Here is a 57526-nt window from a genome sequence, read left to right as displayed (position 1 = left end):
CCTGATTCATCTCGCCCCTTGAGGGCGGCTTCGGCACTCCCGCATCCGCCAGCATTCTCGCGAAGTCGGCCGGGTCCACGGAGTCCGGATCAACGACAATATGATCGGCCCGGTATTTGCGTTGGGCCTGAGCTGATTTGAAGTGATACGAGAGGCTTCGAAAAAGGAACGGACCTATGAACTCATGAAGCATGCCCTTCCACCTCGGAATGTTCCGTCTATCCCAGGCGGCCCAGCTTCCGGTAGCGAAGCTCGACCAGGTCGCATCGTAGTCTGACTGTTGCACGCTCAGGTCGGAAACGCTGCGCACCTTTCTCGAGAACACCATCATCACCTTCTGCTCTTCAAAGGGGATCTGATTCCTGCGGTTGAGGGCCGCTGGCGGCCTAATCAGATGCCACTTCACCGGGCGGGATGACTTGATCAGGAAGATAGCGGTATCTTCGAAGCCATTTCGTTTACTGAAAAGACTGTAGAAGAATTCGGGCGAGTACTGGTAAAGGCCGTGCGCAGGAAAGCCGTTTGCGTTCGTCGCTATAAGGACGTGTCCGCCCGGCCTGACCAGGTTCACTATGTTGTCGACCACCTGCGCGACATCAAAGATGTGTTCGATCGACCCGAAGTCGAGGAACGTATCAAACTTTTCGTGCATATCGCTCGGTATCGGAAGATTGAAATCATGTATAAGCGATGCGCCTTCGAAAGCTGATGCGTCAATCGAGACGATGTTCTCGGCACCAAGCTTGCGAAGGAGCGACTCGCAGTAGCACCCGACTGCAATCGACTGATCGTATGCGAGCTTTGACTTCTTCTGAACCGCATGAAATTCCTGCTTCCAGAAATGAACCTCATGTCTTCCGAGAGTGACCGTATTCCGAAAATCGAATCCATAGACTCGGTTCGCGAAGCTGAGCGCACGGAGGCCCGTCAGATCGATACCCACAACTCTCTCCCTCTGGACGCTGGACCATGACCTGGCCCCTCCTGCGAGGTCACGTCGTTATCGCGGCCCACTGACAATTCTCAATCTCCAGATCTGTGTATTCGGTCGACATCATCGTGCCGGACTCCAGGCTTTGATAAAGCCGGACCGAGCATAGTAGACGCGTCTACGTGCGCCTCGAACCATTCGGAGACCTTCACGCGCAAGCGAGGATAGAAGCGAAGATGGCACGGCGACCGGACCCAGAGGCTCGAGCCATTCACGGATTTGCGGATGTCCAGGTACGAGCGTCTCGAGAAGCTTGTTCCAGAGCTTCGGCTCCATGGAATCGTGAAAGTGAAGTACACTCACTCCCGTTATCTTTGCCCCGTCATAATTTCCCGGCAGATAGCTACACAGGGGGAAGTTGCTTGAATCCGGGAGCGCTTGCCAAGCCAGCCCGAGCCGGATCACCGTCAAACCCAGCACGACTTGATCCATGAAGTGCACTTGCGAGTGTGTACGGGCCACTTGCCGGTCAAGAAATGTCTTGAAGTCGGCGAGAAATTCCCTCCCGAACCGCGTGTTGCGCCGATACACGTAGAGGCCCGCGTTCCAGTAGAACCTAATGCGGTGTCCATCGCCCGTCTGGAGCCATGGAAGGTCGTCAGCAACTCTTCCGATGAGTGCAGCGGACCGCTCCCAGAACGGATCATTTGGATCGGTTACTCCCCCCGACCCGATCACACCGGCATCCGGAGCGCTCGCGATGAAATCTACCCCAGGAGGAAGTTCAAGTCCGTTGGGCTCACGCAAGAACAGGATATCACTGTCGATCCACGCAATCGCCTCTGTTGTGACCCTGCTCTCGACGGCAGCAATCGCCTCCGCCTTATTCATATAATGGTGCCAGACATACGGATTATCGGGAAAGACGCGTAGATGCTTGATCCCAAGCTCCTCCATTCGGCGATGCGTCTCTCGCGTGAGAACCGGAGTAGACCGAGGCGTGACGGCAATAACTTCCAGGTTTGCAAAGCGGCCGCCGAAGCGCCGAAGGCTCTCCACCATGCGCAGCGTAAGTGGCTCCAGCATCCCTGACTCGATGCAGACCACAATCGTCATCGAAGGCTGCTGCTTACCAGCAGCATCGTCCTGCCTCTGCACGGCACCACTCAAGCAATCGGTCAAATGGCATCCTCACTTGCTTGTGCAAATCCCAGTTCCCTCGCCTTTGCTTCAGGACACTCGAACTTGGGGGTTAGCGTGGGCGCGCTCAGTATCGCCCTGTATCTCAGCCGGAGACGACGAAGCAGCAGCGGCAGGGGATTCCTGGTCAACTGAACGATTACCGTCGGCCAAGGAAGTTGCGCCGTCCACTTCCGAGTCATGAAGCGGTAGGCCGCCAGGTAGGAGTGGTCGAGACGAAGAGTTGCCTTGCTATTGTGGATAATCGGCAGGTCGATCACGTAGGACTTCATGCCGGCCCTCTTTGCCTCCAGCACGATGTCTGTTCCGTACAGGTGGAAGGAGGGTAGGCTCGGATCGAACAGGGTGCCCGCAGCTCGGCGCACGATCAAAACGACCTCATCGAGACTCGCAGCAGGGCGGGGCCGGTCAAATCGCCCGCCGCATACGGTGCCCAGGCCGGAATCCCACAAATGCCCGACGAACTCTCCATCGGGCGTCATGCCGCAGATACCGGCGACAGCCCATGACGGGTCAATCGAATTCAATCTCTCGCAAGCTGCCCGCAGCGCCATAAACCAGCCCTCGGGAAAATAAACGTCCTGATGGGCGAATACGACGATATCCGACTTGGCCGCCGCGATCGCCTGGTGATATGCCGCTGATGCGGCGGTGGCCCCCCAGATAACGGAAACCTTAATACGGTTGTCCGCAAGTTCTGGAGATCGGTTCAGATTTCGAGCAAGTGTCGCTTGCTCGTTGGCGACGCAATAAACCTCGATCGAACAGGTCATTTCCCACCTTCGGCCGCACGGCCAATTAAATTAAATATACAGCCGCAAGATTTATTATCAACATATTATTTGGCAATGGACATTAAATAATATATACCCTGACCTAAATTAATGTTTCGATCGAGAAGGGCTCATGTCGTCCTACGGCCTCAATGGATCCGGCCTGGCGGAAAGTGGACCGCTACTCCAGGCCGGTGCGTTTGAAAGGAAAAACGCGACGGGTTCAAATGGATGGGTGGCATGGCTGCTTTTGGTCGGGTGCGCCATGCCCTCGTACATGACGATGTTCGTGGGGGGTGCCAAGTTCATTCCGGCGCGGATTGTAATCTCCTTGCTGATGATTCCTGCCCTGGCCCAGCTGTTTCAAAGAGGGCGACGGCTATGCGCATCGGATTTCTTCGTATGCGCTGCGTCAGCTTGGATGTTCGTGGCGGTACTGCAAACCGATCAAGGGTCGTCTTCCGCGGCCGCTCTCGTCCTCGAATTTTCCGGCGGCTACATCGTAGCTCGCGCTTACTTTTCTGGGCGCCAGGGGTTGGAGACTTTTGTTCGAGTCCTGAAGCCTGTTACCGCAGCGATCGTTGCTGTTGCGGTCCTGGAGCATCTCACCCGGCACAATGTCGTCGCAGCCCTTATGGGCTTGCAGAGCACGGGCTATGAATATCGTTACGGCTTGCTGCGAGCGACCTCAACATTTCCTCACGCGATCCTATTCGGCTCATTCTGCGCCGTCGCCGGCGCCATCTTTCTGTACTCGGAGCGCAGCTTCCTTGGTCGAACTTTGTATTGCGGGCTGTGCCTTTTTGGATGTGTCCTATCAATGTCTTCGGCGCCGCTGATGGCATTCGGGATTGTACTATCCGTCTATTTTTATGATCAGATGCTGCGAGGGCAACGCTGGAGATGGCACGCCTTGGTGGCAAGCCTTTTCATGTTCCTTGGAATCGTATTTCTGGCCGCTAACAAGCCATTCTCTTGGATCGTCGCAAACCTGACGCTCGACCCAGCTACCGGATATTTCCGCGTCGCGACTTGGGAAAGCGCCAGCTACTATATCGATCTCTCTCCTTATGTAGGGTACGGATTCGGCTCGTACGCGTCCCCTGATGATTTCTTTGGCAACGCCTCAGTCGACAGTGTTTGGCTGACCTTGGCGCTCCGGTTTGGTATCCCACTGGTCATATTTATTCTGCTAGCGAATATTGCAGCATTCTTTCCGTCCAGGCGGACCGCCAGCATTCCGCACGGCCTTGATGCTTATATGAGGAATATGCGTACGGCATTCACATTGGGTCTCGCAATGTTCATGTTCGTGGGCTTGACAGTCCACTATTGGAACAACAGCTGGATACTTTGGGGGATTTGGATCGGCATTCGCGCGTCGCTAAAGGAGGACTCCGTCGCGGCAGCCGAAAGCCTAGTGCTCTATCGCCAAGAGATGGCTAGCGCCGATCGTGACCTCACCGTCGGGCACGTAACTCGGGGACTCTATGCGTCTAGGTAACGAACCTCGCCGGGCAAGGCTCCCGCTTCCCCATGACAGCCCGCTATATTAAACCTCTTCTCGTGTTCGCGCTGCCTTGGTCGATAGCCGCTAGCCAGGCGCAAAACGTCCCTTCCGCAGAGATGCCCGCGCCGGAGCGCTCTGCAGTCGACAAGTCAGCCCACGACGACGGCTCCGGCCACGCGCCCGCTTGTACAATTCAGTATCCGTCTCTCCTGACCAAGTACAGAGTCCGTCCGCAGTGGAGGGTAGCGGGTGTGGATTATTGCGTTGGCTATTCGACGAATACTCCTATCAACGATCCGGCAACGATCTCGATGGAAGGCGTTTCGCTCGACCTGGCTCAGAAGAGCATCACGGTGACAGGCGACGATGTTACGCTCGACGGTTATGATTTCAGCGGCTGGTCCGTTGTGACTACGGCAGCAAACACCAGCCTGATCAACTCGAGATTCGACGGTCTGAATCCAGGTGGTCCGCAGAGTAGTGTCATCAGCGGCACACCGTCCGCCTCCAATTTGCGCATCATCAATTGCATCATTGACGGCCTGAGCGGGGGCGGACGTGCCGAATTCCTGGTCGAAATGGAAGGGCCCGGCCTCACGATCGAGTATTCGTGGCTGAAGAGTTCCAATTCCGATCTGATCGGCCGGCATGGCCGAGACGGCGGCAACATCATCATTCGGTATAATTTACTGGAACAGGCGGGAATGCGCGGCCCAGGGACCCACGGGGACTATCTGCAGGTTTACGGGCCGACCGTGGAAGCGACCCGCATCCTTTACAACACCGCGGTCCAGAATGGCGGCAGCACTCAGGGGTTCATTGCCGATAACACAAACTCGGGCGAGTTTGGCTGCAATACCCTGATCGGCAGCGTCACCTACTGGATGTCGGTATCCGGTCCGGGCACCGACGCCGCCAATCTGTCCGGGATATTCTCTACGCATGACAACTATTTTGATGTGACAAAGGCCTTTGGCTTTAACTATCCGGCAGCCGGGCCAAACGACCGTTACGCGAAGACCGTTTTCACAAACAACATAAACATGGTAACCGGGCGGGTCGTCCAGGACGCCACAAGGCCGAAGCCGAAACCCTCACGCCCGTGACTTCGCGCATCACTCAACATCCGACGTGGCTGCTACGCCTTTGACGTGAGCTTCCTCTTGAGGCGGCGAAGCCTGCCGATAATCGGTGCAGGGAGAAGCAGCCAGCAGGCCAGTCCCATGAGCGCGAAAGTGTCCTGCCCCCGCAGGGCCAGCAGGTAGCGGCCCCGTTGCCTCAACACTGGAAGAAGTTCGCGAAACCGAGTGCCCCTTCTGCGATACGAGGCAATGATCCCGACGGCCTCACGGGCCAGGAAATGTCTGGCTCGCAATTGCAACTGAACGCGCTTTCGTTCATTCCCGATTCTGCGCTCGGCGGTGAGCGTTATAAGATCAATCAGTTTCTTGAGATCCTCCAGGTGGCTCTCGAGAGCTAGCCGAGATGTCTGCGTGGCGTCGTGAAGGGAATAGGAGCCACAGCATTCATTTATAAAACCTGCCTTACCTTCGAGCAGCAATGGGAGATGCCTTGAAAGATCACTCGCGAACGGCCATCCTGCCGGGAATCCTCCCCAGGCCCGGAGTCTCTCGGTACGAAGAAGCGTGGTGCAACCTTGCACCATGATGCGCCGTCTCAGATATTCATCAAGGACATCCACGCCGTCCCAGATTCCAGTCGTCAGATTTCGACTAGCCTGTGGTGGCAGGTTGCGCCCAGACGCGACGATACGAGCCTCACCCAATGCCATCACGATCGGTAGTTCGGGCTCTCTTCGGATCAGCGAAAGGCATCGTTCCAACAGCCACGGCGCAATTCTGTCGTCGTCTGGAACAAATACGATATAGTCACCTCTCGCCTGTGCCACGCAAGCATTCCAGTTTGCGGTCGCCCCTATGTTCTTGGGCTGACGCACGACGCGTAGTCTTTCGTCATTGAATTGGCCCAGGACCAGGGCAGTTTCATCGGTCGACGCATTGTCTGACACGAGCACTTCGAAATGTGGATACGATTGATTCAGCGCCAGGCGAACACAATCCCGCAACCACGTAGCTCGATTGAACGTAGGAATTGCAATGGTCACCAAAGGGTCGGTCCACCGCGAGACAGGATCCGGTCCCGCGATGGCCTCTTCAGCTTCCGACCGCTCCAGACTGACGGCTGAAGCTGAATTCTCGATCTCGCTTGAAACTCGCATGGCGAACTCGAAGACCTGTGTCATTCCCTCGGTGGCGATCACTGACGACCGATCAATGTTCCATTGCTCCGATTTTCCCGGCATCCGAAGTAGCATGGGGCCCATCGACTAGCTCCAATCGCGATCTCTCCTTTAAACGACCATCAGCGAGTCCCCGCTCGTGCGGTGCGTCAGTAATCCTTTCCAGCCACACTTCACGCCACCAGGAGTAGATGCTCCTCGGGCAGAACATTTTGCAATTGCTGTATCGAGACCTGCACCAAACGTCCTCCAAGATCACAGCCGGAGTCTTGAGTGACCTCATCCTTCCGGTCTTCTCATCGATGAATCTGGTCATCTGTGCCTTAACCTTGTAGACGCCGCCGCAATACGGGACCAGCTCCGCATCAAAAGCCATGCCTCGATTTATGTTTTCGGCATCGACGGTCGCGAGAATTTCCTTGTAAGTCTTCACTCGCACTAATTCACCAGGCTGGAGGTTCAAGGTGACAGTCGGAGTCTGATGCCGATGTGGTATTTTTCCCTTCCACCTCGGAAACGGAATGCCGCCCCGCAGTTCCTGGAAGAAGTCGTAAGCCAGGCGGGAAACGTGACCCAGTCGTGCCCTCTTGGCGAGTGCAAGATGCCAGTAGGCCAGGTATACGAATCCGCGCGCGATCCGTCCCAAGCTGGCGTTCCCGGAGGTATAATCCTCCACGTACTGCCTGACGTCCCACCATCGAGCCAACGTGGTAAAGCGCGGCAATTCGGTTGCCTGGCAGGAGTATCGGATCTCTGCATCCGCGGCACTATCGCCGATACGCGTCCCGCGAAGGACGTCTTCCTCTGTACATTGGCCTTTGCCTTGTCTGACGCGCTCGTTCCGACGATCTGGTGAAATCACCACACCGTTTTCGGTTTCGTTGATGGGCCTGAGCCAAGCCTCCTTCCAGAAAATGAGACATGCAGCTTGGCAGCCACCATACGCCTCACCGTCGCATCGTAGATCAAGATGGATACCGTTCGGGAGCCATCTGCCACCGGTGTTTGTGACGGTGTCACAAGTCTTGTGGGAACGCTTGTAGACCTTGAATCGCTTACCACAATACTTGAACATTTGCGGCATGAACGGGAGCCCCTCGAAGCGACCACTGCTGTCGAGCGTTCCAAGGATTTCTTCCTTTGTCCGCACTTCTACCCAGTCGCCCGCTCGCAGCTTAGTCATCTTGCCCTCCAAAGGCGGCGGCGTCGTCCACTATTGAACCTTAGCCGCGCTTTTTTCGTGAGTTTTCGTGGAAAGTGCGCCTTGCAGTTCCTTCAACAGATCGAAGTAGACTGTCTTCTGTCCCATAAGGAACAGCAGCATCCAGACATAGGTTGCGACGATAGTGCAGCCTCCAAGAAGGAGCCTCAGGAGATGCGACTCTGAACCTCCAAGACAGAGTTGCGCTCCGAAAGCTACTGCTGCCGCTGCCGCTCCTGCGAGCAATGGCCTGCCTGCTGCGAAAAGAATATCCCGTGGAGAAATAACCGTGCCGTGCAAACACCAGAGAACGTGGGGGATGAGCCACAATACCATCGCGGAGGAATACGCGAACGCGACACCCGTCGGACCGTACGGCAATCCGATGAGGTAAGCCGCACCTACCAGAGGAGCGATCACTAGGGCGATCTTCAGACTTCGTACTTGTAGGCCTGCGGAATACAACAACCACGCAAGGGGATTGATAATGCCGAACACCAAGATAGTGGGAGTCAAAAGGCGGAAAATGACCGCCGTATCTCTCCACTTCGGCCCAAGCACGACCTCGACGATGTCATCCACGAACACGGCACAGAATACCGTGATGGGTAGCGTCATCGACAGGACGATGGTATAGCCCTTCAGGAAGTAGCTCTTCAGTCGAGGCAAATCGCTCTGAATCCGCGACAATCCTGAAAACGCGACGCCTCCAATCGCTCCGTTGAGCTCTGCCGTTGGCAGATTGACAAGCCGATATCCTCGTTCATAGATCCCAAGAGCATCGGCTCCCCAATACCGGCCGAGAAGCAACTTCTCGAAATTGTAGGCAACGTACACCACGAGAGAATTCAAGGTGACTATACCGCCAAAACTCAACATGCCACGGACTCCGGCAGTCCGGCGCGGTGGGCCGGGAATCCACCCCGCGGCGACCCATACGCACACGATGTACACCGCAGTCGAAATCAGCGTCATTCCTAGAATGGCCCAATATGCCAAACCGTAAAAGGCCATAGCAACTCCCGCAGCAACGCTTACCGCCTGTGAGAGCACTTCAATGGCTGTCAACGTTGTGTACCGCAGTTGACGCTGAAGCAGTGCTGAATGCTGCACTGCTACGGCGCTCAGGAAAAATCCAAAGCCTGCTGCGACAGTCAGCCAGAACAGACGAGGCTCATTGTAGAACTCCACGAGAGCAGGTGCGGCTGCCGCGCAGATGAGCGCGAGCATCATTCCGACCGCAAGATTGACCCAAAACAATGTCGACATTTGTTCGTTGGTGACGGTCTCTTTCTGAACTGTGGCCGACGACAATCCTGCCGTTGTGAAGAGTTGAAGAGCCCCAGTGACGGCCGTTGTCATCGCAACCAATCCGAAATCCTGCGGGTCCAGCAGGCGCGCGAGGGCTGCCATGACACCAAGTCGAAGAGCGAAATTCGCCGCTTGGCCGCAAAGCCGCACCACGCCGCCGCGAATCATCATCCCCTTGAGGTTGTCCATTCCAATCCCCGGTAGAGAGAGTTCGGCATCGGCTCGCTTTTGGACACGCTTCCCCAACGCCTTGTCACCACAGGGTGAGTTTATTCGCCACAAATGCCTCAGCATATTTTTCCGGCGCCCGACATTCCATGCCCCGCAGCCGCGCTAGACCGCGAAAGACCTCCGGATCGAACCATTGTTTGGAACGCTGGCTTCCAAAGTGCGACATCAGCAGATCGATCTTCCGTTGCAATGCTCCAGCCGAAACGGGCGAATACATATTCGGTCGACCGAGGTCTCCATCCCATTTAGGAATCTCATACTCGAGAATGAGATGATCTCTGAATGTATTCCAGGTTAAACGCGACACCTGACGATGATCTTGATGGGCGTCGTTTCCGCGGTGCGTCAGGATCAGATCCGGCTCGACGCGTCGCTTCAACGACTCAAACCACTTCTTGATCTCGTCACCCTGCTCCGGAAAGAAGCCGTCTCGAAATGCCATTGCTTCAATCTGAGAACGAGCGGCTTCGGACACAAATTCTGCAGCAGACGCCCTCGCCTCACTCTCACGTTCACCTGGCGCGCTAAGTACACACCAATGCACGTCAAGCCGAACGCCACGCGCAATCAAATTCAGAATTGTCGCACCGGCACCTATTTCGATATCATCCGAGTGCGCACCGAGACAAAGGATCGAGAGACGCTCTCCGGGCGCGGCAAGTCGGAAGCCCTTCATGAAGCCGCCTGCGTGCGCGCTTCCGGAATAACCTTCCAGGGCATTTCGCCGCGCTCGATCATCTCCTCAAGAACCTGGCGATCCCGCAGCGTATCCATCGCGCGCCAGAACCCTTCGTACCTGTATGCCATAAGTTTTCCGTCCTCGATCAGGCGATTGAAGGGTTCGAGCACGAGCTCCTCGCCCTCACGTATGTAGTTGAAGATCTCCTTCCGGAAAATGAAGTAGCCCCCATTGATCCAGATCTCGGACTGCTGACTAGAGCGCAAACGCTTGACGGTGTCTCCGCCGTTGAATTCAGCAAGGTGAAAATTGAACGGAGGATGCACGGCAACAAAACATCCCACCATTCCACTCTTCTTGAATCGCTCGATCATTTCAGGTAACGGCGCGTCGGTCAGACCGTCACTGTAATTTGCAAGAAAGACATCCTCGTTCTCCACGAGAGAGCGCACCGCCATCAAGCGCTGACCGATGTTTCGCCAAATGCCAGTGTCAACCAGCGCCACCTGCCAATCTGGTGGCTGCTCGCCGATGACCTCAACCTTCCTGCCGAAGTTGGAAACAACGCAATCGCTGTGAGCCCAACGATCCGAGTTCAGGAAATACTCCTTGATCGCGTTGGCTTTGTACCCGAGACACAATATGAAATCGCGGTGACCATACTGGCTGTAGTATTGCATAACGTGCCAGAGCATCGGGTGTTGTCCGACCGGCACCATGGGCTTCGGAATGCTTTCAGAATATTCTCGTATGCGGGTTCCGAGGCCCCCACAGAACAGTACGACTTTCATAGCAGCGATTCCCATGTTTCTGCCGGCCTTTTCGATCGCGGCAGATGGCTACAAGCGGGGCAGGCGTCTATTTAATATATAACACCATCACTATTTAATTCACATTTTACATCACGAGCCACATTAATCAATATTTTTCGAAAACTATTTTGAGATTCCGCTCTTAAGCACTATAATTGTTGATATTTCCAGGCATTTGAGCGCCTCGCGGCGTATTCAGGAGGGAATTGAAGTGATTATAAGCGAAACCAAACTTAAAGGGGCCTATATTATCGATATTGAACGGCGCGAAGATCCGCGCGGCTTTTTTGCCCGAACTTTTTGCCAGAGAGAGTTTAGGGCCCTCGGCCTCAATCCAAGCATTGCGCAGGCCAATATCGCGTCAAATGTCCGGCGGGGAACCCTGCGCGGCATGCACTTTCAGTTTCCGCCGGCGCCCGAAACGAAACTGGTTCGGTGCACGCGTGGCGCCATCCTCGACATTATAGTCGACCTGCGTCCCGAGAGTTCGACCTTTCTACAACATGTCGCTGTCGAGCTGAACGAAATCAACCAGCGGGCGCTCTACGTGCCCGAACGGTTTGCTCACGGTTATCAGACTCTCGCCGACAACACCGACACCAGCTACCAGGTGGGAGAGTTCTATACTCCCGAGGCGGAGAGCGGGCTGATGTACAATGATCCCAGGCTCGGGCTGACCTGGCCGCTTCCGATTTCCGTGATCTCGGAGAAGGATCAGAACTTTCGCTTACTCAGCGAGGTCGAAGCCGAACTGAAAGGGCGGATGGAACTCGCCGACATCGACGGTTGACGCGAAAGCGCGTTGCCAGCCCCCCCTACCGATCCCTTCCTGCTGAAAGACCTTACGATGATACTCGTCGATCACGCACTGCAAGTTCGTCATGCGGCCGGAAAGCCTATCCGTGTCGGTCTTCTCGGCGCGGGCTTCATGGCTCAGGGGCTTACCAATCAAATCAATAACAGCATTCCCGGAATGCGGGTCGTTGCCATATACAGCCGAAAGCCTCAGCGCGGGCGTGACGTGTTCGGTTATTCCGGCCAGACCGACGTCGCTGACGTTGACAGCCAAGGGCGGCTCGACAGAGCCATTGCCGCCGGCATTCCGGTGGTCACCGAGGACCCGTTCCTGCTCGCCAGATCGGATCTGGTCGACGTGATCGTCGACGTGACCGGATCAGTTGAGCTCGGCGCTCAAGTCGCGCTGGAAGCCTTCAAGCACCAGAAAACCGTCGTCCTCATGAATGCGGAGATTGACGCTACCATCGGACCGATCTTGCAGGTCTATGCAAAGAAGTACGGTGGCTCCCTGTCCGCATGCGATGGCGACGAACCGGGAGTGCAAATGAACCTGGTTCGATGGGTAAAGGGCCTCGGCTTGATCCCACGCGTGGTCGGCAACATCAAGGGACTCCAGGATCCGTATCGCAACCCCACCACGCAGAAGGGATTTGCCGAGCAATGGGGCCAGAACCCGGCCATGGTCACCAGCTTCGCCGACGGATCCAAGATCAGTTTCGAGCAAACGATCGTGGCCAATGCGACTGGCTTCAAGGTAAGATCACGCGGCATGTCGCGCGGGCTGGAATATCGCGGCGACGTTATGAATATTGGCAAACTCTACGACATAGATGAGGTCCGCGCCCTGGGCGGAATCATCGACTATCTCGTCGGCACACCGCTGACCAAGGTCTACGTGCTTGCCGAGCACACCGATCCGAAGCAACAGAAGTATTTGAGCTTGTACAAAATGGGTGAAGGCCCCTTGTACTCGTTCTTCACACCCTATCACCTCGTTCACTTCGAAGTACCGAACTCGATAGCCCGCGCGTTTCTTTTCAAAGATTTGGTCGCCCCTCCCATCGCCGGTCCCGTTGTCGAGGTCTGTGCTATCGCCAAGCGTGACTTGGAGGCGGGCGAGGTCCTCGATGATTATGGAATGTACATGACCTATGGCGAAGCCGTGAACTCCGAGGAAATGAGCCAAATGCAGTACCTTCCTGAAGGTCTCGTAGAGGGTTGCAGGTTGCGGCACGCAGTGAAGAAGGATGCAGTCCTGACGTATACGGATGTTGATCTGCCGCCGGGTCGCCTGGCCGACAAGTTGCGTGCAGAACAATACAAGCACTTCAATGGAGACACTTGGCTTGAGCAACGCATTGCCCGGGATGCTTCATTTGCTCTCACGGCGTGAAGGGGCTGAGTGGGTGACCACGTCTTGCCGAGCCATGTGACGCAGGCTTGCGAACGCGTCGCCAAGAGCCCGCTCGCCCTCCTGACTCGTCGATCTTGAGCGCGCGGATCCCCGCATGAATATTCATTGGGAAGCCACGCCCGACGTGATCTGCGGCTGCATCCAAGCCGCGGCGCGTTTTCCCATCTTGATCCCCGGCAGTTCAATGTAGCGATACGTGAGTTCTGAAACGATGATCGTGGCGGGTATGCTCAGGCACGAAAGCAGCAACATCCCAGGAGCAGTCCCAGAGTAGCTGAAGAGGAGCCAAACAATCGCGGAAATGACAGGGTAGTGACACAGAAAGATCGAGTAGGAGCGCGAACCAAAATATTGCGCCACGGGACTCATGAGCGCGCAGGAGTATATATTGCCGGCAAGTCCCGGCCGCTCATGGCACTTCCGCGGAAGACCAAAAAATACAATAAGCCAGATCAGGAACGGTCGCAGTTCATTGCGCAACGGAAAAAGGACGATCGCCAAAGCCACGGCCGGGACAAGCCAATTGTGGCCTTCCGCATACGGGTAGGTGAATCGGCTCACAATCCCCACCACAAAGTAACTAACCGCGAGCGGCAAGGCACCGGGCTGAGCAGTGCCGACGAAACTCCTGAACCAAAACTCACAAATCGCAACTGCAATGGCCAGCAACGGGATGAGCAATTCATTTCGGATGATGCAGATTATCAGCGGCGCAACAAGATAGAATTGCCATTCCAGGGAAATGCTCCAGGCTGGCATGTTGAATGCGTACTCCGAATACGGCAACGCCGCATTGGAAATGGCACCGTGCAGCATCGTGAGATGCGCGAGAACGTGTGACCAGAAGTACTTATGATTGCTTGCGGCGACACCATCAACAACTCTTGCGAACTCGGAATCGCTAAAGCCGGGAGCAGCTAGCGAAATGGCAAGTAGATCGTTGGTGAAGAAACCAAAAAAGCAAGTGGCGGCAAACAACGGAAACAGTCGAGCAAAACGCTGGATGATATAGACCGGATATGGCTCTGCTTTTTCGATAACAACGTGTGTGATCACGAAGCCGCTGACGATAAGAAAAACGAGAACAGCCGGCGGGCCTAGCGATCTGACATGCGATCCCAATGCTCCGCTACTGAAGCCCGAACAATATGCGAGGTGCGCCAAGACTACGGTCCACGCCAGCCAGCCTCGCAGTCCTTCGATGGCTCGAAACTTCTTCAGCGCAGCGCCCTTTCCCTCTTTCGGTGGAATCGAAAAGGATGGCACGTATCGCTAACGTTGGTTCGGAGAACATTATTTTATTTCCATTTGTCGGGATTTTGACGTTTGGTCATTAACAAATCTAAATATTTCGACTTTGACCCAGAATAAGGCGGACCATGATCGCCGCAGTTCCCGAGGCCAGCGCGCGCGCTCGGCTTATGTCCTAGTAAAAGCTCAGCCGGCCGCTACTCGAGAGATTCCGTCATTTGGCGACTTTCAAGAGGACGCGACCTTGCAATGCGCTACCCGCGACATCTTCGGCGAACGACGCCCTCTGGGTGACGATCGCCAACGCGGCGTACTGGTCGAGGCAACGCCCGAATCCAGCCAGTCAGCGCGGGCCTGCGCTGACTGAATCGCAGGGGCGCGACGGCAATGTACCCGCGCTCGCTTCCCTCGCCCGCCCAAGGTCCACGGTGAGCTGACTATTCAGGACACCGCTGCAAGCTGCAGTCTCGTGTGGCGCAAGTCGCTACTCAGAATTCTTTCCGCCAGCAGCTTCCGAATATGGCCGATGCGTTGATATCGCGGCCCTTCGAATTCTTCCAAAGTCAACTTTGACGAACGATAGACCCTGTAGAGCTGCTCGGCGCCCATTCGGGCGTCCCAGCGGGGCTGGAACCCTGGCAACCTGCGGCGGATCTTTTCGAAGCTCACTCGGTAGGATCGCTCGTCTGGACTCGCATCCTCGGCAAACTCCACCGTAGAATTCGGCACCACACTCGCGACGATCTCGGCCAAATCCCGAATTCGATAATTGTGAGCAGTCTGACCGACATTGAATGCCTCATTGAAGACGGCCTCGGCAGGTGCCTCCAATGCGGCTATGAAAGCTCGAGAAATATCCTCGATGTGGACGATCGGCCGCCAGGGCGAGCCATCCGATTTCAGATGAATTCTTCCTGTCGTAAACGCCCACGCAACAAGGTTATTCAGGACAATATCGAAGCGCAGCCGCGGTGAGACTCCGTACGCTGTAGCTGGCCTCAGAAACACTGGGCAAAATCCGTCGTCGGCCAGCGCCGAAATACCGCGTTCCGACGCGACCTTGGATTGTCCGTAGGCCGTCACCGGATTGAGCGCCGCGGTCTCATCGATCATTTCCTCACCGGCTTTTCCATAGTTGCTGCAGGATGAGGCAAACACGAAACGACGCACGCCGGCATGCTTTGCTATCTCGGCCATGCGAACGCTTGCGCGATGATTGATCTGGTCGGTCAATTCAGGCCTCAGATTGCCGAGCGGATCGTTGGAGAGTGCGGCTAGATGCAGCACAGCGTCGAAGCCAACGAGATCCGCGACCTCTGCGTCTCTGACGTCCTTCCAAATCGTCGGGACCTCGAGAATGCTACCGCCAGGGGCGTATGTGCACCGGGAGTAGATATCGCTGTCCATTCCAGTCACCTCGTGACCGGCGCCGACCAGCATTGGGGTTAAGACCGTGCCGATGTAGCCAAGATGACCTGTTACCAGAACTCGCATTGCCATTCTCCCTCGCACTCAATTTCATGAACTAAAGTTGCCCGCTGTACGTGTTTCGGCCAGAGTTCTGTCAAGTGCCGCCCCTGCCATCGGGAAGACCGCCTCGTCACGCAGAGTGCAGAGCCAGGACGGCTGCTCGTACGGCTTTGGCTTCTTCACGGGACGCTGTGGCACAGCCAGCAGGCTCATGAAGCCAGGGCCTGCCGATGCCGCCCGGTTACAAGTCCCCGTTCGGAGCGCCACCACTTCACAAACTCGGTCAGTCCGAGTTCGAGCGGCACCGTGGCTTGGAAGCCCAGCAGACGTTCCAGCTTGCCTGTCGACGCCACCTGGCGCTGTATCGGATTGATCGAGTGCTCGGGCGCGATTTGCGGGAGCATGCCGTCATGACCCATAGCGGAAGCCAGGGCCGAAGCGAGTTGCACCAAGGTTGTTTCGATACCGCTCCCCACGTTGAACACCTCGTCGCTGACCCTTGCCCTCGCCGCAAGGATGGTCGCGCGTGCGGCATCACGGACATGCACCAAGTCCACGGTCTGCCGGTCGTGGTCAACTATCACCGGCGGCGTTCCAGCCTCCAACTCCTCCATCCAGCGGATCAACATCTCGGCGTATCGACCGTGCACGTCCATTCGACTGCCATACACGTCAAAGTATCTCAAAGCGATATAGTCGAGGCCGTGCATATCGTTGAAGGCGCGGAGCAAGCCTTCATTGCAAGCCTTCGCTGTTCCATAGACCGTTCGGCTTCCATATGGATTCTCGTGCTCCGTCGTCGGAAGCTCCTCCGCTACGCCGTACACCGAAGCAGATGACGCGGCGACGATCTTCTCGACGTCGTACTTTACGCAGAGTTCAAGCAGTTCGAAGGTGCCGTTCACCATGACTTCCATGGCAAGACGCGGTTCGGCCAAACAATCAGCGCTGCACGGCGCGGCGTGGTGAAAGATGATGTTGGCCCCTCTTACCAGAGCTTCAACCAGCTTCGTGTCTCGCAAATCACCGCGGACCAATCGCACCGGTCCTCGGTTAAGCGACCTCCTGAGGTTCTCCGGTCGTCCGGTCGACATATTGTCGAGCGCCACGATCTCGATGCAGCCTTCGTCGCACAAAGAGTCCACGATATGCGAGCCGATGAATCCGGCACCTCCGGTAACGAGAACGCGTTTTCCCTTGAGATCCAGCACGACCGCCCTCCTGGTTCTAGGCTACTAGGCCATGTCGAGGCATTCCGTCCTGGAATGTCCAGCCGCTCCGGAACGTTTGCTCCCCTCCCGCAATTTTCTTCACTTCGGAGCCAACGATGCCGGTTTGCTCCGGTAACATCTCGGGATAAATGGGGAGCGATAGAAACTCGCTCGCAAGCCTCTCACTTACAGGCAGGTCGCCGACGCGATATCCAAGCTCTGCGTAACGCTGTTGTAAATGGACCGGAACGGGGTAGTGAACGTCGACCCCGATCCCCGCGCGTCCCAGCATGGCAATAGCCTGATCGCGGTGCCGAAGTCTCAGGGCGTAAATATGATAGACATGCCGGCTGTGGCTGGGTGGCCGCGGACGCGCGACCGCCAGACTGGACAATGCCTGATCATACTGCGCGGCGATCGATCGACGTGCCTCGGTCCAGGCTTCGATGTAGTCCATCTTTACGTTCAGCACTGCCGCCTGAACTTCGTCCATTCCATGATCGCATCTTGCAAGAGCATGATTGCCCTCGTCCTCCTGCGTCCGGTCGAGAAGCCAGGACACGCGTCGCGCAAGCTCCGGATGATCCGTGACAACCGCGCCAGCCTCGCCATAGGCTCCGAGATTCTTGTCGGGATAGAAGCTGAAGCAGCCGAAATCTCCGATCGAGCCGGACCGCCTGCTCTTGTAGCTGGCGCCATGCGCCTGCGCAGCGTCCTCGATTACCAAGAGGCCGTGGCGGCGGGAGATTGACATGATTGAATCCATGTCCGCCATCAGTCCATGCAGATGGGCCGGCAGGATTGCTCTCGTCTTGCTCGTGATCGCAGCCTCGATCAAAGCTGGATTCATCGTCCACGTGACTGGATCGACGTCCACGAAGACGGGTGTTGCACCGCACCTGATGATGGCGGCCGTCGCCGCGACGAAGTTCATCGAGACCGTGATCACCTCGTCGCTCGGCCCCACTCCGGCGGCCAGCAATGCGAGATGGAGCGCCGATGTGCCACTGCTAACAGCGCGGCAGCACGCAACGTTGCAGTAGTCCGCAAAGCGTTCCTCGAAAGCGCCCGCTTCAAGCCTCGATGTAGCGCGCTCATGTCGGATGGCACGCCTGATCGCGGCGTCGATTTTCGATCCGACCGTCTGAGCTTGTGCTTTCAAGTCCAAGAATGGTATCAATTCGGTATTCCCGCTTCTGGAACGTTCGGCAGCTTCACGTCCGCACAGGCATGTCTTGCCAGATACCTCGCGTGTCGATTACGTCAAGATGACGGCGTTCGGCCAGCGGAACCATCTTGAACTCGTCGTGGTCGACCAGGAGAAGGGCAATCTCACACGTGCGCAATGCTTCGTCGATGTTCAGCAAGCCGATATGGTGGTCGGCAAGCTCCGGCGGTGGCCGCCGCAGATTAGGCTCGACAACCTTGATGCGCTGTCCGTACTTCTTCGCCAGATGTACGGCGATCTCCATGGCCGGGCTTTCGCGCAGATCGTCGACATTGGCCTTGAAGGTTAGCCCGCAGCAGGCCACGTTTGCGTAGGGATGATCCTCGATCAGCGCCTCTGCGCGCTCAATAATTTTCTGCGTCTTGGCGTTGTTGACCTCACGACTCGTTCGCATTACGCGCGCAAGGTCGGGCGCCGAATCGATAATGAACCACGGATCGACGGCAATGCAGTGCCCGCCCACGCCTGGGCCCGGCCGCAACACGTTCACGCGTGGATGGCGGTTCGCGATATCGATCACCTCCCAGACATTGATGTCGAATCTGTCGCAGATCATCGAGAGTTCATTGGCAAAGGCGATGTTCGTATCCCGGAACGCGTTCTCCGTTAGCTTGACCAACTCGGCGGCGCGCGCGGTGGTGGCAACGCAAGCGCCGCGAACGAACATCTTGTAGAAGCGCTGAGCGCGCCGCGCACAGGCAGGAGTGATCCCCCCAATGCATCGATCATTATCGATGAGTTCGCTCAAGATCCGCCCAGGCAACACGCGTTCAGGACAATATGCGACGTACACTGCGCCGTCCTCGCGGCCATTGACGCCGATTCTCAGGTCCGGCCTGCTCTCGTTAATCCGTTTTGCGATGCCTTCAGTGGTTCCGATTGGCGAGGTCGATTCGAGAATGACGAGATTGCCCGGAACAAGCAAATCGAGAATGCTTTCCACGGCAGCATTCACGTTGGACAAATCCGGCCGATTATTGCCGTCAATGGGTGTGGGTACCGCGATGATGAAGACGTCGGCGGCCTGCGGCTTGCTTGAAGTCGTCAACGCGCCGCTCGACACTACTTTGGAAACCAGACCGTCGAGATCGGGCTCCGAAATGTGAATGGCTCCGGAGGCCACCGTCCTGACCACATACTCCTTTGTGTCCACGCCAACCACTTGCAGGCCGCGGCTGGCTATCAGCGCGGCCGTCGGCAAGCCGATATAGCCAAGCCCGAGGACAGCAACCTTCTGGAGTTCAGGCATCGAGAAGCACCTTCACAATCCGCTCGCTGGCACGCCCATCGCCAAATGGATTGTGGGAGCGAGACATAGCAGCATAAGTCTCATCATCGTCGAGTAGCCGGAACGTCTCCCCGACGATCCTGTCGTAGTTCGCTCCAACCAGGCGCGCGGTTCCCGCGTCGACTCCTTCCGGGCGTTCGGTCGTCTCCCGCATCACAAGGACCGGCTTTCCGAACGTCGGCGCCTCTTCCTGCACGCCGCCTGAGTCGGTCAGCACCAAATGCGCCATGGAGAGAAGGCTGACAAAATCCGTGTACTCTTGGGGGGAAATCAGCACGACGCGCGGATGGTCGGCGAGCCGTGTTGCGAACACGTCGCGGACGTTCGGGTTCGGATGAACCGGAAGGACAACGGCAACGTCCTCCCGGCTCAAGATCGTCTCCAGTGCATTCACGATGTTGAGAACACCTCCACCGAAATTCTCCCGGCGGTGGCAGGTGACCAGGATGATGCGACGGTTGCCGTGCCGCTTCTTGATTCCGTCCCAACGGGATGAGAGCTCCGGATCGGCCTCTACCATGGCTTTCGCGATGATCAGCGCGTCAACAACAGTATTTCCGGTGACGTGGATGCGATCGTTGGAGACGTTCTCCGCCCGGAGCGCTCTCGCAGCACGCTCAGTCGGCGCGAAATGCTGATCGGCGATCGAGCCGACGATCTTGCGATTCACCTCCTCGGGCCAGGGCGCGAAGATATCTCCACTTCGCAGTCCCGCCTCGACATGCGAGACCGGGACGCGGTGATAGTATGACGCCAGCGCACCTGCCATGGCAGTCGCAGTGTCGCCCTGGACGATCACTCTGGTGGGCTTCACCCTCTCCAGGACATCTCCGATCTGCGCCAATAGCCGGCCGGTCAGATTATCGAGAGTCTGATTCACCGTCATGACGTCGAGATCGAAATCCGGGACCACCTTGGCCATCTTGAGAACCTGGTCGAGCAGTTCTCTGTGCTGCGCTGTCGCGCAGACCGTGAGGGAGATGTCCTTGTTCTGCTCGGCCTTGAGCCGGTTGATGACCGGAAACAGCTTGATCGCTTCCGGCCTGGTTCCCAACAATATGAAAAAATGCTTTCGCACGCCTCACCCTCCGATCCGGCCTGTCCCGGGGGGCAGCACATTGTACATGCTGGGCGGCCGTCTAAGTGCCTGCCGCGCGAACGCTTGCGTCAAGATTCCTGCAAACAGCGTGTTGGTCCTGGCATACCGCCACCACATCCGTCTGGGCTCCTGATAGATGCGGTACAACCATTCCAGGCCGAGTTGCTGCATGTGAATGGGAGCTCGCAGAACCGAGCCCGCGAGAACGTCAAACCCTCCGCCAACGCCCATAATGAACGGTACGCCGAGCTCGTCGCGGTGGGCCGCAAGGAAGCGTTCCTTCCGCGGCGTGGGCATACCAATGAACAGGCAATCGGCGCCACTGGACCGAATATCGCGGACGACCTCGTTCTCCTGCTCGCTGGAAAAATAGCCGTGCCTCACCCCAGCAAAGACAAGCGAGGGGTGCTTGTCCCGAACACGCTGCGCCGCCTGTTGCACGACGGCGGGTGAGGCTCCCAGAAAGTACGGTCGGAAGCCCTCTTGCGCGCACACTTTCAGCAGCTCGCCGAGGAGATCTACGCCGGTGACTCGTGACGTTGCCGGGAGACCAAGCCCCCGCGCTCCCCAAAGGATTCCCATGCCGTCGATTCCGACAATGTCGCTGCTGGCGACATCAGCGGCGAGCACTGGATCGGAGCGCATGTTGACGAACTTCGCCACGTTAAGGGCGACATGCTGCAGACGCTGGCGGCTTCGCATGGCCTTGCGCGCAAGGCCGACGGTCTCTGCCATGGTCAAGATATCGATGGGGCACCCCAGAAAGTAGGCACGCATGGGTTCCTCCCCGGCCAAGATTCGCTTTGAGCGAAAGACCGCTTTCAATTGAACTAATTAATATCGCGATAATAATGATAGCGATTTTATTTGCAAGTTATATTGATATTATATTTTCGGCTTGAATACGCGATAAGAGGCTCCAATCAACGGCCGAGCCGCAACGTTCGCGTCGGAGGAAATTAAATGGACATTAAACGTCTGGCGATTTCGGTGATTGTCCCACATTTGAATCAGCCAATGGCGCTTAAGACCTGTCTGGCCAGTCTCGAGGCGCAGAGCATTCCCCGGGATTCGTTCGAGATCATTGTCGTTGACAACGGCTCCGTTACGTTGCCGACCGACGTCATCGCTCAATATCCACGCGTACGGCTGTTGCGCGAGGCACGGCCCGGGCCTGGCCCGGCGCGTAACACCGGAGTTGCTGCTGGGAGCGGCGAGGTGCTTGCCTTCATCGACGCCGATTGCAGGGCACATTGTGATTGGCTGAGCAGCGTATGGCGCTCACTGCATTCGCTCCCGCCTCGGACAGTGCTCGGAGGGGACGTCCGCATCTGGCGCGACGCGAAGCCACACCTGGATGCCATCGCAGCCTACGAGAGCGTCTTCGCCTATCGATTCAAGCTCTACATCGAGCGCGATGGCTACTGCGGCACAGGCAACATGGCGATGTTTCGCCGGGATTTCCATTCCGTCGGACCGTTCGCAGGGATCGACGTGGCGGAGGATATGGAGTGGGGACAACGGGCCCAGCGTGCCGGGCTTCGGTTCCGGTATATCCCGGAAATGATCGTCTTCCACCCGGCCAGGAGTTCTCTGCAGGAGCTATATGTCAAGTGGGACCGACAACTCCTGCACTACCGCAACATGGCCGACGGCAAGCCGGCATGGAGATTGCGCTGGATTGCGCAGGCCCTGCTTGTCCTAGCTTCGCCCGCTCCCGGCATCATCACGATCTTAACGAGTGACCGGCTCCACGGTATCGGAGCCCGTATCAAGGCTATCGCCGTCATGTGTGCCGTACGAATGCATCGGGTTATGACAATGCTGTCGCTACTGCGCAATCGGCGAGCCGTCGCCTGGAATCGTTAGCAGAATATTCTCGGCATCAGGCCGGTATGGGTATCTTGCCAAATGCCGAGTTGTGGGTCAGTTCCAGCAAGTCAGTTCGCTGGCCGAACGACCACAACATCCAACCCAGTTCGTAGCTACGGCATTCCAGCCGAAGTCCAACACCGGAATCTTCAATTAGCCCAGCCTCGCATCCGGAGTAGGCGTTCTTGATTGCGCGCAGCATCCTCGGCGCCCGCGTTGTCAGCTCCCGCTTTCGAATCTGGGATCGGATAGTCAGCCCCAGATCGGGCACCAGCATCGAGCGGCGAAGCTGGTTCTGGCCCAGCACCCAATTAAATCCCTTGATTAAGGCACTCCGTGCCCCCCGAACTCGATAGCGCTCCGCCCATTCCAGCAGAGCCGGAGCCATGCCATACTGGTGCACCGAGTAGACTTCATAGAAATCAAGCACGCGCCCCCCAGCCGCATCGAAAAACCAGGGCCACTCGCCGTCGGGACCTTGAAGTGCAATCAACTTGCGAACGCAGGCGTCGGCCATGGCGAGCGCCGATGACTCGCCCGTGAACTCGCCGTAGTGATAGCACGCAATTGAAAGATAGATCTGCGTGGCGAACGAAGCGAAGCGTCGCCGAAATCCTGATGGTGCGTCGAAGAATAGCCCCGATCCGCTGTGGAATCGCTCCTGGAGAAAGCGATACAAAGGAGCGGCGAAAGACACCCACTCCCTGTCGCCCGCCCGGGCCCGAGCCACGACGCCCGTTAACAGCATACCCAGATCCTGAGCCCGAAAGGTCTTCCAGCCCGCCTGATCGCTCAGGAGCGCTCTCACGTCGCGCTTCACCTGCTCGGGTAGCTCGAAGCGGAGTTCCGCGGAAGCCCAGAGCGCCATACCTAGTGCATACTTTGGCACCGCAAGGACCGTGAGTTGGACCGCATTGTGATGGAATGTTTCCAATAAGTTGAGGCCGCTAGGAACCTTCTTTATCCTCGACATTCCGAGCAGAACGTTAAGCGTGTAGAACACATCGCTGCGCCGTAAGGACTCGTTTGGCGACGCGCGCCCGTCCAGATGGTAGATATGTGACCAGCAGCGATGTTCAGATAACCAGCACCGCTCCAATCCTCTGAGCGCATAGCGCACCAGGGGCGAGTCCTGCGAGGAATCGGGTATCAAAGACCCACTCGTAATAGGGCTGATGTTCATCGAAGAACCACGGTTAGCTCGTTTCGACCTCTGTGGATGATTCAGCCCGACCTCAAGTCAGGAGAGAACCGATCTCGCGCAGATACTGACCGTAACCGCTCTTCTCCAACGGTCGCGCCAGCTCTTCGATCTGGTCGCGCTCGATGAAACCTTGCCTCAGCGCAATTTCCTCAAGACAGGCAACCTTCATGCCTTGGCGCTTTTCGAGCGTCTGCACAAACATCGCCGCATCGATTAGCGACTCCACTGTTCCGGTATCCAGCCAGGCGAACCCCCGCCCCATCCGCTCAACATGGAGTGCCTTGGCCGAAAGATATCGCATCTGCAGATCGGTGATCTCGAGTTCGCCGCGCGACGACGGCTCGATGCGCCGTGCGTAGCGCACCACGTTGTTGTCGAAGAAATAGAGACCTGTGATCGCCCAGTTCGAGCTCGGCTGGCTCGGCTTCTCCTCAATTCGCAGTGGGCGATCGCCCTCGTCGAACGTAACGACGCCATACCTCTCCGGGTCTCGTACGCGATAGGCGAAGACGGTTGCACCTTCCTGACGCCCGGCAGCCCTTGCGAGCAATTCGCTCAGGCCGTCGCCAAAGAAGATGTTATCTCCAAGAACCATCGCAACGCGATCGTTCCCGATGAAGTCGGCGCCGACAATGAACGCATCGGCCAGACCGGCGGGTCGGGGCTGCTCCGCGTAGCTGAGTCTAATTCCCCATTGTCTACCGTCCCCCAGCAAGCGCTCGAACTGACACCGGTCTGAAGGAGTGGTTATGATAAGGATCTCGCGCACCCCTGCCAGCATCAGCGTTGACAACGGGTAGTAGATCATCGGCTTGTCATAGATGGGCAGTAGCTGCTTGCTGACCGCTCTCGTGATTGGATACAGTCGAGTTCCGCTGCCGCCAGCCAGCACTATTCCTTTCAGCATCGATTCCACCTTCCACGAGTTGGCCGAGACAGGTTTCGAGAGAGCAACGCCATGACGGCAATCGAAGGCCTAAGACACGTTCGGCCTTGGATGAGTTGAGGCGCGAATTCCGTGGCCGTCGCGCGGCGGTCTGGTACTGTTCGCTCGTAATGGCCTCAAGCTGCGGCACTCGGATTCCCCGCTGAGCGAGCAAGTCGAAAATCGCTTGGGCAAACCCATGCCAAGTCGTCTCACCTTGTCCGGCAAGATGAAAGATGCCGGCCAGGGCTCTACGATCTTGGGTTAGCAGCCGTCCCGAGAGCTGAAGGATCGCCGACGCAAGGTCGAGTGCGGATGTTGGACTTCCGCATTGATCCTCAACGACTTTGACGATCGGTTGCGCTTCACAGAGCCGCAGCATCGTCCGAACGAAGTTGTTGCCATGGGGACTATATAGCCATGAAGTGCGAATCACCGTTGCGAGCGGATGAGCAGCAAGAACCGCAGCTTCGCCGGCCAGCTTCGATGCGCCATACACATTCAATGGCGCAGGAACATCGCTTTCCTCGTAAGCATCCAGCTTTGTGCCGTCAAAGACATAGTCGGTCGAGATGTGGATGAATGGTATATTCATTTGCCATGCGACGTCGGCCAACGCGGCCGCTGCGTCGCGATTGATGCCGAATGCTCTTGCTACTTCCGATTCTGCCAGATCCACCGCCGTGTAAGCGGCAGCGTTGATGATCATGGACGGTGCGATCGGATCGATCGTTCGGCGGAGTTCGCCATGGGCCTCCAGATTGAGACCGCTGCGTCCAAGGGCGACCACTGACGTGCTGTGCAGCGCCGCCAGGTCATGAAGACACCTTGCCAACTGACCGTTGCGACCAGCAATCAGAATGGGGCTTTCCGTCATTTGCAGCCTCAATGTTGTGTAGCGAGGAGCCCCAGACGCGAACCGTCATAGACCCCGCTGCGGGCACGCTCCCACCACGCGCGGCTCTTGAGATACCATGCGACGGTCTCGGCCAGCCCCTGCTCGAACGTCCTTGTGGGTCGCCAGCCAAGTTCACGGTGAGCTTTCGATGCGTCGATCGCGTAGCGGATATCGTGTCCCGGACGATCTGGCACAAAAGTAATCATCGATCGTCTCGCTGCCGGACCCGGATACAGCCTGTCGACGACGTCGCAGATCTGGGTTACCACGTCGAGGTTGGAGCGTTCGCTATCTCCGCCGAAATTGTACTTCTCGCCGGGCTTGCCTTCGAACAGAAGCGTGATCAACCCTGCCGCATGATCTTCGACATGCAGCCAGTCCCGTACGTTTCGGCCGTCGCCATACACCGGCAACGGCTTGCGCTCGATCGCATTGAGAATCGTCAAGGGAATGAGCTTTTCTGGAAACTGAAACGGCCCGTAATTGTTCGAGCAATTCGACACAATGACCGGCAGGCCATAGGTCTTGAACCACGCAAGTGCGAGATGATCCGAGGCTGCCTTGCTCGCCGAATAGGGTGAGCTCGGCCGGTAAGGCGTTTCCTCCCGGAAGTAGTCAGCGGGTCCGAGTGAACCGTAGACCTCGTCTGTCGAGACGTGAATGAAGCGAAACCGCTTGCGCCCTGGTACCGAGAGGCCCTCATAGTATTTTCTCGCTGCTTCCAACAACGTGTAGGTGCCCACAATATTCGTGCCAATGAAGGCCGCGGGACCGGTGATTGAGCGGTCGACGTGACTCTCGGCCGCGAGGTGAATGATCGCGTCTGGCCGGTAGCTGTTGAACACGAAATCCATGGCCTCGCGGTCGCAGATATCCTGCTGCTCGAACAGATAGGACTTTAGCCCTTGGATGGGCGCTAGCGAGGATGGGTTGGCCGCATAGGTCAGCTTGTCGACATTGATTACTTCGGCGCCCTTCTGCAGCGCTAGGCTACGGCACACGGCAGAACCGATAAATCCCGCTCCCCCAGTCACCAAAACGCGCATCTGACCGCTCTCCATCACTCGAAAACGGCCGCAAGCTGGTCCAGCCTGGGCAGGGATCTATCTTTTGGCGACACTTGGGCCTCGGCCGTTGTCACCGGCCACTCAATCGCCAGTCCCGGATCGGCCCAATAGAGCCCTCCGTCATGGCTTGGAGCGTAGACTTGGTCGACCTTGTAGAACACGACGGTCTCTGGTTGCAGTGTGCAGAAACCGTGCGCAAAGCCCTTCGGGACAAGCAGTTGCTCTCCGGTCTGGCTATCCAGCTTGACAGCTATATGCCTTCCGAAGGTTGCCGACGAACGCCGAAGATCGACCACGACATCGAGAATAGCACCGCTTAGCACTCGTATGAGCTTGGCTTGGGCGAAAGGCGGTCGCTGGAAGTGCAAGCCTCGGACTGTCCCAACCTTGTCTGAGCTGGATTGATTGTCCTGGACGAAATCGACGAGAATCCCTTTCTCCGCGAAGGCCGATCGCTGAAACGTCTCACAGAAGTAACCCCGGGCGTCCGATAATCGCTCCGTTTGAATCATCTTAACATCTGGGATCTCCAAACACCGTACTTCCATCATGGAAAGCCCTCGGCCAAGTGCTGCTCAGTCCCGACAAAAGGCGCAACGAGGTCATCAAACCACTGATCGAAGATGCCTTCGTCGAGACTGCTCTTGCCGTTGTCGTTCGAGCTCACGATCGGCACGTGCGCATGCCACGCCTCTGCGGCGCGGGAGGAATCCCGGGCTTCAAGCGGACTCGCATCGCCCCGCCTTGCCAGCAACAAGGCGGCCCATTCGAGGCGTTCCACGGTCATTGGGAGGCCCGACACTGTCTTCACCATCACTATGTTCCCGCCTGGCTTTTAATCCTACGATCCAGGTCTACATTTAAATTCTATCCGCCGAACGCCGTCGGGCGCAGCAGCGGCACCCTGCGAACAGGCCAAGTCACCTTTCCGCGGCGGTCACAAATTAATATCAGAATAATATTTAATTTGGCAATGATATTTTTTTGAGATACCATTCAATTTAATAGATCAAATACCAAACGCCCTCATGCGGGCGACCAATCCGACGCGCTCCCGAGCCTGACAGGTACCCCATGCTTCAGAGTAATCTTCTACAGACCGACAGAACGCGCTTGCCTCTGGGCGGCCAGGCCCAGTCGAACGACATCAACGGCGGGGGAATCGGCGATCTTGTCAAGTTCGCGGTCATCTTCGTAAGGCGTCGATATCTTATGATCATCGTGACCGCGGCTCTCGTATTCGCTGCCGCGCTGCTCTACCTGCGGTTTTCTCCTCCCACCTACACGGCCCAGGTACAAATCCTGCTGTCGAATCCTCGCGCTCAATTCGTTCAACAACAGTCGCTTCTTCCGGAGCCCGTCGTCGACGCGGCCCAAATCGAAACGCAACTGCAGATGATAAGGTCGCGAGGAATTGCGGCGGCAGTCATAACGCAGCTAAATCTCGCCAAGGATCCAGATCTTTCAGGCTCGCGGTGGTCCTTCAGTTCGCTACTGCATCGCATTCGAAACCGGAACCAGCAGCCGGAGCCCGTTGCGGAGGCTGATACGCCCCGGGAAAGCGCGATTGCCGCGTTATTGGACAGGCTCGTCGCGTACAGGGTCGGATATAGCAAGATCATCGAGGTAAGCTACAGTTCGAGCAACGCGGAACGCGCGGCAGAGATCGCGAATGCCGTGGCTAACGCGTACCTTAACGACCAGATGAATTCGAAGTTCGAGGCCACGCGAACGGCAGCCAGTTGGTTGCAAGAACGTCTCCAGGATCTCAATGAGCAAGCGCTAACGGCCGAACGCGCCGTGAGCGCATACAAGTCCCAGAACAACATCGTCTCGACAGGCGGAAAATTGATTGACGAACAGCCTGTCAACGATCTCAGCGCGCGATTGGTAACCGCCCGAACCCTTACCTCCGATGCACAGGTCAAGTTCAATCGCTACGACGCGGTCCTGCGCGCCAATGCAGCTGGCTCCTCCACCATCAGCGCTCCTGACGCGGCGAGCGCCGATGTCCTCCAGAGTCCGATTATCACTACGCTTCGCCAGCAATATCTCGAGTTGTCACGTCGCGAAGGCGATTGGTCAACCCGGTTCGGGCGCGACCATTTGGCGGTTGTCAACCTGCGGGGTCGGATACGTGACATTCGCACGTCTATCCTCGAAGAGGTCAAGAGGCTCGCCGAAACCAGCAGAAATGAACTGGAAGCTGCTCAGCAGCGGCAGCAGGAACTGGAGAAGCAGCTTGCCCGAGCCGTCTCGCAATCGCGCCTGACGAACTCCGCAGAGCTAACCATACGGGAGTTGGAGAGCCGAGCGAGAAGTCTGCGCGCCATGCATGAGGCGTTTCTGCAACACTCCATGGGGACGACTCAGCAGGAGACATTTCCGATTTCGGAAACACGGGTGATCTATCCCGCCGCCCCGCCAGAGCGCAAGAGCAAGCCGAAGGCAAACTTGGTGCTGAGCTTCGGCCTGGTCGCTGGACTCGCACTCGGGATCGGCTTGGCTCTTCTGAGAGATCTCATGGATAGAGTTTTTCGCACGTCTTCACAGGTGGAGGCCGCACTGGAGCTACCCTGCTTGTCGCTGATCCCTCTGCTGTCGCCCCCGAAGGCGCAGAAGTCGACCGTCCGATCCCAGCAAGCGGATGAAGATCTGCGATCACGCACGATGTCAACCGTGCCAGCGCTTCACCGAACCGTCATCGGAATGCCCCTCTCCCGCTTCACGGAAGCCATCCGTTCGATCAAGCTTGCTATTGACCACACCCCCGCGAGGGCCTCCAACCAGGTGATCGGAATCACCTCGGCTCTGCCAAATGAGGGCAAGACGACGATTGCAGCCTCTCTGGCTCACCTCATCGGACATAGCGGAAAGCGGGCTATCGTAGTCGATTGCGACCTCAGAAACCCTTCGCTTTCTGCGGCTATGGCTCCGAAAGCTGCATTTGGATTGATTGAGGTGGCAAACGGAAAGCACTCGCTCGAAGAAGCGCTGTGGCACGATCCCAGAACCAATCTCGCATTCTTGCCAGCTGTCCGGCGTGGACACCTGCTTCACACGAGCGAGATCCTTTCCGCCGAGAACATGACCAAACTATTCGATCGCTTGCGGCAGTCCTACGACTACGTCATTGTGGACTTCCCTCCGCTCTCGCCTCTGGTGGATGTGCGCGTCACTGCGCCGTTGATCGACTGCTACGTTCTCGTCGTCGAATGGGGACGGACCAAGATCGATGTAGTTCAGCATGCCCTGCATACTGCGCCGACCATCTCCGATTCCTTGATCGGCGTCGTCCTCAACAAGACTGATATAAGGGCAATGGCACGGTACGACGCCCATCGAAGTGATTACTACGATGACAGCCACTACCTAAGATATGGCTTGTCGGATTCTTAGGGTGACTTTGACATACGTCGCACCTAACGATGGAGTCAGCACCTTCTGCGATATGCTCTCCGTTTTGGGCGAGTCAGAGATGGTGTAAAATGTTCCAGTCTTCAGTGCTCGCTACGCTGGCGGCCGTTGCTGCGGATTTTGCTGTGGTCCCGAATCTGCTGAGTCTAGCGGCGCTATCGGGCGTTCTTGCGGCCGCTATACTGGCCGCCGGCCTTTTCGCCACGTCGTCAACCCTCGCTTCCTTCGCGAAGCTTCTGCGGCCCCTCGTCATTCTGGCTCTCGCCGCGCCCGTGCTCTGGATTGCCTTGCAGGTGGTTCCGATCCCGCTCCGTGGCCTTGGAAATCATATCTGGGCGACTGCATCGGCAGCCCTAGACCAACCTCTCGCAGAGAGGTTCTCGGTTGATGTCCGCGAGACGATACTGGCGCTTTCGCATTACAACGCTGTCCTCGCTGCGGGCCTCGTCACCGCAGTCGTTACTCTGGACAAAAATAGGGCGGCGCAGGTCCTCTATACCCTCGTATCGATCACCGCGGCCATCTGCATCTTTTCGGTATGGAGAAGTAGCAATCAGAGTGGTTCCTGGCCCGCCGAACAAGTCTGGACATCGACTGCGGCGGCACTTGGTGCCCTTCTCTCCACTGCAATGGCTGTCCGTGCGGTCGATCAATTCCGGCGGCCTAGAAGGTCCCCCCGCTCGCCGGCAGGACCGCTCGTCATTTTGACCTGCGCCATTCTATCATTGATCGTCTCCGTTGCGGCGGCCGTGCTTTGTGGCGGCTGGATCGCGCTGATTGCCGTCCTGCTCGGAATGACGACGATCCTCACAGTGGTCGCTATTCGCAAATGGTTCTTTGGCCTGTGGGGCAGAGCTGGCGTTCTCGCGACCGCCGCCATGTTGTTCGTCGCCAGCTTCACCTTCATTCCAATTAATCGGAATTCTGACCTGACGACTGCCCTGTCGACGCAGACTCGGGCAGCAACTGAGCGGATGCTACAGGACACTCACCCGATCGGGAGCGGTGCAGGTACGTTTGCTGCGCTTCTGCCGATTTATGCGGACGTTGGCATGCTCGCAATGCGCGAACGTCCGACCGCCGCCGCAGCGGTCGCGGTCGAAATGGGACGTACGTTCCTTTGTGGCCTGTTGATTGTTACCGTCATGAGCGCCTGCATGTTGTTCGGGCGCGCCTTGTCTCGCAATCACTCCTACTTATACCCAGCCGTCGGCGCCGGCGCTTCCGTATCGTTGACAATACTGGCCTTTGCCGAAAACAGCCTTCTCGATCTATGGGCATCACTGTTGGTGGCGGCGGTCTTCGGCCTGGCTTTTGCTCAAAGCCTGTCGGGGAAGGCTCGCGACGTGGAGACCATCGAGTTGCGGCCGCCTACGGAGGCCAGCGCCCAAACCACGGCCGCGCGACGGATTCCCTGGCCTGTCTTCGCTTCCCGATGGCCTCCGACCCGCGTTGCTCTGACTATGATCGGATTGCTGTTGGCTGCGCAAACGGGTTGGATCGTCTCCCAAAGGTGGCCTTTCAGTGATCGACTCTCAGTTACATCGGTTGCCGGCTCGAATGAAGCCTTGGCCTCAACGCACCAATCCACGCGCGAGCATGCCTCGACTGCCTCAGGATTCACTGCAATTCTGCCCCTCAAGTCCGACAAGGCAGCCGCGATCAGCCGGTCCACGAACTTGAACGCTCTTTCTGCGGTGCTGCAATATTCACCCCTTCGGGGCGACGTTTGGCTCATGCTTGCGGCGCTTTCAAAGCAGCACGCGGCGCCTTATGACACGACAAGCTTGCTTAAGATGTCCTACTATACTGCACCAAACGCGGTGGAACTCATTCCACTACGGCTTTCTGTCGCTCTCGGCACTGATGCTGCGATCAAGGAGCCTGAGCTTCGAGATCTTATCCGGCGCGACCTTAAAGTTGCTATTACTGGCCGGCCCCCGCTCCAGCCAGCCATCGCCGCCGCATACCAGTCGGCGTCAGCAGACGGCAGGGCGTTTGCCGACAGCTCGATTTTGGAGCTCGATCCAGGTTACGTTCAGAAGTTACGCTCGCGAAGCCCATAGCCGTTTTTCGGCAACGTGCCTCCGGACGATCGCGCCCAGGTCGTTCCCAATTGATATCGTGCCAGCATGAATAGCTCCGATTAATTTTATTGAATCCATCGATTCAATTGCTATTATATTTAAAATGGTAGTATATTAAATCATCCTTCCGTTTCTTGTTGGTTAGCCATGAATTTTATGAACCGGCATATCGCAGACGATGGGAGCGCTCTAACTGTCGTCGACTCCCCATCGCCCATTGCTGATGAAGGGAAATGGCCCGTCCGGTACGACTCGGTCGAGTTTGTAGTGATCTGCGCCGATATCGCGACCATTCTATTCGCCGGTTTCCTTTCCGCGCTACTTTCACCCGGCGGCCCGCCACAAGCCGGTCTAATCCAAACATTCGGCTACGCGGCGGCAGCAGCAGTGTGTTTGGTCTACATTCTGAAAGGCAGGGGACTGTATCGGCCAACCGAACTCCTGGTACTTCGAAGCCAGGTTCGCGGCATCTGCCTCACGTGGATTTTGTTGCATGTCCTGGCCGCCACTGTGGAGATGCTCGATGACAATCCGAGCTTCTTCCGAGGCGCCGGCCTCCTGTTTGCGGTACTCGGCCTGGCATCATTGATCGTGCAACGGTGCGTTGCCAGGGAACTGCTGATAAAATGCTTCAGTGGCAGGAGGTTCGCGCGGACGAGTCTCGTCCTCATCACCGATCAGCCGCCGTCGAGTCATGCAGGTCTGTCGGAGGCCCTTGCGGTCCTCGGCTATTGCGTCAAAGGCCGCTTTGATTTGCCTGCGATGGGCTCGGACCCTGGTTCCAGAAAACAGCTCAGCTCCCGCGTGATCGAACATATTCGTAATTCCGAAGTCGATAAGATCGTGCTGGAGGCCAATCCTGCACGATGGGCCGACCTTCGTGCCTTTATCTCAGATCTGAGAGTGCTGCCATTCCCCATCATGTTCGTCCCGGTTGGCGCTGCATCGGAATTGCTTCGACATCCGGCAAGGAGCCTGGGAAGTGCCGCTTGCCTAGAGATCCAGCCCGGCCCCCTCACCGCAATCGAGCGCGCGAGCAAACGAACAATTGATATTATCGGTGCGGGACTTGCTTTGACAGTCCTTGCACCGTTTCTCGCGATAGCCGCCGTCGCGATCCGACTGGATTCTCCCGGCCCGATCCTCTTCAAGCAACGACGATGCGGCTTCAATGGCCGAGTATTTTCAATCCGCAAGTTTCGAACGATGCATGTGCTTGAGGACGGCAGCGTAATCGCTCAGGCCACCCCACTGGACCAACGCGTCACCCGGGTGGGCAAATGGCTGCGTCGGACGAGTTTTGACGAACTGCCACAGCTGCTAAATGTTCTTGAGGGCAGTATGTCGCTGGTGGGCCCGCGTCCCCATGCCTTGGCCCACGACGGACAGTTCGACAAGCTCGTCCGGAAGTACGCCTTCCGACGCCGAGTGAGACCAGGATTGACAGGATGGGCTCAAATCCATGGCTGCCGTGGACCAACGCCTACAGCGACCATGGTAGAGAGACGTGTTGAGTACGATCTCTGGTATATCGACAATTGGAGCCTTCGGCTGGATCTCGCAATCCTGTTGCGAACTCCATTGGAAGTGTTGCGGGGGCGCAATGCTTACTAGGACCCGATCGCCATACACCAAGTTGCGCCAGCCCGCTGGCGCAACCAGCTCTCACGCCCGCTGCCGAAGCTTCGGAGCCGCCTCCCCGATGCGGAAATCCTCGATCCGACGGCCGGATTTCATGGCAGCGACCAACCAACGCGGCCGCTTGCCTCGTCCCGACCAGGTTTCGGAAGTCTGCGGGTTACGATATTTCGGCAGTACGCGCGGATATTTCCGCCTTTGCTTGCCGGTCGGAGAGACGCCCGGCCCGGTTGCCTCGGCCAACATAGCCATCCCGCCGCCGAGAACCGCCAAACGCTTCTCCAGCTCCTGCTTTTCCGCCTTGATCCGATCCGACAAAATGCCGCTAATTTCCTCATGAAGCGACCATAGATCGTCGATGGACATCGCTTCTAGTTCGAGCTTCTTGGTAGACATGCTAGCATCCTGTAGTTGCGCCCATTTAATATCGCCCCTGCCCGATAATCAAGCCCCCAGCGTCGGGTTTTACGCAGAAATATGTGGAACCGGCAGAAAGTTCGCCCTCCACATAGCTGCGCCGCCGGTTCCAATCAAGACCAAAAAATACATTATCCGCCCAATTAATAACAGCACAGGCTAAGAACACGCGCTTTACGTGCACCGGCGCCTTCCCTCAAGCGAAAATTGGCTGTTAACCGGGGCGCGCGATCGATCTGCCACGCCGCGCCCTCGACGAATATGACCGGTGCGCCAGGCCGGCCTTTGCTGGCAATCCGCCTGAGCTCCGACCATCGGCACGCTGCAACCGCGCGCTTATGACCGCGATGTCTCTCAGAGCAAGCCTTCGCAGCTGGATCTGTAACTGCAAAGCCCGGATGTCGGTCGATGCAGCCGAGGGAGCGATAAACCGACTCACCGCCGCTCGAATACGCCCCAGTGGGCAGCCGATAATATCCAATGTTTCTCTTGGAGCTTCCAGCAAGATTCCCTCACCCATCAAATAAACAGATAAAAATAATCCTCGCTATATATATTAAATAATATATTATTTATTTATTGTCGCGTCAATTTGAAAGACCAGCCCTTGCCTTGCCAATGTTGTTCGCCATTCGAAACGCGATATTCGGCGTGAGACGACAGGCAGGGGAGCGACGGTCGAACGGTGCCGAGAATGTTATGCGCAGGCAGGATCTCGAAGCCATGGATTTCGAAGAACTATGGCTCCTCCACGAGGAGCTAACAAAGATTCTCGCTGAAAAGATCACAGCCGAAAAGCGGGAGTTGGAGAAGCGCTTGGCGCAACTCAATCAACCGGATCAATTCGGCGGGGCGGAGGGCGGGGCGACAGCCACGGGCCCGGGCCAGCCCCCTCGCCGCAAATACCCAAAGGTCGTACCGAAATACTTCAACCCCCTCAAACCGACAGAGACTTGGTCTGGGCGTGGTAAACAGCCGCGATGGCTGGTCGCCGCGCTCCACTCGGGGCACACGCTGGACGAGTTCAGGATTCACGAGAACGGCGAAGCCTCCCACCGGGATGCTGGCGGTCACGAGCATTGATAGCTCTGCCACGGCAAATGCCGGCATGCGCGATATCGTCGGCCCACGGATCTGGAAGCCCGCTAACTTGCTCCGAACGCTGTAATTGAAGCGCCAGCCGAGGGCATCTGCCGCAAACGACGAAGTGGTTTAGGCCTTCCCTGCGCGCACCGCGACGGCCGCCTCCAGCAGAAACTGCAGGGTTCCCATCCTCGGCAAGGACCACAACCCGCGCCGGCGCGCGGGTGGGATGGCGCCGTTCGCCACCTTTCGGTAGTTTCCGAGATCCAGCACCATCATCGCGAGGAAGGGCACACGAGTGGCTGGAAAGCGTGCCTGCAGCAACTGCCGCACGAACTGCAGACGGGGAATCAGACGAGAGCGCAACTCTCGCGGAATGTCGACGCCAAGCAACTCGGCAAGAGCGAGCAGCTGGGTCTCAACCGCATTCTTCATCAATTCGCCCGGGACAAGAGAGGTAAGCTCCCTCCAATCGAGGCCATCGACAGAATTGTTTAGATCGCGCAATTCAACAAGGTGCCGCAGGTCGAGATCGCCGAGCCAATAACCATAGTCTTGAAACTGATCATGGATGATCAACATGAGGGCGCCGTAGATAGGCGTGGGGATGTAAACGCGTCCCCGCCCCAGCGGCGCAGGGACACAATGGTCCAGCGCCTGCCCGAAGCTCTGATAGAGGTACGCGGGACCTGGAGCTGCCGTTTGCAGGTCGATGGCCCCGACATCCTGCGAGCGAATCAAATCGACATGCCACCGCTGGCTTTCGGGCGGGGCCTGGGCATGAATATCGTAACCAATTGCACATAGAGCGGCGACCGCCGTCCTGGCCTCATCTGGCATGATCATGATATCCAGATCGGACATCAATCGAACGCCTCGTCGCGCCTCGTGCGCGGTCGCCAGCGTTGATGCCCCCTTGAGCAGGATTGGCGTAATGCCGTAGCCATTCAGCGCAACGACGGCTTCTTCGAGTTGAAGGAGGAGCCGATTGTTGCGCAGCACGTTTCGGCCGTGGATCTGCCGAATGTATTGGCTGACGTCCTCCGGAAGGATCGATGCAAACTTATCGACAAAATCGATGAGCGCCGGCGTCGTCAGAGTCTGATTTGCAAGCCCTATGACCGAAGTCCACTCGATATCAACAGGCGGCAGGCCTTGCAGGCAATTGCAGAGGCTCGTTAGCGCCGCGCTATGCCTTGCCATTGCATAGATCCATAAGCACGCGCCGAGCCTCCACGGCTTCGCAGTAGGTCAATTGAAGGGATCGCGCGCCCGTGACTATCCGCTTCAGAGCGACGAAGCCGGCCTGCGAAAGTCTTCCGTCAGCAGCAAATGCGTTCCCAATGAGCCGCCTCATCGAATCCAGCTGGTCTATCGCGGTCAATTCGGCCGGACCGCTCTCGACCCGGTTCAAGAAGATGAGCCAACTCGCGGAAACGCTTTGGTTGTGCGCATCCGGAATCGGCACGTAGCGCACCGAAATGCCGTCCGCGCGGCAATGCGTCGTGTCGTACCGGTCACCATGTAGTCGCGAGAGCAGGTCCCACGACCCCTCCTTCAAGGTGAGAGCAAACGGAATGCCGCAGATCGTTCCGTCAGCCCCAACCAGCGCAACGTCATCCCCGGCATACCGAAGTCCGGCGTCCACCAGCTGCAGTGTGAGGGTCGACTTTCCAGCTCCTGGTTGGCCACACAACAACAGGCCTTCACCGTTTTTCACGAGGGAAGCGGCATGAAGAGAGAAGGTCCAGCGATTGCTTCGAATAAGCCGCTCGGTGATGTGAGCTTTGACCGTGGGTGCCAGTGCTTCGACTTCACATCTGGAGATGCTGGAATTCTCTCCGCGCAACAGCACCTGCTCATCCAGCATCATCGCCTCGATCGCTATGTCGTCGTCGCCGCGGGCGCTCTGGTCGGAAACGCAAAACAGCGAATGCAGCCGTCTTAAGAGGTCCCGACTTGCAGCCCGGACTCCTATTCTGAGCGGGCCCAGAACCGCTGAGAAGGCAAAATCGGCCGGCATTCGCCCGTCGACCTCGAGCAACGCCCGATCGATCCAGACATCTACAAGCTGTCGCGTGAACTGGCGTGCCGTGTGCTCGTCGATGCCTAGCGCCCCAAGATCCTGATAGGCGTCTTCCAACGAGGCACCTTGCGCCAGCTTACACCAGATGAATGCTCCTACTCGGTCCAGCTCAAAGATCTTCTGCCCTGCTTCGCTGAAGAGCGTTGATCGACCGTTCAGCAGCGCGAACACTGCATCCGAAGCCGGTCTCAACACCATCTCTGCCGACGATCTTTCCAGCATGGCTCCAACCAACGTGAAGAAATCCGCCTCGCCAGTACCGATGCGGCGACGCCAGCGTCTGGGGCGCTGGCGTCGCGGCGCTCGGCACCGAACGAAGTACCATCTGACCCGTCGCGGCGCGCAATTCCCATCTGCCGGGCACAACTCGCCCAATCGGTCTCGTTTCGAAACAACAATTCCGGTCAGTCATGCCGCAGCTGACCGGCCCTCGTCTCTCCCTGCGGAGAAATGTTCAACACCTGCTCTCAACGAAAGCTCGCTCGCGCTCAACCGATGAGCATCCAAGAGGTACCGATAGGCCTCACGATCGGCACCGCGTTCTCGCAGAATGCGCTCCTTCTCCCTGATACTTGCCAATTCCGCGCGCATCTGGGCCAACTGCGGGGCATCGGGGGCGAGGTCGTACTCGCCAAGAGTTAAATTCCACATTGTCTCCTCCAGCCGAACGAACCTGGGACGAGCTCAGCTTACGTGAACGGCAGCCATTAACAACGAGATTTACGCACTTTACCATATAATCAAAATTTATTTCATAGTTTAACCGCGCACCGACCCTCGCTTCCAAAAGGCCCGATCGGCGCGCACCGGACCGATGGCCAAGAATCGGAGATACCGAATTTGCTAGAATAGGCCGACGTTTTCGATCGACGACATCGCTCCCGCGCCCCCGCAAAAAATAAATCGGGCGAGAGTCGCAAACCGGACCGACAGCGCAGATTTGATTTGCACATTAAACGCAAACAGAGAAAAATTAACCAACCGCGTGTGAGGGGAGTGCGACCTGTGATCCAGTGGGCTGATCTTTCCGTCAAGAGGAAGATAATGGTTTCGTTGCGAGCGGAATATTCGGCTCGAGTCGCGGGGATCTCGAGTCGCCCGGATTTGGATATGATAATTGTGAGGGACCTCCCAGAAGCTTTCGGTTGAGGTCGAAGCACCATTCAGGCTTGCCGAGCCCCAAGTCGGCAATATCCCAGGAATTCGCCAAGCAGGAGATCCGGTCGGCTGGAGAAGCGTCGTCACGAGCAAGCTGCCCATTGCTCGCACAACGACCCCAGGTGCGATGCCCCCCAAGTCACCCGCACCGACGAGAGCGCACTCCAGCCGACCGGCCCTTTCTTGTTTCAGCAATATGTTTGAGGGAGGCACACATGGGTATGATCATGGTCAACTGTCCGCAAACGGGTCGCGCCATTCCTACCGGCATCAAGTCCGATCGCGAGACTTTCCTTCGGAGCATCGTCTTTTTCGGCAATACTCGTTGTCCAATCTGTGAGGCCAATCACAACTGGTTCGCCCGCGAGGCCTGGGTCGACGAGCCAATCGTTCGGACGTCGGATGTCCTTGGTGCTATTCCCTCGTGCTGATGCAAATGCCGGGGCCGTTTCAGAGAGTGCGTTCATTCCCATGTTCTCCAGGCATTTCGGTCGCAACGCATCAGAACATCGAAAACATTTCCGGGTGTCGTCGTAGAGCGAACGGACGCTCGAGACTCCATCGCTTAGACGGTCTTGGCAGATCATCCCACAGTCAAGCTTCCCGTCACGGAATTCGGCAGAGGGTGTTTTAGTGAGTGGTAAGGTCTGCAGCCTGGTTGTTCTGAATGACACAAGGACCGAACTCGTTAGCCTGCTGGCTCAATTGAAGCGACTCCGCGAGAGAGTACGAAGGGCGGAAGCGCGGTGCTCGGAAGAACGGCGGTCAGCGTCGTCGCCGCGCGCGCGAGGGTCCCGAGCAGCGAGGGATCGGGCGCGCGGGCTTCCCAAGTCAATGCATTTATGGTCATTATGCTGGCTGGATTAAAACCAGCACCGATGTGTTCGGGAGAGGCTTTTTTATAAGATAGGTAATGAGCACTGACCGTTCAGTTTAATCGCGATCATGAACCATTTTAGTGACGCCATGGGCGAATTGAATTTTTGCTAGATTTTCCCGCACTGAGGCTGCAGATTGCTTTTACTGAGAATCTATTGCTGAGAATCTATTCTTTCGGGGGAACTTCAAATGGGAAGACCTGCTGTTTCCCGTGATGCCTTCCGTGGGCTGCTCGCTTTCTATGCGGCAAAGGCTCATCGCGATCATAAATCTCAGGGCGAACATTGCCTCTTAAGGCTGTTCGGATCTGCAGATGATGTACCCGATACTTTATTGCTGCACTGGTCGGGCAGAACTGAGCTGGTCGGCTCCGAAGCCGTCGGTCGGTTAAAGGATCCGCTCGTTCGTCCAATCACGAGCGGCAACGCTCAATACGACCATGCCAGTGACTTTCTCCACACACTGCTGAGAGACCTCGGGCGAAAAATGCAGTGATAGCAATTCGCCGCGCTATAGTCGCCAGGCGCACGAATTTTCCGCGCTAACCGCTCTCGCCGACCGCCTGCCGATAGCAAAGCTGAGTACTCTCAGTGTCCGCGATTGAGAGCAAACCGGGCGTTGGCTGGCCTGGAGCGCATCAACGCTTTGACCCGCGCTAGGGTTGGTCAATACGAGAGGTTCAAGGCGCACTCCCTCAGCGAGTTCGCTCATTAAGCCGCAACGTCTGGCCGTGAGGATTGACAGAGTGTAGCGGGATTGCTGGCATTTTAGCCTCTTTTCAGCCCAAAAATTGGTTGTTGCTTGGGGCGGGGCAGGATCTCAGCTCGGAGACCTGCAATGTTCAAGCAAGTATTTTCTGCGTGTTTCTTCGTTGTCATCAGCACGATCTGTTCAGAAGCAAGACCTTACCGCATCAGCCACGCGCCCGAGTGCAATGTCATCATGCCATGTGACTTCTCGTCCACGCAGGCGCGCCGCCAACAAGTTTTACATCACTCACTGCAGGCGTATCGCTCAAAGCAACTTGCACTAACCACGTCGAGCAGCGTAGCGGCGGTGAACGCCCGTGCTGACAGCCGGATCGTCGGCGGTCGGCCGGCCGGCTGCCCGTCTTCATTCTGTGGTTGTGGCGCGGCGCTGCGAGTGTTTGGTCGTGTCGTGCCTGAATTAAATCTCGCGGCCAACTGGCTACGCTTCCCGCGTACCTCGCCCGCGCCCGGAATGGTCGCGGCGCGGCGCGGGCATGTCTTCGTTCTAGAACAGCATCTCGAAGGCGATGTTTGGATGGCGTATGACGCCAACTCGGGCGGACGCGCGACGAGAATGCATCCACGATCATTACGTGGCTATACGGTTGTCAATCCTCGTGGTGCGGGTTGAAACAGTTCGCACGACCGTTGGCCTAACGGCCCTCAATCTGGGCGAGGATTGCAATGCCTGCTATTGAAGAAAGCGGCAGTGGCCCCGTTACCCCCGAGCCCAGCTGGTGACCTATTGCGGTCCTGGGCCACTGCCGCGGCTGAGGCCGCAACAACTCTGACAAACTGCTCAATTGCGAGCGCGCCGAACCATAGGTCTCGACGTTCTTGGCGGCAGCCGCCCGCCAGACTGACATGCCGATCGCCACCGCGATCGAAACGAGATTCCCCGCCGCTGCGATGAAAGCAGGCGACATGCAGACCGCCCCCCGCACAACTCCGCCGGCTTGAAGCGGCGGCCCGTCAGCAGCGGCGCTCACGGGTGACCCGCGCTCAAAGGAAGCGCTTCTGGAAATCTGCGGAGGAGTACCAACTACGAGCGGAGTTTCAGGATCGGCAGGCGCCGGCGAAATCCGGTCTGCCCGCTGAAAGTGAGCAAAATTGACCATCCTGCAAGGACGGCATATGCCAACTTTTCCCGATTGCCGCTTGTTCAGCGGAACGGGGATCGCATGCAAAAGCGCCTTCATTCCAAGCTAGTTTGCACCTTAAAAGACCTCTTCCCGCCCATTACCCGGTCGATTCAGATCAAAACGCTATCGGGGGCTCAGCCACAGGAACAAGCCAGGGTATGGCACCTCGATGCACGGCAGATGTCGACTACGGAACTCCATGATTTGAAAGAGCGGGTAATGGAGGCCATTCAAAGAAAGCATCTACATTCTTGAAGGGCCGCGGATATCAGCCTTCGCTTCAAGACCACAGCCCTAGCCTAGGCCAGGTCTCCGAGCCCCTGGGCGTCTTCATCGCTTCTGCAGCATTGTCGACAGCACCGAACGGTCGCTCAAGATCGAAAAAACCTCCCGGGACGAAAGATATGCTGCGGCTTGCTCGAAAGTATCGCTCGCATCGATCTTGGCGCGCCCGACCGCCAGGTGCGCGTCGATCGTGTCGGGCCGAATGGCGCGAGGAGGCGGCAGCTGCGCGAGATGGAAGCTCGAGAGCGCGGCGTCTTCGCGCAACGCCACCAATGCGGGTTTGACCCCTGCATCGGCCAACGCGCTCAATTCGTTCGCTCGATGCAGTACCGGAGGCGGCTTCGCTGCTTCGGGCGTTATGAAAAGTTTGCTGGGAGAGGGACCGGCAGTCAGGGCACCTATGGGAACTGCGAACAGCAGTCCCACAATGACCGGCGACATCCAGAGCAACAGGGGCAGCGAAACGGCGTACGCGCTTGCGGCCATAGCGACACCGCACGCGGTCGGGATGCCGTATTTCCGATAGAGCTCGCGACGCTCCACCGTGCCGTCGTCGCGCCTCTGCGTCTGCCACCCCGCATCGCGGCCGGCGAGGATGTCGAGGACGGCGACCGATTGGAATATCATCATCACGGGCGCCAACAACGCCGAGACGACGATCTCGGCGAAAACGCCGGCCAGGACTCGGAATGCGCCGCCGAATTGCCCTCGAACCGACTGCCGCGTCCAAACGAGAACCAGGCTGAGCAGCTTCGGCACCAGCAGCAGACCCATTGTCGCGACGAACACCCAGATGGCGAGCACGGGATCCTGGGCTGGCCACGCCGGAAACAACGAGAAGCCCTTGGGAAAATACTCTGGGCGCACGAAGCGGGCCTGCAGCGAGATCAGCATTCCCAGCAGCAGGAACAGCAGCCATAGCGGCGCCGTCAGATATGCCCCGATGCCCACTATGAAATGCAGGCGCGACACCCAATGGAGACCTCGCGCAGGGACCACGGCCAGATGCTGAAGATTGCCCTGACACCAGCGTCGGTCGCGCGCGGCGAAATCGAGCAGCGAAGGCGGCACCTCTTCATAGCTTCCGCCGAGCGTCGGCAGCATGTGGATGCCCCATCCGGCCCGCCGCATCAGTGCGGCCTCGACAAAATCATGGCTGAGGATGTGCCCGCCGAACGGCTTCGGTCCCCGAAGCTGCGGCAGCGCGGCCGCTTCGGCAAACGCGCTGACCCGGATGATCGCGTTGTGTCCCCAGTAGTTGCCTTCGGAGCCATGCCACCAGGCGACGCCGGCGGCGATCATCGGTCCGTACAGGCGGCCGGCGAATTGCTGGACGCGGCTGAACAGACTGCGAGCGTTGACGATCATGGGGAGCGTCTGAACAAGCCCGGCCGTCGGATTGGTCTCGATGGCATGCACCAATCGTACGATGGTCTGCCCGCTCATGAGACTGTCTGCGTCGAGCACGATCATGAAGTCGTAGACACCGCCAAACCGCGTGATCCACTCGGAGATGTTGCCGGCTTTCCGGGCCGTGTTGTCGGCGCGGTGACGGTAGTATAGCCGTGGCGTTCCGACGGCCTGTCGCAACGCCAGAAGCGCTTTTTCTTCGGCGACCCAGATGTCCGGATCGGTACTGTCGCTCAGAACGAACCAGTCGAACAGCTCTCCGTGAGAGGTCGCCTCCAGGGATTCGATCATCGCACGGAGCCGGGCTGTCAATCGGTGCGGGTCTTCGTTGTAGGTTGGAAGCAGCATGGCCGTGCGGCTTGCGATAGCGGGCAGTTTCGCGACAGACGCGACGTCGTCCTCGTCTGGACGATGGACCAGCAGCACAAAGAAGCCTGCCACCGCGGACGCGAACGAAAAGGCGACCCAAGCGAGCAGGACCAGGAACAGCGCCAGCACCATGGCTTCGAGAACGGTGACGCCGCCGACCTGCAGCACGCGATACATCTCGTACCCGCCCGTCCCCGTGAGCGCCGCCGTCGAGAAGAGGATGAGGCCGCGCCGCCAAGCCATCGTGGTGGCGACCGGCGCAGGAACGCGGTCCGATACCCGGCTCTTTCCTAAATCGCCGGGAGCCATGGGAAGGGGGGATTCGGGCGGCAAGAGGCGTTGGCTTGCGATGTCACCGGCGATCGGTCGCGGTGCCGTGCTCAAGGTGCCCATCGGTAGACCCAAACTTCCGACAGGGGCTTGTCACCTGCGGCCAGATACGCCCGCAGCTCGATCGGTCCCCCCTTCACTTGGCACTGGAAGCTCAGCCGCCAACCTCCAGTGTAGGGATTGGGCTGCGTGACGATGTTCTTCACCTCGGACTTATCAGCCGTCACCACGCCCTTGACGCCCGCAGGATCTACGCCTTTCAGGTTCTCGCCAGCCATTTCCAGGACGAAGAGGCGGGCGTCTTCGCCCCTGGCCCCAATGCCTGTGCGCGTGAAGCGTGCGAGCGAATGCGCTTTCGGACTATCCGGACCCCAATGCAGCCGATAGGTGTAGTTGTGTTCGCCCTTAGCCTGCAGCGGGTTTTTTGGCCGCCAGAATGCGGCGATGTTGTCGTGGACCTCCTCCTTTGTCGGGATCTCGAACAGCATGACCCCGCCCTCGCCCCAATCCCCGATCGGCTCCATCCAGAGACTTGGGCGTTTTTCGAAGCTGGATTCGATGTCCTGATAGGCGAAGAAGTTTCTCTCCCGCTGCATCAACCCGAACCCGCGCGGATTTAGGTCCTGGAAGGCGCTGATCTGGAGGTCACGGGGATTGCTGAGCGGCCTCCAGAGGCTTTCGCCCTTCCCGTTGAAGATCGCAAGCCCGTCCGAATCGTGGACCGACGGGCGGAAATCATCGATGTCATTCCGGTCGTTCGGACCGTAGAAGAACATGCTGGTCATCGGCGCTAGTCCGGCACGCTGCAATTCCACGCGCGGGTAGACCGACATTTCGACGTCAAAGACGGTCGTTTCCCCGGGGCGCACTGTGAATCGGTAGCTTGCAGCGCAGCTTTTGCTGTCGAGCAGAGCATGGATCACCAACGATGTCGCACCCGGCGCCGGCCGTTCGAGCCAGAAGGCCTTGAAGAGCGGAAACTCCTCGCCCTTGGCTTCGCCGGTATCGATCGAAAGTCCCCGGGCGGAAAGCCCATACGTCTGTCCTTTGGCGACGGCGCGGAAGTAGCTCGCGCCCAGGAAGACGCAGACCTCGTCATAATAATCGGCGCGGTTCATGGGCGCATGTATGCGGAAGCCAGCAAAGCCGAGATCGATGTCCTCGAACGCCGGGACCTTCTCGCCGAATGAGAAGTCTGCCTTGCGGTACTTGAACTCGGTGGCCTTTCCGTCCGCGACCTCGAAGATGGTCACTCTGTTCTTGTAGAAGAAGCCGCGATGGAAGAACTGCGCTTCGAACGGAAGATTCTTTCCGCGCCAAAGCGCGCGCTCGGGTAAAAAGCGGATCGAACGGTATTGATCGTAGTCGATGTCGTTCAACCCGCTCGGCAACTTCTCGTCCGGAGCCTCGTACGGTTTGCCCGCCAGCATACGGGCCAGGTCCCGCACCGTTGATGGCCCGAACGCGCCAGCGGACGGACCGGCGGCGGCGAAACCGCTTCGCCAAGCGAGCAGCAACGTCGGCAGCACCGCCGACCCTCGAACAAGCTGGCGTCGGTTCACGCGCTCTCCTACCCGTTACTGTTACCGCGGCCAAAGCAACGACCGCGGGGCCCGCGAGTTCCACCGCCGGCTATCACCGGCGCGTCGACAAGTGCGCAACGGCTTTGATCGACTCGCGGCTTATTCGCACGGTCCAGAGGTCAAGAAGGCGCGAACGCGAGCTTCTAGGAAGAGACGATGAAGATGGCCGAGGACGTCGGTGATTTCGGAAAGTCGCATAGCAGGCCGCACCGGCTCTCGCCGAGGCCGTCTTCAGCGGCTATCTCAGGGGGCGCAGCGCTGTTGGCAGACTGGACGCATGTCAAAACCTCGCATTGCGGCCGGACTGCGAAGCTAAAGGCGCGTATTCACATACAGTTAGATGGTGGGGGAGGCAGGACTCGAACCTGCGAAGCCATGAGGCGGCTGATTTACAGTCAGCTCCCTTTGCCACTCGGGACACTCCCCCGCTCGACGGCAGCACAATCGGGCCGGACCTTGCCGGCGGACCGAAGACGGCCATGGAACGTGAAGGCCGCGACAGCCCGGATGGGGGTGCGACCGGGCGCGTTTATGGGCGATGCGGTGGGGCAAAGTCAACCGAGGCGAACAGCTAAAATCGCCCTTGCGGGCACTCAAATTGCCATATTCCGGGACCCGTGACACAAGCGAGCCCATGAAGGATCGAAAATTCGCACCAAAGGGTCCCCGCGGCGGGGCTAAACCCTTCAAGAGACCGGGCAAATCGGCCGGCCGGCCAACCTGGCGGGACCGCGATTCGCACCCCGACGGGCCGGTCATCCTCTATGGCTGGCACACCGTCACCATGGCGCTGGCCAATCCCGAGCGGCGGATCCGCAAGCTGACGCTGACCGAGAACGCGGCGAAGCGGCTCGCGGACGACAACATCGCGACCCCAGTCACGCCCGAGATCGTTCGGCCTCAGGAGATCGACCGTCTGCTCTCGCCCGACGCCGTGCACCAGGGCCTGCTCGCCGAAGCCGATCCCCTGCCCTCGCCCGATATCGAGACCCTGAAGCAGGAGGGCATGGTGCTGGTGCTCGACCAGATCACCGACCCCCACAATGTCGGCGCCATCCTGCGCTCGGCCGCCGCGTTCGCGGTCAAGGCGATCGTCACCACCGCGCGCCACAGTCCGGAAGCGACCGGCGTGCTGGCGAAGGCCGCCTCAGGCGCGCTCGAGCTGGTGCCAATGGTCACCGTGCAAAACCTCGCCCGTGCGCTCACCGCGCTGAACGAACGCGGCTTCCAGACCGTCGGGCTCGACAGCGAAGGCAGCGAGGACCTCTCGGACGTCGCGCTGCGCGAGCCGCTCGCGCTCGTGCTAGGGGCCGAAGGAAAAGGTCTGCGGCAATTGACCCGCGAGACCTGCAGCGTCGTGGCGCGGCTCGACATGCCCGGCGAGATCAAGAGCCTCAACGTGTCGAATGCCGCCGTGCTCTCGCTCTATGTCGGGGCAAGCCGGCTGGGGCTGATGAAGCGGTAGGCCGCGAGCCACGGACGCAACTGCGCTCCCTCGCCCCGCTTGCGGGGAGAGGGTTGGGGTGAGGGGGAGTCTCCACAAGGACGGTGGCAGTGGGACTCGCGGAGAGTCCCTCACCCGGATTGCATCGATGCAATCCGACCTCTCCCCGCAAGCGGGGCGAGGTGAAGAAAAGCAAAACGCCCGTCCACATCGCGGACGGGCGTTTCGTCAGTCAACCGATCAGAGATCAGTAATAGCGGCGCAGCACGCGGTGGCCGCCGTAGTACGGCGCCGGCGCGTGGCGGTGGGCGTAGCCGTAGCGCGGAGCGTGGCCGTAACGCGCAGCGTGGCCGTAGTGCACGCGCGGCAGATAGCCATAGCGCGGACCGTAGCCGTAACGGTACGGACGGTAGAGAGGGCGGTGATAGGGAGCCACGGCGGCGCGATAGCCATAACCGTAATTGGCGGGCGCGACGACCGCGTCTTCACGGTAGGTCGGATACGGCGCGAAGGCGCCCGGGCCGGTGTAGGTCGGGCCCTGGTTGACGTAGTAATATTGCGTGGTCGGCTCGGCGAGACGCTCATAGGCGCCATAGCCATAGCCGTACCCATAGCCGCCGCAGCCGGTGTTGCAGCCGGAATAGATCGGCGCAACCGGCTGGCACGGATTGAAGCCGCAGGCCGCGGCCGGCGCGGTGGCGGCGAACATCACGGCAGCCGCCGCGACCAATCCCGAAATCATCTGACGCATTACTCTCTCCTGTTGATTTTCGTTTTGTTGGATTTCGACGTTTCTTAACCCGGCGGCTTGCCGGGGACTTCGACATGCGGCCGCGGTCGCGGTGGCCGCGGACGATTGTTGATCTCGGGCGCGAGGATCACCGGCGGCGGATCGACGGGCACGTCCATCTGCGGCGGCAGCGGCGCCGATTGCGCGCCCCAGCTCTGGTGATAGCTCTCGGCCGGCTTCGGCAATTTGCGGTTTGCGGGCGGCTCGACCTCGAGCCGGCCGTAGCCGGGCCGCAGGCCCAGCGTCGGATAATAGTGGCCGACATTGTCCGGCTGCCGCTCGGCGATGTAGCGTCCGCCATAGATCGTGGGCTGCACCTGCTGGTTCTTGCCCAGGCCCCAAACACCTTCGACCACCGCATAGGACGCGTCGATGTTGTTGATGATGATCGGCACGCCGGGACGGCCGGGAATGACGACGTCGAAGCCGCCGGCAAACGCCGTCGCAGGCAGTCCGATCAGAAAGGCGGCGAGCGCTACAGCGCGCATGAGGAGACCCCGGTTATGCGGCTGCAACCTAGCCGATCACGACGCAGAGAGGGTTAAGGCCCACTCGCCAACTTCTGGTAAGCCTAACGTGTAAGGATCGCGCGCCGCTCAAATGCTGCAAAGCGGGCTAGCGAAGCGTTAACGCAGGCGCGGCCGCACGGAACCGCGCTGCGCGCTCACCTCTGTTTGAGCGTTTGGCGTTCGAAAATTCAAGGTTTCACCGGAACGTCCGGCGCCGTGAGCGTTTAGCTCTCGTCAACAAAATGGGAGCCAACAACCATGACTATCAAACTTCTTGGAGCGACGGCGATTGCGGCGACCATGCTGGCGGGCTCTGCCATGGCGCAGACCGTCGTCAATGAACCCGGCCGCTGCTCGGCGCAATTTTCCAACGCCAAGTGCCAGAATCTCGGCCCCGGAAACCCTTACACCGATCGCGGCTATCGCCAACGCCGCGTGACCTACCGCCAGACCAATGGCGATTGGAATAACGACTGGAACAGGAGCCGCACCGGCTTCTGGCCGACCGACGTCGCAGCCGGCGTAGCCGGCGCCGCGATCGGCACCGCCGGCGCGATCGCGACCGCGCCGTTCCGCGCCTGGGACGATTCCTACGCCTATGACAATCGCTGGAATAACTCCTGGGACAATCGCAGCTGGGACAACCGCACCTACGCCCAGCGTAACGGCTTCGTCTGCACGCCCGGCACCTGGTTCAAGGGACAAGACGGCCGTCGCCACATCTGCCAGTAAGACGATCCAAATCGATGCGAGAGATCAGGCGGCCCCGAGGGCCGCCTGATTCATGCTGGTGCGACGACCTTTCGGGTTCTGGCACTTTCCTATCAAGTCTGGTATTGCGGCGCGCACGGGCAGACAGCCCCGGCACCTGCCGGCCCTGCCCGCGTCTTTCAGGCGTCGCCGGCTTAGCTCAGCGGTAGAGCAGCGGTTTTGTAAACCGAAGGTCGGGGGTTCAATCCCCTCAGCCGGCACCAGCGATTACAATTACTTAGCGGACGCCGTCCCGTTGCAGACATTGGAAGGGCACAACAGGGGCACAGCCACTTCCCCCGCTTGACGCACCTTTAGCGCGCTGATGCATTACCCCCGGAGGGGTTGCTATGATGCTTGTGCTCAGGCTTAGGGCGTGGCGGCGGAAGGCGGTGCGTGCAGGGAAAACGCTCTCAAAACGAGCCGAAGTGTTCACGCGAGCGCTCGCGGCCAGTCGTCAGCTTTTGCACGTGCGACTCAGAGGCGCTGCTTCAACGCTTAAGCGCGTTGCGAGGCGGATGACAGGGCGTGTCAGATACCTCCATCGCACGCGAGGACCGAAGGCCCTGAGCAGCCTAAGGACAAACCTTGCTCTGATTGACATCCGTCTCATTGGTCTCCGCTACAGCGTGCAAAGTCGGCTCGAAAAGCGCGGCACGATAATCGTTAGCGCCACGATCATATTCGCGATCATTTGTAGCTACCTGCTTGCACCGTTAGTCCAGAATCAACTGGGCGGATACTTCAACCTAGATCGCCTTGCAGCTCTGCGGTCCCTTCTTGGCACGATTGGAGGAGCGTTGGTGGGCGCCACTGCAATCGGATTTTCAGTGGTGACGGTCGCGGTGCAACTCAATTTTGCCCGGATGCCCCACGGGCTCTTCATTCGGCTCAGCTCCGATCCGAAACTACTAGGCGCATTCGCCGGAACGTTCTTGTTAGCGGTGGGTGTATCCACCCTCTCACTCATCCCCGACGCTGAATGGGTAGCTTTCGCTTTGATCACCGCTGCGTGGGGAACGCTTCTCATTCTAGTACTCTTCCTCTACGGCTATCGCCGCGCGCTAAGTCTGATCAATCCGGCTGTTCAGCTACGACTACTGGTTACCGATGCACAGAAGGATCTGGGTAGATGGGCTCGGCGCGCAGATCGCATAGCACCCCTGTTAAGAAGTACCGCCAAAGGTAACGATGATGACGACCGATCAACTCGTGACTTTCCGCGCGCCGTTTTTTATCGCTCTAATCCTTCGTGGACGAATAGAGCGAAACGCGATATCGCGCACGCCGTCTCCTTCGCAAGACGATACGCAGACCAAGGCGACTTTGAGGTCAGTGCACACGCGTTAAATTCGATCTGTACAATCAACGCCACCTATGTTGCAGCAAAAGGAAGGACATTTTTTGCCTCAAATCCTCTGGTCGAGGCTCCAGATTCAACTGACGCATTCATCAACGATACACTCGAGCACCTCCGGAGGCTCACGCACGCGGCGACGGCCCGAGACGACGAAGAACCGACGCGTCAAGTCTTCGCAGCGCTGGCTTTATTGGTCCAAGTTTACCTGAGCATCGATTACGGTAATCAGGAGACGAAAGAACATGCCCGGCTTGCCGCTGGATATTTGACTGACGCGATAGAAAAATCAGTTAGCGGCGGTTCTCCGGACTTGCTGATGGAAGGCGTACGCTTCGTCGGGCGATCAGGGGGGCTGTTTCTGACTGCCGGCTGCCCAAATGACACTACCTTGCTAATAGAGAAAATCGCTGCATTCTCAATAACGGGCGCGATCAAGCCTGAATATCGGCCCGTTACCCTCACGGGCATGGACCAACTGGCCCAACTCACGCTTGATCTGCTTAGGGTTCAGAAGCACGACATCGGCTTTGCCGCGGGCCAGCTCCGTAATGCTGTGGAGATGGTCTCCAAAATGTTCTTGAATGTACCGGATACGCCGCTTTTGAACGCCCACAGCAGTTACTTAGCGCCATATTTCTCACTCACGAAAACGCAAACCCTGGCAGACAAACTCACGACACTAACGAACGCATTGGTCGCAGCAGACAAAGATGACGCTCACGCGAAGTCGATTTTGCGCAATTTTGATGAGTGGTCTGAGGAAGTCTACAAAACGGCAAAGACACTACTCTTGTTGAGTGTTGAAAAACGATCAAATTTCGCTTTCGACATAGTTCACTGGATCCAACATATAACGAAGTTGCTTGTTGGACTGTCTAGAGCTCCCGCGGCGGATGATCACACTCGCGAAGAATTGGAAAAGAATGCTGTCTGGCTAATGTCCACACTGTCTTGGATACCCAATGACAAGGAGACGATCAATTTCGTCGAGAACTTTTCGGTGACAGAGCTAATGTTTGAGATGGCAATCGACGCCATCGACCATGGTAGCGTGCCGGTATCAAAGTGCGGTCGGGACCTGCTGGTCGGCTGGGCATTTAAAGCGGGCGCATATGAGACTGGCTGGAGGACACTGGAGAAAGCACTACTGGCTCTCACCACGATCGCATTGTGGAGAGAAGAGCTTGGATTGGCTAGCCCACTCAAGCTAGAGATTAGTAAGCTTCTAGAGAGGACGTCCATTGCGCAGGAGGTTCTCGACAGGACGGCGCGCAACTTGCGCCAAGAGGCTACATTTCCCCGTAGCCGGGAATATGAGTTCGATCGCATCCATCACGCCAAGAAGCAGCTTGAGCGCGCAAAGGTCGGCGCCCTTTTGATCGAAATTGCCGACATGATTTCACCTGCGACCGCCAACGAAGAAGTACGCCGTCGTCTATAATCAAAACGCCTTTAGCACCACGATTGGTGGTACGCCCGCGGATACCACCCAAATCTGTCGCCACGGTGGCCCTGCAACGATGAGATTCGTCCTGATGGTCACCATCAAAAACCCAGGATTCCGCAGACCACCGGGACAAAGAAAAACGCGGCAAGCCCGAGAAACATGCCAATGACGAGCTTCACGTGTCGCCCGGCAAGATTTGCATCAAGCCACTTTCCCGCCTTTGTGAACAAGGCGAGCGACCGGTCCTCGACGAAGGACCTCACAATCGGAAGCAGCAATTCTCTGATGATGCCGGTCATGCCACTTTGTGGCGCCAGGCTCCGAAGCGGTTCAATGCCGCAGCGTCCGAGGCGCGGGTCTCACGTCGATGGCTTCGCCGCGCTGCCTTGCTGGAAGTGCTCGGCACCTGACATCTCCACCCAGCCATGTTTCGACTGCTCGAACACCGATCTGATCGACGCCGTGAAATCCGGATCCGCGATCGCGCCGACGGCAACGCCGATCATCGCCGGCAGATTGTCGGCTTGCCAATAAACCGTCGAGCCGCAGTCAGGGCAAAAATAGCTGCGCACCTCGCCGCCGCTTGCGCCTGTTCGAACGTATTCCTTCGGCGTTCCAGAGATCGTGACGGTCTCAATTGGATAGAAGGCACCGACGCCGAACGGACGCAAATGGAGTTGCGCCCGCAGCTGTCACACACCCGCCGTCATGCGGTCGCGATCCGGCAACTCGTCCAGCCGCCACAGGGCGAGGCTCTTGTCGCGCCAGCCGCCGTCGCCCTCCTCGCAGCGCTCGTCGATCAACTCCCGCGGCGCGGGCCAGTCGAACGGTGCCTTCGTCATGTTCAGCGCGCGCCAGTCGCCGTCCTCGCAATCGCGATTGTGCTCGACTTCCGGAAACGTCGTGACGAGCAGGAATTGCGCGCCGCTCTCGCGAAAGCGGGCGGTGACGCGGGCGATGTTCTGAAAACTCAGATGCACCAGGCAGTCCCGGCACAGGATCAGGTCGGCGCGCGGCAGGGCATCGCGCGTGATATCGGCAACCAGGAATCGGCCGGTCAATTCGCCGTCCGCCACGCGCCGGTTGTTGGCCTCGATCAGCGAGGGCACGATGTCGATACCGATATAGTCGAGATCGAGCTTGATGCGGCCGATCCAGCCCGCATCGCCGCAGGGCGCATCGAGCAGCGAGCGCGCGCCGAGCCGTTGCAACAATGGCGGAAGCGCCTCCCGGATCGCGGCGGTGGCCGTGTCCTCCGAGCCGAGCCCGGACACCGAGCTGGCCGCGCCCCAGAGGTTCGTCCGCTCGATCCGCTCGAACCGCGCAGCGAGATCGAGGCCCGCGAAATTATCGCGGTCAGCAACGAAGCGTTCGTGTGCGAGCACGGGGGGACGATTGGCGATCATCTGACGGGCGCGAGTCGAAATTGCGATACGGGACACTATACAGCGAACACCGCCGATGGGTTACGGCCATCGTGATGACGGCCATGCGTCGTCATCGCGTCGGATTTCTGCTGGCGCTGTCGACGGCATTTGCGTCCCGAATATGGGACCGCCCGGAACCAACGACGCACGTTGTTCGTTCACGACCCATGCGAATTCACGAAGAAAACCGGAACATGTTTCTGCTGGCGATGGTGACACTATGCTGTGGCGCCGTGGCCGGCACGTTGACGCTGCTCGAGCCGGTGTTTCAGCCGGCCCCCGAAAGGCAGCTCGCCGAGCGGGCGGTGATCGACGTCATCAGGATATCGGACCAGACGCCGGTTCGGGTGGTGGGCGCGCCGTTCGAGCCCAACGTCAACCCGCGCGAGCGATAGCGCTTACCTCGGCGATGCCTCCGTGCCCTCCTCGGGCCGGCCATGGGCACGCGCCAATTCCTCCACGAACGCGATCACCTCCGCCCGCTTGTCGGGCGGAAGCGACAGGAACGCGCGGATGAGCCTCAGGCCCTCTACTTCGGCCGAACGTTCTTTTCCGGAATCCATTCGCCCACTTTCGGGCGACCGGGAAAAATATGCAACCCTTGTTAACCGTCTTGATTCGGCGCAGCCGCTTTGCTGGAATGGCGACGGCTGAGGTGGATCATGAACTGGATCAGGGAACGCGACGCGCTGATCGCGCAGACACTGGCCTTCGTCCAATCGGTGACCGGCAGGAAGGATGACCTGCTGCGGCCGGGCGCGCTGTCGGATGCTTCGGCTTCGACCGTCGAGGTCGTCGCGGTCGAGGCCGTCATGGTCGAGACCGAGGCGCCCCAGGCCCCTCCGCAGCCTCAGCCCACCCAGCTTTCGCCGCCGCGGGCGATCGGCGATTTCCGCACCGAGATGCAGGCCCGCATCGCCAATTTCCGCAAGCATCAGGAGCGGTTCGAGCGCGAGCGCGAGGAATATTGTGCCGAAACCCTGACCAAATTACGTGCCGCCCTCCGCGACGCCCCCGGCCCAATGGCCAAAAAGTAAGGCCGCCCCTCCCGTCAGCGGGCCTGCAGCCAAAACCTACAGCCAGGACCACACCAGCCAAAGATTGGCCGCGCAGGCGCCGAACAGCGCCAGCGTCAGCGGCAGGAGCATGTGCCCACAGGAGGTGTTCAGGTCGCTCGTCATGGCGGAAAACATCCGCTGATTCCGCCAAATGAGTCCCAGGGATTCTTTTTTTCGTGATTCAGGACTCGTTAAGGACTCAGGCCCCGGCGAGCCAGATCACGGGTCCGTGATCGACCACTGCCTGAACCCGCCGGCATATGAGGTCGTTAATGGGCTTTCCGGGAGCGGGAAGAGATGCCCTACGCCCTGTTCTGCAACGACGCCCAGATCAGCAAGGCCTATCCGAGCGAGTCCGACGTCTGGAAGCTCGCGCAGCGGAGTGGCCTGGTCGTGGATGTCAGCGCCGACCAGGACCGTCCGGGGCCGCGCCGGGTGCTCGATAATGATTACGAGATCAAACCCTGCCGGGCTGCCCAGGGCGAGGATCCAGCCAAGAACAAGGCCGAGGCTGAGCGCCAGTCCAGGATCGAGCTTGAGCTGAATTCGTGAGGGGCTGCCGGCGGAAGCCGCAGGGGATCAGGGCGTCGCGGTCGCCAGCGAGGCCTGCTCACCAGGCATCGCCACGCAGGCCTTGCGGCGGTGCAGCCCGCGGATCGCGCCGGTGACCTTCAGCACCTTGCCCGACGGACACGCGGCGTCCTTGACGAAAGCCACCTCGTAAGGTGCCAAGATCAGAGGCTCGGATTTGAGGATTGTCTGTGCAGAGCACGGCAGGCCAAGGAAGCACGAGAGCACCACCGCCGACACCAAGATACGCATGTCCGTCGTCCCACCAGCCCGGTAATTCTCATATAACGCCTTCCGGAGCACGAGTTCCGTAAGCGGCAAAAATTATTTTTGCTTTACCCAGGTCCCATGACGCGCGTGAGAAGGCGCGCGCCGGAATGTTTGCCTGCAAATGACGCGCCAGATGGTTCACGCATTGCAAATGCAGGGCTGGCCGACGCCCCGCGGACAAACGAAAGGCCGGCAGAGCCGGCCTTTGTCAGAGCGCGATCGCTGGCGGAGGGTCAGTAGCGCGAGGCTGCCGGACCGCCCCAGCCGAAACGGTAGTTCACACCGACCTTGACGGTATGCTCGTCCTCCCGGCCGCGGACCCCGACGATGTCGGCCGGCCCCGAGGTGAAGGTGGTGCTGCCGAAATTATAGTACTGGTACTCGGCCTTGGCGGACCAGCTCGGCGCGAACATGTATTCGAGGCCGGCGCCGACCGTGTAGCCGTCCTTGCTGTTGCCGGTCGTGGTGAAGGCCTGTGGCACGCCGGCGATGTTGACGCCGAGATTGTTGTTACGCCAGGCGTAACCGCCCTTGGCGTAGAGCAGCGTCGGTCCCCAGGTGTAGCCGACACGGCCGGTCACCGACCCGATCTGGTCGGTGTTGGACGTCACCTGCGTGCCCAGCGGGAACGTGACACCGTTGTTGTTGGTCGGCAGCCAGGAGTACTGAGCCTCGATACCCACCACCCAATTGGGGGCGAACTGGTAGTCGAAGCCGCCCTGCACGCCGCCCATGAAGCGGGCGTCGCTGGACTGGAAGCTGTTGTCGCCGGCAAACGCGCCGCCGACATGACCGCCGATATAGAAACCGGTCCAATTATAGATCACCTGCGGCGGCGTATAGGCCGGCGCCTTGGCATAGGTGCGCGGCTGCACGTCCGCGGCCGCCGCCGGCGCGGCCAGCGCAAGCAGTGCGGCTGCACCCAGCAAAATCGATTTCATGATCATCCCCGTTCTTTCATATACGACACTCAGGAAACAACGTGGCGTGAATTGGGTTGCTTCGCGACGATGCCGGAACGTTGATCGTTCGTTACTGTGACGGGGTGGCAACATCGCGATTTTGTTCCATCCCGCCGTCCCGCGCCGGCTGTTTGTCGCCTGCGCAAGACCTGCTGTACCAATTTGTCGCAACGCCAAATCGCCCCGTTCAAAGCTCGCCGAAATGTGATCCAGCGGCTCCGGCATCCTCGTTCTAGCACCGGGCCATGAAGGCCGGCTTTGCGCTACCGCGTCATCTTTTCAAGTTCCGGAAAGGGTGCGTAAACCGCGCCGGCACAGAGCTCGCTGGTCCGGTCCACGACTCGATCCGCTCGACCGTTGACGAAGATCACCGCGCGTTCCCGCATGGCCTTGTAGCTGCCGTCGGTCTCGCGCGGGGTGAAGTGCAGACAGCTCACATAGAACTGCCGGCCGCCGACCTCGCGCTGGACCGGCTCGGCCATGCTGGCCTCGCGCACGCCGACCGGGTTGTTCAGATAGGTGCGCATCAGCGCCAGCGTGTCGCTGCGGAAATTGTCGGGAAACGGCTGCGGTCCCCCAGCCTGGGTCCCGCCCATGAAGGTCGGACGGTCACCATCGCTGCCGAAACATGCCGCAAGCGCCAGCGGCAATACCAGGACCGATGCCGCGCGCACCGCACCTTTCGCCAATCGCCCCACAGCTCACGCTCTCCACGCGCACAGACCCAGGTCATGTTCTAGCCCCAAGGTCGCGCAAAGGGAATTCGATCCTGCGCGGAAGGCACCGTCAACAGCGCACCGCACCGCCGCCGGCGCCTGCGCTTTCGCACAGGCGTCGGGACGGGCCTGAAGTCCGTACGCGGCGGCGGGCAATGCAAGGTGCCGCCGCGCGGAATCAGACGTTAGCTGCGCTTCTCGCTGGTGGCCGGCTTGGTCAGGTCCGGCTGCGCCTTCTGCGACTTCTTGGCCGACAGATGCTTGTGGTGATGGCGATGCGTGCGCACCGTCTTGTGCTCGTCCGTGACCGCGGCGTTGGCATTCATCGCCTTCGATTTGGTATCCGCCTTGGTATCCACCTTGGCGTCCGCCTTGACGTCGGCGGGCTTGACGTCAGCGGGCTTGATGTCAGCGGCCTTGGCGTCGGGCTTGACGCCGGCGTCCGGCTTTGCGGCGGTGGTGGACGCCTTGGTCTGGCTCTGGTCCGCCTTGATCACAGGGGCGGTCGTGGTGGTCTTGCCGGCCTCGGCGGCGAAGGCTGGGGCTGCGATCACGGAAGCTGCGAGCAAGGCTGCGGAAATGGTCTTCAGCATGGTGGTCTCCTCTTGGAAGGATCTCGAGGCGGCGCCCTCTCGCCTACCCTTCGATCGTAGGTCGGAACCTAGAGGCGACGCACTGAACCCAGTCTGAAGCCCCTGGCAGGCTTCCGTTCATCTCGATGACAAGTTTGTCATCTGCAGCTGGGCGAACAGATCGTGCGAAGCGGGAATGTTTCCGCCAGACGGGTGTTTCGGTCTTCGGGCAATCGTGTAGGATCGCCACGTTCCATACGGGAGAATTTAGATGCGCAAACTCTCAATGCTTGTCGTGCCGGGACTGGTCGCCATGTCGCTGGCGGCCGCACCGGTGCTGTCCAGCGCCTATGCCGCGGGCGGCGACTCCCCTTCGCCGCCGCCG

General features: G+C 58.7%; 53 protein-coding genes, 2 tRNA genes and 1 pseudogene (2 of these 56 running past the window's edge). 20 read left to right on the top strand and 36 right to left on the bottom strand.

Annotated elements, in window-relative coordinates:
* The 3 genes from D6B98_RS16465 to D6B98_RS16455 form a co-directional block, all read right to left on the bottom strand.
* Positions 1–943, bottom strand: the 5' portion of a protein-coding gene (locus tag D6B98_RS16465; RefSeq protein WP_126258022.1) for a class I SAM-dependent methyltransferase. The gene continues 26 nt to the left of window position 1, outside the view; the window shows 943 of its 969 coding nt (coding positions 1–943); it begins with the start codon at positions 941–943; its stop codon lies beyond the left edge, outside the window.
* A gap of 111 nt (positions 944–1054) precedes the next feature.
* Positions 1055–2047, bottom strand: a complete 993-nt coding sequence (locus D6B98_RS16460) for a GT-B fold glycosyltransferase domain-containing protein (protein ID WP_126258021.1) — start codon at positions 2045–2047, stop codon at positions 1055–1057.
* Positions 2048–2109: 62 nt separating this feature from the next.
* Positions 2110–2904, bottom strand: coding sequence for a hypothetical protein (locus tag D6B98_RS16455; RefSeq protein WP_126258020.1), 795 nt, complete (start codon positions 2902–2904; stop codon positions 2110–2112).
* A 133-nt stretch (positions 2905–3037) separates the two neighbouring features.
* Between D6B98_RS16455 and D6B98_RS16450 the strand changes: the two genes are divergently transcribed.
* Complete coding sequence (locus tag D6B98_RS16450; RefSeq protein ID WP_126258019.1) at positions 3038–4408, top strand: O-antigen ligase family protein; 1371 nt, start codon at positions 3038–3040, stop codon at positions 4406–4408.
* 32 nt (positions 4409–4440) lie between these two features.
* The gene (locus tag D6B98_RS16445) at positions 4441–5520 is read left to right on the top strand and encodes a hypothetical protein (protein ID WP_126258018.1); all 1080 of its coding nucleotides are present in this window, start codon (positions 4441–4443) and stop codon (positions 5518–5520) included.
* Between the two features lie 32 nt (positions 5521–5552).
* Here D6B98_RS16445 and D6B98_RS16440 read toward each other — a convergent pair whose 3' ends face one another.
* The 5 genes from D6B98_RS16440 to D6B98_RS16420 form a co-directional block, all read right to left on the bottom strand.
* Complete coding sequence (locus D6B98_RS16440) at positions 5553–6758, bottom strand: glycosyltransferase family 2 protein (RefSeq protein ID WP_126258017.1); 1206 nt, start codon at positions 6756–6758, stop codon at positions 5553–5555.
* Entirely contained in the window at positions 6706–7857 is a 1152-nt protein-coding gene (locus tag D6B98_RS16435; protein ID WP_205680492.1) for a hypothetical protein, read from the bottom strand. Before D6B98_RS16435 ends, D6B98_RS16440 begins: the two co-directional genes overlap by 53 nt.
* Positions 7858–7887: 30 nt before the next feature.
* Positions 7888–9375: a lipopolysaccharide biosynthesis protein gene (locus D6B98_RS16430; protein ID WP_126258016.1), complete on the bottom strand. Its 1488-nt coding sequence runs from the start codon at positions 9373–9375 to the stop codon at positions 7888–7890.
* Between the two features lie 64 nt (positions 9376–9439).
* Positions 9440–10093, bottom strand: coding sequence for a PIG-L deacetylase family protein (locus D6B98_RS16425; protein ID WP_126258015.1), 654 nt, complete (start codon positions 10091–10093; stop codon positions 9440–9442).
* Positions 10090–10887 (bottom strand): sugar phosphate nucleotidyltransferase, encoded by a 798-nt coding sequence (locus D6B98_RS16420; RefSeq protein ID WP_126258014.1) that lies wholly within the window; start codon positions 10885–10887, stop codon positions 10090–10092. The genes D6B98_RS16425 and D6B98_RS16420 overlap by 4 nt, the downstream gene beginning before the upstream one ends.
* 232 nt (positions 10888–11119) lie before the next feature.
* On the opposite strand from D6B98_RS16420, the gene rfbC (D6B98_RS16415) reads away from it, so the two are divergent.
* Both rfbC (D6B98_RS16415) and D6B98_RS16410 read left to right on the top strand, forming a co-directional pair.
* On the top strand, positions 11120–11698 hold the full coding sequence (gene rfbC / locus D6B98_RS16415) for a dTDP-4-dehydrorhamnose 3,5-epimerase (RefSeq protein ID WP_126258013.1): 579 nt from the start codon (positions 11120–11122) through the stop codon (positions 11696–11698).
* Positions 11699–11755: 57 nt separating this feature from the next.
* Entirely contained in the window at positions 11756–13099 is a 1344-nt protein-coding gene (locus tag D6B98_RS16410; protein WP_126258012.1) for an NAD(P)H-dependent oxidoreductase, read from the top strand.
* 123 nt (positions 13100–13222) lie between these two features.
* On the opposite strand, the gene D6B98_RS16405 is transcribed toward D6B98_RS16410, so the two are convergent.
* The 7 genes from D6B98_RS16405 to D6B98_RS16375 all read right to left on the bottom strand — a co-directional run bounded on the left by D6B98_RS16405 (position 13223) and on the right by D6B98_RS16375 (position 21444).
* Positions 13223–14386, bottom strand: coding sequence for an acyltransferase family protein (locus D6B98_RS16405; protein WP_126258011.1), 1164 nt, complete (start codon positions 14384–14386; stop codon positions 13223–13225).
* A gap of 426 nt (positions 14387–14812) precedes the next feature.
* Positions 14813–15865: an NAD-dependent epimerase/dehydratase family protein gene (locus D6B98_RS16400; RefSeq protein ID WP_126258010.1), complete on the bottom strand. Its 1053-nt coding sequence runs from the start codon at positions 15863–15865 to the stop codon at positions 14813–14815.
* A 185-nt stretch (positions 15866–16050) separates the two neighbouring features.
* Complete coding sequence (locus D6B98_RS16395; RefSeq protein WP_126258009.1) at positions 16051–17052, bottom strand: NAD-dependent epimerase/dehydratase family protein; 1002 nt, start codon at positions 17050–17052, stop codon at positions 16051–16053.
* A gap of 16 nt (positions 17053–17068) precedes the next feature.
* On the bottom strand, positions 17069–18232 hold the full coding sequence (locus tag D6B98_RS16390; RefSeq protein WP_126258008.1) for a DegT/DnrJ/EryC1/StrS family aminotransferase: 1164 nt from the start codon (positions 18230–18232) through the stop codon (positions 17069–17071).
* A gap of 34 nt (positions 18233–18266) precedes the next feature.
* Positions 18267–19529 (bottom strand): UDP-N-acetyl-D-mannosamine dehydrogenase, encoded by a 1263-nt coding sequence (wecC, locus tag D6B98_RS16385; RefSeq protein ID WP_126258007.1) that lies wholly within the window; start codon positions 19527–19529, stop codon positions 18267–18269.
* Positions 19522–20646: a non-hydrolyzing UDP-N-acetylglucosamine 2-epimerase gene (wecB, locus tag D6B98_RS16380; RefSeq protein ID WP_126258006.1), complete on the bottom strand. Its 1125-nt coding sequence runs from the start codon at positions 20644–20646 to the stop codon at positions 19522–19524. The genes wecC and wecB overlap by 8 nt, the downstream gene beginning before the upstream one ends.
* Before the next feature lie 3 nt (positions 20647–20649).
* On the bottom strand, positions 20650–21444 hold the full coding sequence (locus tag D6B98_RS16375) for a WecB/TagA/CpsF family glycosyltransferase (RefSeq protein ID WP_126258005.1): 795 nt from the start codon (positions 21442–21444) through the stop codon (positions 20650–20652).
* A gap of 186 nt (positions 21445–21630) precedes the next feature.
* Here D6B98_RS16375 and D6B98_RS16370 point away from each other — a divergent pair, with 186 nt between their 5' ends.
* Positions 21631–22536: a glycosyltransferase family 2 protein gene (locus D6B98_RS16370; RefSeq protein ID WP_126258004.1), complete on the top strand. Its 906-nt coding sequence runs from the start codon at positions 21631–21633 to the stop codon at positions 22534–22536.
* A gap of 16 nt (positions 22537–22552) precedes the next feature.
* On the opposite strand, the gene D6B98_RS16365 is transcribed toward D6B98_RS16370, so the two are convergent.
* The 6 genes from D6B98_RS16365 to D6B98_RS16340 all read right to left on the bottom strand — a co-directional run bounded on the left by D6B98_RS16365 (position 22553) and on the right by D6B98_RS16340 (position 27447).
* Positions 22553–23659: a hypothetical protein gene (locus D6B98_RS16365; protein ID WP_245481401.1), complete on the bottom strand. Its 1107-nt coding sequence runs from the start codon at positions 23657–23659 to the stop codon at positions 22553–22555.
* Between the two features lie 115 nt (positions 23660–23774).
* Positions 23775–24650, bottom strand: a complete 876-nt coding sequence (gene rfbA, locus D6B98_RS16360; RefSeq protein ID WP_205680491.1) for a glucose-1-phosphate thymidylyltransferase RfbA — start codon at positions 24648–24650, stop codon at positions 23775–23777.
* Complete coding sequence (gene rfbD, locus D6B98_RS16355; RefSeq protein ID WP_126258003.1) at positions 24559–25545, bottom strand: dTDP-4-dehydrorhamnose reductase; 987 nt, start codon at positions 25543–25545, stop codon at positions 24559–24561. Before rfbD ends, rfbA begins: the two co-directional genes overlap by 92 nt.
* Before the next feature lie 8 nt (positions 25546–25553).
* Positions 25554–26612, bottom strand: a complete 1059-nt coding sequence (rfbB, locus tag D6B98_RS16350; protein ID WP_126258002.1) for a dTDP-glucose 4,6-dehydratase — start codon at positions 26610–26612, stop codon at positions 25554–25556.
* A gap of 14 nt (positions 26613–26626) precedes the next feature.
* Positions 26627–27184 (bottom strand): dTDP-4-dehydrorhamnose 3,5-epimerase, encoded by a 558-nt coding sequence (gene rfbC / locus D6B98_RS16345; protein WP_126258001.1) that lies wholly within the window; start codon positions 27182–27184, stop codon positions 26627–26629.
* Entirely contained in the window at positions 27181–27447 is a 267-nt protein-coding gene (locus tag D6B98_RS16340; protein ID WP_126258000.1) for a hypothetical protein, read from the bottom strand. The genes rfbC (D6B98_RS16345) and D6B98_RS16340 overlap by 4 nt, the downstream gene beginning before the upstream one ends.
* A gap of 260 nt (positions 27448–27707) precedes the next feature.
* Between D6B98_RS16340 and D6B98_RS16335 the strand changes: the two genes are divergently transcribed.
* The 3 genes from D6B98_RS16335 (at position 27708) to D6B98_RS16325 (ending at position 33751) form a co-directional block, all read left to right on the top strand.
* A complete protein-coding gene (locus D6B98_RS16335) occupies positions 27708–30032 on the top strand; it encodes an AAA family ATPase (protein ID WP_126257999.1) in 2325 nt (774 codons plus the stop codon).
* A gap of 89 nt (positions 30033–30121) precedes the next feature.
* Complete coding sequence (locus tag D6B98_RS16330; RefSeq protein WP_126257998.1) at positions 30122–32116, top strand: O-antigen ligase family protein; 1995 nt, start codon at positions 30122–30124, stop codon at positions 32114–32116.
* A 168-nt stretch (positions 32117–32284) separates the two neighbouring features.
* The gene (locus D6B98_RS16325) at positions 32285–33751 is read left to right on the top strand and encodes an exopolysaccharide biosynthesis polyprenyl glycosylphosphotransferase (protein WP_126257997.1); all 1467 of its coding nucleotides are present in this window, start codon (positions 32285–32287) and stop codon (positions 33749–33751) included.
* Between the two features lie 51 nt (positions 33752–33802).
* On the opposite strand, the gene D6B98_RS16320 is transcribed toward D6B98_RS16325, so the two are convergent.
* Complete coding sequence (locus tag D6B98_RS16320; protein WP_126257996.1) at positions 33803–34171, bottom strand: H-NS histone family protein; 369 nt, start codon at positions 34169–34171, stop codon at positions 33803–33805.
* A gap of 720 nt (positions 34172–34891) precedes the next feature.
* On the opposite strand from D6B98_RS16320, the gene D6B98_RS16315 reads away from it, so the two are divergent.
* The gene (locus tag D6B98_RS16315; protein WP_126257995.1) at positions 34892–35275 is read left to right on the top strand and encodes an H-NS histone family protein; all 384 of its coding nucleotides are present in this window, start codon (positions 34892–34894) and stop codon (positions 35273–35275) included.
* 129 nt (positions 35276–35404) lie between these two features.
* Here the strand turns inward: D6B98_RS16315 and D6B98_RS16310 are convergent, their stop codons facing one another.
* Positions 35405–36478 (bottom strand): nucleotidyltransferase family protein, encoded by a 1074-nt coding sequence (locus D6B98_RS16310; RefSeq protein WP_126257994.1) that lies wholly within the window; start codon positions 36476–36478, stop codon positions 35405–35407.
* A complete protein-coding gene (locus tag D6B98_RS16305; protein WP_126257993.1) occupies positions 36465–37583 on the bottom strand; it encodes a serine/threonine protein kinase in 1119 nt (372 codons plus the stop codon). The genes D6B98_RS16310 and D6B98_RS16305 overlap by 14 nt, the downstream gene beginning before the upstream one ends.
* Positions 37584–38734: 1151 nt before the next feature.
* Here D6B98_RS16305 and D6B98_RS16295 point away from each other — a divergent pair.
* The 3 genes from D6B98_RS16295 (at position 38735) to D6B98_RS39940 (ending at position 40778) form a co-directional block, all read left to right on the top strand.
* Positions 38735–38950 (top strand): hypothetical protein, encoded by a 216-nt coding sequence (locus D6B98_RS16295; protein ID WP_126257992.1) that lies wholly within the window; start codon positions 38735–38737, stop codon positions 38948–38950.
* 637 nt (positions 38951–39587) lie between these two features.
* The gene (locus D6B98_RS16290; protein ID WP_126257991.1) at positions 39588–39893 is read left to right on the top strand and encodes a hypothetical protein; all 306 of its coding nucleotides are present in this window, start codon (positions 39588–39590) and stop codon (positions 39891–39893) included.
* Positions 39894–40235: 342 nt separating this feature from the next.
* On the top strand, positions 40236–40778 hold the full coding sequence (locus tag D6B98_RS39940; RefSeq protein WP_164718662.1) for a hypothetical protein: 543 nt from the start codon (positions 40236–40238) through the stop codon (positions 40776–40778).
* An 841-nt stretch (positions 40779–41619) separates the two neighbouring features.
* Here D6B98_RS39940 and mdoH read toward each other — a convergent pair.
* From mdoH to D6B98_RS16265, 3 genes are all read right to left on the bottom strand, one after another.
* On the bottom strand, positions 41620–43746 hold the full coding sequence (gene mdoH, locus D6B98_RS16275; RefSeq protein ID WP_126257989.1) for a glucans biosynthesis glucosyltransferase MdoH: 2127 nt from the start codon (positions 43744–43746) through the stop codon (positions 41620–41622).
* Positions 43734–45245, bottom strand: coding sequence for a glucan biosynthesis protein G (locus tag D6B98_RS16270; protein WP_126257988.1), 1512 nt, complete (start codon positions 45243–45245; stop codon positions 43734–43736). Before D6B98_RS16270 ends, mdoH begins: the two co-directional genes overlap by 13 nt.
* Before the next feature lie 362 nt (positions 45246–45607).
* Positions 45608–45693: transfer RNA gene (locus D6B98_RS16265), tRNA-Tyr, on the bottom strand.
* Positions 45694–45900: 207 nt separating this feature from the next.
* On the opposite strand from D6B98_RS16265, the gene rlmB reads away from it, so the two are divergent.
* Positions 45901–46731: a 23S rRNA (guanosine(2251)-2'-O)-methyltransferase RlmB gene (rlmB, locus tag D6B98_RS16260; RefSeq protein WP_164718661.1), complete on the top strand. Its 831-nt coding sequence runs from the start codon at positions 45901–45903 to the stop codon at positions 46729–46731.
* 226 nt (positions 46732–46957) lie between these two features.
* Here rlmB and D6B98_RS16255 read toward each other — a convergent pair whose 3' ends face one another.
* Both D6B98_RS16255 and D6B98_RS16250 read right to left on the bottom strand, forming a co-directional pair.
* Positions 46958–47461 (bottom strand): hypothetical protein, encoded by a 504-nt coding sequence (locus tag D6B98_RS16255; protein ID WP_126257986.1) that lies wholly within the window; start codon positions 47459–47461, stop codon positions 46958–46960.
* 44 nt (positions 47462–47505) lie between these two features.
* Positions 47506–47988: a hypothetical protein gene (locus tag D6B98_RS16250; RefSeq protein WP_126257985.1), complete on the bottom strand. Its 483-nt coding sequence runs from the start codon at positions 47986–47988 to the stop codon at positions 47506–47508.
* A 279-nt stretch (positions 47989–48267) separates the two neighbouring features.
* Here D6B98_RS16250 and D6B98_RS16245 point away from each other — a divergent pair, with 279 nt between their 5' ends.
* The 3 genes from D6B98_RS16245 (at position 48268) to D6B98_RS16235 (ending at position 51560) form a co-directional block, all read left to right on the top strand.
* A complete protein-coding gene (locus D6B98_RS16245) occupies positions 48268–48741 on the top strand; it encodes a hypothetical protein (RefSeq protein ID WP_126257984.1) in 474 nt (157 codons plus the stop codon).
* 167 nt (positions 48742–48908) lie between these two features.
* A tRNA-Thr gene (locus D6B98_RS16240) sits at positions 48909–48983 on the top strand.
* A 126-nt stretch (positions 48984–49109) separates the two neighbouring features.
* Positions 49110–51560 carry a DUF2254 family protein gene (locus D6B98_RS16235; protein WP_126257983.1) on the top strand — a complete coding sequence of 817 codons (2451 nt, stop codon included), beginning with the start codon at positions 49110–49112 and terminating at the stop codon, positions 51558–51560.
* Between the two features lie 104 nt (positions 51561–51664).
* Here D6B98_RS16235 and D6B98_RS16230 read toward each other — a convergent pair whose 3' ends face one another.
* The 3 genes and pseudogenes from D6B98_RS16230 to D6B98_RS16220 all read right to left on the bottom strand — a co-directional run bounded on the left by D6B98_RS16230 (position 51665) and on the right by D6B98_RS16220 (position 52972).
* Complete coding sequence (locus D6B98_RS16230; protein ID WP_126257982.1) at positions 51665–51865, bottom strand: hypothetical protein; 201 nt, start codon at positions 51863–51865, stop codon at positions 51665–51667.
* Between the two features lie 60 nt (positions 51866–51925).
* Positions 51926–52231: pseudogene (locus tag D6B98_RS16225) on the bottom strand (GFA family protein); the annotation flags it as partial.
* A gap of 27 nt (positions 52232–52258) precedes the next feature.
* The gene (locus D6B98_RS16220) at positions 52259–52972 is read right to left on the bottom strand and encodes a class I SAM-dependent methyltransferase (RefSeq protein WP_126257980.1); all 714 of its coding nucleotides are present in this window, start codon (positions 52970–52972) and stop codon (positions 52259–52261) included.
* A gap of 74 nt (positions 52973–53046) precedes the next feature.
* Between D6B98_RS16220 and D6B98_RS41705 the strand changes: the two genes are divergently transcribed.
* The 3 genes from D6B98_RS41705 (at position 53047) to D6B98_RS16205 (ending at position 54603) form a co-directional block, all read left to right on the top strand.
* Entirely contained in the window at positions 53047–53388 is a 342-nt protein-coding gene (locus tag D6B98_RS41705; RefSeq protein WP_349644821.1) for a hypothetical protein, read from the top strand.
* Between the two features lie 267 nt (positions 53389–53655).
* A complete protein-coding gene (locus D6B98_RS16210; protein ID WP_126257979.1) occupies positions 53656–54030 on the top strand; it encodes a hypothetical protein in 375 nt (124 codons plus the stop codon).
* Positions 54031–54348: 318 nt separating this feature from the next.
* Positions 54349–54603 (top strand): hypothetical protein, encoded by a 255-nt coding sequence (locus D6B98_RS16205; RefSeq protein ID WP_126257978.1) that lies wholly within the window; start codon positions 54349–54351, stop codon positions 54601–54603.
* A 27-nt stretch (positions 54604–54630) separates the two neighbouring features.
* Here D6B98_RS16205 and D6B98_RS16200 read toward each other — a convergent pair whose 3' ends face one another.
* The 4 genes from D6B98_RS16200 to D6B98_RS16185 all read right to left on the bottom strand — a co-directional run bounded on the left by D6B98_RS16200 (position 54631) and on the right by D6B98_RS16185 (position 57162).
* A complete protein-coding gene (locus D6B98_RS16200; RefSeq protein ID WP_126257977.1) occupies positions 54631–54873 on the bottom strand; it encodes a DUF6719 family protein in 243 nt (80 codons plus the stop codon).
* 251 nt (positions 54874–55124) lie between these two features.
* Positions 55125–55832 (bottom strand): outer membrane protein, encoded by a 708-nt coding sequence (locus tag D6B98_RS16195; RefSeq protein WP_164718658.1) that lies wholly within the window; start codon positions 55830–55832, stop codon positions 55125–55127.
* Positions 55833–56116: 284 nt separating this feature from the next.
* Positions 56117–56551, bottom strand: a complete 435-nt coding sequence (locus tag D6B98_RS16190; RefSeq protein ID WP_126257975.1) for a hypothetical protein — start codon at positions 56549–56551, stop codon at positions 56117–56119.
* Positions 56552–56754: 203 nt separating this feature from the next.
* Positions 56755–57162 (bottom strand): His-rich protein BRANT, encoded by a 408-nt coding sequence (locus D6B98_RS16185; RefSeq protein ID WP_126257974.1) that lies wholly within the window; start codon positions 57160–57162, stop codon positions 56755–56757.
* Between the two features lie 250 nt (positions 57163–57412).
* On the opposite strand from D6B98_RS16185, the gene D6B98_RS16180 reads away from it, so the two are divergent.
* A protein-coding gene (locus tag D6B98_RS16180) for a tetratricopeptide repeat protein (RefSeq protein WP_126257973.1) crosses the window boundary here: on the top strand, positions 57413–57526 show its 5' portion. Its footprint extends 429 nt past the window's final position; only the first 114 of its 543 coding nucleotides appear in the window; its start codon is at positions 57413–57415; the stop codon falls past the right edge of the window.

The organism is Bradyrhizobium sp. LVM 105 (assembly GCF_003957705.1).
Taxonomy (GTDB): domain Bacteria; phylum Pseudomonadota; class Alphaproteobacteria; order Rhizobiales; family Xanthobacteraceae; genus Bradyrhizobium; species Bradyrhizobium frederickii.
The sequence above is the reverse complement of the archived record's forward strand: the minus strand, read 5'-3'. Positions and strand labels throughout refer to the sequence as shown.

Coding starts and splice junctions, on each gene's coding strand:
- D6B98_RS16460 (WP_126258021.1), bottom strand. CDS start 2,047: ATGACGATTGTGGTCTGCATCGAGTCAGGGATGCTGGAGCCACTTACG.
- D6B98_RS16455 (WP_126258020.1), bottom strand. CDS start 2,904: ATGACCTGTTCGATCGAGGTTTATTGCGTCGCCAACGAGCAAGCGACA.
- D6B98_RS16450 (WP_126258019.1), top strand. CDS start 3,038: ATGTCGTCCTACGGCCTCAATGGATCCGGCCTGGCGGAAAGTGGACCG.
- D6B98_RS16445 (WP_126258018.1), top strand. CDS start 4,441: ATGACAGCCCGCTATATTAAACCTCTTCTCGTGTTCGCGCTGCCTTGG.
- D6B98_RS16440 (WP_126258017.1), bottom strand. CDS start 6,758: ATGGGCCCCATGCTACTTCGGATGCCGGGAAAATCGGAGCAATGGAAC.
- D6B98_RS16435 (WP_205680492.1), bottom strand. CDS start 7,857: ATGACTAAGCTGCGAGCGGGCGACTGGGTAGAAGTGCGGACAAAGGAA.
- D6B98_RS16430 (WP_126258016.1), bottom strand. CDS start 9,375: ATGGACAACCTCAAGGGGATGATGATTCGCGGCGGCGTGGTGCGGCTT.
- D6B98_RS16425 (WP_126258015.1), bottom strand. CDS start 10,093: ATGAAGGGCTTCCGACTTGCCGCGCCCGGAGAGCGTCTCTCGATCCTT.
- D6B98_RS16420 (WP_126258014.1), bottom strand. CDS start 10,887: ATGAAAGTCGTACTGTTCTGTGGGGGCCTCGGAACCCGCATACGAGAA.
- D6B98_RS16410 (WP_126258012.1), top strand. CDS start 11,756: ATGATACTCGTCGATCACGCACTGCAAGTTCGTCATGCGGCCGGAAAG.
- D6B98_RS16400 (WP_126258010.1), bottom strand. CDS start 15,865: ATGCGAGTTCTGGTAACAGGTCATCTTGGCTACATCGGCACGGTCTTA.
- wecC (WP_126258007.1), bottom strand. CDS start 19,529: ATGCCTGAACTCCAGAAGGTTGCTGTCCTCGGGCTTGGCTATATCGGC.
- D6B98_RS16375 (WP_126258005.1), bottom strand. CDS start 21,444: ATGCGTGCCTACTTTCTGGGGTGCCCCATCGATATCTTGACCATGGCA.
- D6B98_RS16370 (WP_126258004.1), top strand. CDS start 21,631: ATGGACATTAAACGTCTGGCGATTTCGGTGATTGTCCCACATTTGAAT.
- rfbA (WP_205680491.1), bottom strand. CDS start 24,650: ATGCTGAAAGGAATAGTGCTGGCTGGCGGCAGCGGAACTCGACTGTAT.
- rfbD (WP_126258003.1), bottom strand. CDS start 25,545: ATGACGGAAAGCCCCATTCTGATTGCTGGTCGCAACGGTCAGTTGGCA.
- rfbB (WP_126258002.1), bottom strand. CDS start 26,612: ATGCGCGTTTTGGTGACTGGGGGAGCGGGATTTATCGGTTCTGCCGTG.
- rfbC (WP_126258001.1), bottom strand. CDS start 27,184: ATGATGGAAGTACGGTGTTTGGAGATCCCAGATGTTAAGATGATTCAA.
- D6B98_RS16340 (WP_126258000.1), bottom strand. CDS start 27,447: ATGGTGAAGACAGTGTCGGGCCTCCCAATGACCGTGGAACGCCTCGAA.
- D6B98_RS16335 (WP_126257999.1), top strand. CDS start 27,708: ATGCTTCAGAGTAATCTTCTACAGACCGACAGAACGCGCTTGCCTCTG.
- D6B98_RS16330 (WP_126257998.1), top strand. CDS start 30,122: ATGTTCCAGTCTTCAGTGCTCGCTACGCTGGCGGCCGTTGCTGCGGAT.
- D6B98_RS16325 (WP_126257997.1), top strand. CDS start 32,285: ATGAATTTTATGAACCGGCATATCGCAGACGATGGGAGCGCTCTAACT.
- D6B98_RS16320 (WP_126257996.1), bottom strand. CDS start 34,171: ATGTCTACCAAGAAGCTCGAACTAGAAGCGATGTCCATCGACGATCTA.
- D6B98_RS16315 (WP_126257995.1), top strand. CDS start 34,892: ATGCGCAGGCAGGATCTCGAAGCCATGGATTTCGAAGAACTATGGCTC.
- D6B98_RS16310 (WP_126257994.1), bottom strand. CDS start 36,478: ATGGCAAGGCATAGCGCGGCGCTAACGAGCCTCTGCAATTGCCTGCAA.
- D6B98_RS16305 (WP_126257993.1), bottom strand. CDS start 37,583: ATGCTGGAAAGATCGTCGGCAGAGATGGTGTTGAGACCGGCTTCGGAT.
- D6B98_RS16295 (WP_126257992.1), top strand. CDS start 38,735: ATGGGTATGATCATGGTCAACTGTCCGCAAACGGGTCGCGCCATTCCT.
- D6B98_RS16290 (WP_126257991.1), top strand. CDS start 39,588: ATGGGAAGACCTGCTGTTTCCCGTGATGCCTTCCGTGGGCTGCTCGCT.
- D6B98_RS39940 (WP_164718662.1), top strand. CDS start 40,236: ATGTTCAAGCAAGTATTTTCTGCGTGTTTCTTCGTTGTCATCAGCACG.
- mdoH (WP_126257989.1), bottom strand. CDS start 43,746: ATGGGCACCTTGAGCACGGCACCGCGACCGATCGCCGGTGACATCGCA.
- rlmB (WP_164718661.1), top strand. CDS start 45,901: ATGAAGGATCGAAAATTCGCACCAAAGGGTCCCCGCGGCGGGGCTAAA.
- D6B98_RS16255 (WP_126257986.1), bottom strand. CDS start 47,461: ATGCGTCAGATGATTTCGGGATTGGTCGCGGCGGCTGCCGTGATGTTC.
- D6B98_RS16250 (WP_126257985.1), bottom strand. CDS start 47,988: ATGCGCGCTGTAGCGCTCGCCGCCTTTCTGATCGGACTGCCTGCGACG.
- D6B98_RS16245 (WP_126257984.1), top strand. CDS start 48,268: ATGACTATCAAACTTCTTGGAGCGACGGCGATTGCGGCGACCATGCTG.
- D6B98_RS16235 (WP_126257983.1), top strand. CDS start 49,110: ATGATGCTTGTGCTCAGGCTTAGGGCGTGGCGGCGGAAGGCGGTGCGT.
- D6B98_RS16230 (WP_126257982.1), bottom strand. CDS start 51,865: ATGACCGGCATCATCAGAGAATTGCTGCTTCCGATTGTGAGGTCCTTC.
- D6B98_RS16220 (WP_126257980.1), bottom strand. CDS start 52,972: ATGATCGCCAATCGTCCCCCCGTGCTCGCACACGAACGCTTCGTTGCT.
- D6B98_RS41705 (WP_349644821.1), top strand. CDS start 53,047: ATGACGGCCATGCGTCGTCATCGCGTCGGATTTCTGCTGGCGCTGTCG.
- D6B98_RS16210 (WP_126257979.1), top strand. CDS start 53,656: ATGAACTGGATCAGGGAACGCGACGCGCTGATCGCGCAGACACTGGCC.
- D6B98_RS16205 (WP_126257978.1), top strand. CDS start 54,349: ATGCCCTACGCCCTGTTCTGCAACGACGCCCAGATCAGCAAGGCCTAT.
- D6B98_RS16200 (WP_126257977.1), bottom strand. CDS start 54,873: ATGCGTATCTTGGTGTCGGCGGTGGTGCTCTCGTGCTTCCTTGGCCTG.
- D6B98_RS16195 (WP_164718658.1), bottom strand. CDS start 55,832: ATGAAATCGATTTTGCTGGGTGCAGCCGCACTGCTTGCGCTGGCCGCG.
- D6B98_RS16185 (WP_126257974.1), bottom strand. CDS start 57,162: ATGCTGAAGACCATTTCCGCAGCCTTGCTCGCAGCTTCCGTGATCGCA.